Source organism: Pseudomonas zeae, from assembly GCF_014268485.2.
Classification (GTDB): domain Bacteria; phylum Pseudomonadota; class Gammaproteobacteria; order Pseudomonadales; family Pseudomonadaceae; genus Aquipseudomonas; species Aquipseudomonas neuropathica.
On the sequence record NZ_CP077090.1, the window covers coordinates 5,200,067 to 5,257,737 of the forward strand.

Here is a 57,671-nt window from a genome sequence, read left to right on the forward strand (position 1 = left end):
CAGGCCGAGAAGTCACAAAGCGCGCCGAGAGTAGCAGCTTTGCCAAGGGTCGACTAGAGCCAAAAGCGGCCCCTACAGTCATTATCATGACTCAAGACTACCTAGCAGTCATTTTAGAGCAAAAATCCTAGAACACCTTTGAAGCCCCGGTTTTCGGGGACTTAAAGCAAAAGATCGCAGCCTTCGGCAGGCTCCTACAGGAAATGCATTCCAAGGTAGGAGCTGCCGAAGGCTGCGATCTTTGTGTTTTTGACTTTTACGCGATATCGCGCAACTCACGCCGCAGAATTTTCCCGACAGGCGTCATCGGCAATGACTCACGCAACACAATGTGTTTCGGCACTTTGTACGCGGTGAAATTCTCTTTGCAGTAGGCCTTGAGCTCTTCGAGGCTGACCCCGGTTTCCCGCGCCACCACAAACAGCTTCACCGCCTCGCCCGAACGCTCGTCCGGTACGCCGATCACCGCGCAGTTGGCCACTTTCGGATGGGCCATGACCACATCTTCGATTTCATTCGGATAAACGTTGAAACCGGAGACGATGATCATGTCCTTCTTGCGATCGACGATGCGCACGAAACCGTCCGGATCGATCACCGCGATGTCACCGGACTTGAACCAGCCCTCGGCATCCAGCACTTCGGCAGTGGCCTCAGGCTTGTGCCAATAACCTTTCATGATCTGCGGGCCCTTGATGCACAACTCGCCGCGCTCGCCCATCGGCTGTTCGACACCGTCATCGTTGATGACTTTGAGCAACGTGCCCGGCACCGGCAAGCCGACCGTGCCCAGCCGCGACTGGTCGCCGTACGGGTTGGTGCAGGCCACTGGTGAGGTTTCGGTCAGGCCGTAACCCTCGGTGATGCGGCAACCGGTCATCTGTTCCCAACGCTCGGCGGTGGCTTTGACCAGCGCGGTGCCGCCGGAGTTGGTGAGCTTCAGGCTGGAGAAATCGAGGGTATTGAAATCCGGGTGATCCATCAGCGCCACGAACAAGGTGTTCAGGCCCAACAGCGCGGAGAAGCGCCAGTTCTTCAGCTCCTTGATGAAGCCGGCAATATCGCGCGGGTTGCTGATCAGCACGTTGTGGTTGCCGGAAACCATCATGCACATGCAGTTCGCGGTGAAGGCATAGATGTGATACAGCGGCAGCGGCGCGATCATCACTTCCTGGCCTTCGCGCAGCAGCGGCTGGCCGTCCGGGCCGAGTTGCGCGAGACAGGCGCGCACTTGCTGCATGTTCGCCACCAGATTGCCATGGGTGAGCATCGCACCTTTCGCCAGCCCGGTGGTGCCACCGGTGTATTGCAGCACGGCGATGTCGTCGAGGCTGACCTTCAGCGGCTTGATCCCCAGGCCGCGCCCCATGCGCAGTGCGCTCTTGAAGGAGATCGCCTGCGGCAACGAATACGCCGGGACCATTTTCTTCACTTTGCTGACCACGGTGTTGACCAGCCAGCCCTTGGCGGTGGGCATCAGGTCGCCCATCTTCGCTTCGATCAGGTACTGAATGTCGGTATCGGCCAGCACTTCCTGGACCTTCTGGCCGAACATGTTCAGGTACACCAGCGCCCGCGCGCCGGAATCCTTGAACTGGTGGCGCATCTCCCGTGCGGTATACAGCGGATTGGTGTTGACCACGATCAGCCCGGCACGCAGTGCACCGAACACGGCAATCGGGTAATGCAGGATGTTGGGCATCTGCACGGCGATGCGATCCCCCGGAGCCAGATCGGTATGCGCCTGCAGGTAACCGGCGAAGGCGGCGCTCTGCCGCTCAAGTTCAGCGTAAGTCAGGGTGATCCCCATATTGCTGAACGCCGGGCGATCAGCGAACTTCTTGCAGGAACGCTCGAACACCTCGATCACCGACTTGAACTCGCCCATGTCGATGTCCAGCGGTACGCCGGCCGGGCGTTTGTCGTTCCAGAAATCAGGTTGCATTGTTCTTGTCCTCTTTACCTGAGCCGATCCGGGCCGCTTTCTGTCATTTCTGAAAAAGCGGAGCTTCACGGACACTAGCAGTTATGGCCATTGAGGCAAATATGGCCAAAGCCGTCATTGATCGTGTGAATCTTCCTGCCGTGGCGTGAGCTGATCAGACGCGCTATACAATGATCCGACTCTGAGCAAAGGAATCGCCATGATCCACGACACCCTATGGCTGGACGCGAGTGACCGCAGCCGCCTGTTCGTCAATCAATGGCTGCCGGCGGCGCCGTTGAAAGCGGTAATCCTGCTGGCCCATGGCATGGCCGAACACAGCGGCCGCTACGCGCGACTGGCCGACACGTTTTGCGACAAAGGATATGGCGTGTACGCGCCGGATTTGCGCGGACATGGCAAAACCGCCAATCACGGTACCCTCGGCCACTTCGCCGATAACGACGGCTGGTGCAAAGTGCTCGGCGATCTGGCCAGCCTCAATCAGCACATCGGCCAGCAGCACCCCGGCGTGCCGATCATCCTGCTGGGACACAGCATGGGCAGCTATATCGCCCAAGGTTATTTGCTGCATCACAGCGCCAGCCTGCATGGAGCGATTCTCAGTGGTTCCAACTTTCAGCCCGTTGCGCTGTACCGCGCTGCGCGGCAGATCGCTCGCCTGGAAAAACTGCGTCAGGGTGGCAAGGGTCGCAGCGCGTTGATCGAGTGGCTGTCGTTCGGCTCGTTCAATAACAAGTTCAAACCGGCGCGCACACCGTTCGACTGGCTGAGCCGCGACCCGGCCGAGGTCGACCTGTACGCCAACGACCCACTGTGTGGCTTTCGCTGCACCAATCAACTGTGGATAGACCTGCTCGGCGGCTTGCAGCAGATCAGCAAAGCGTCCAATCTCGCCCAGATCGACCCGGGCCTGCCGCTGCTGGTAATCGGCGGCGAATGTGATCCGGTGAGTGAAGGCAAGCGTCTGACAGATCTGGCCAATGCCTTGCGCACGGCCGGCAGCCAGCACCTGCAACTGAAGATCTACCCGCAGGCACGGCACGAATTGTTCAACGAAACCAACCGCGACGAAGTGATCGCTGATGTGCTGGCCTGGATCGATCAGGCCTTGAGCCATCCGCGCCCTCATCGCAGCGAATAATTTTTTGTGGATTCACTGAATCCGTCACAGGAATCGAGACCGATGACCCAGGTTACCAACATCCCTTACGAAGCCCTCGAAGTCGGCCAGACCGCCAGCTACAGCAAGACCGTCGAAGAGCGCGACATCCAGCTGTTCGCCGCGATGTCGGGCGACCACAACCCGGTGCACCTGGACGCCGAGTTTGCCGCCGCGAGCATGTTCAAGGAGCGTATCGCCCACGGTATGTTCAGCGGTGCGCTGATCAGTGCCGCCGTTGCCTGCGAGCTGCCTGGGCCGGGCACTATTTATATCGGTCAGCAGATGAGCTTTCAGAAGCCGGTGAAGATCGGTGACACGCTGACCGTGCGCCTGGAAATTCTCGAGAAGCTGCCGAAGTTTCGCGTGCGCATTGCCACTCGTGTGTTCAACCAGCGTGATGAGCTGGTGGTGGATGGCGAGGCTGAGATTCTGGCGCCGCGCAAGCAGCAGACCGTAACACTGCCAACACTGCCGGCGATCAGCATTGGCTGATTGATTGGTGGGGTGTCAGTGAGAGCTTCCCCCCTCACCCCAGCCCTCTCCCCCAAGGGGGCGAGGGGAAAGGGAGCCGATCTCCGTGGTTTTCAGATCTTGAGTTCGACTGGATATTTCAGGTCGGCGTACCTCGAAAGAACACCACGATCAGTGATCTGGTCAAACGATACTGGACACGGTTATAGGGTTTAGGTCATTTCTCATGCTGCCAAGGCTTCCATTGCTACCGGAGTCCGATATCCGTTGTGACTGTGCAGCCTGATCCGATTGTAATAATGGGTCAGGTAGCGCAACACATCGGTACTGGCCTCATCTTCGTTTCGGTAGCCAGCCTTGGGTATCCATTCAGATTTCAAACTGCCAAAGAAACGCTCCATCGGGGCGTTATCCCAGCAGTTTCCTCGTCGACTCATGCTTTGTTTTATCCGCATCTCCGACAGCGTTTCACGGAACATTTTGCTGCTGTAATGGCAACCCTGATCCGAATGGAACATTAGGTTTTCAGGGCGTCCTCGCGACTCGAAAGCCATCTTTAACGCTCGACAGGTCAGAGCTGAATCCGGACTTCTGGACATCGCCCAGCCGACGATGCGGCGGGCATGCAGATCAAGTACAGCAGCCAGATAAACCCAGTAAGTACCGGCCCAAATGTAAGTCACGTCGCCACACCACACTCGATTGGGGGCCTCGACATTGAATTTACGCTCCAAATGATTTGGGGCGTATTGCGCCTCCGCACCGCTGGGTTTGTACCGATGCCTGCGCCGTTGCTGGCTCTTCAAACCGAGCTCGCGCATCAGGCTACGAGCCATGTAACGACCTACCGACTCTTTTTCGTTACACAGCGCTTTTGACAGGCTGCGCGCGCCCATTGAGCCGCGACTTTGCTCATGTAATTCGGCAGCCTTGATCTTTAGGCGATCGCGTCCGACATGCACTTTCGCCCGCTGTTTCAGACGCTCGTAATAACTGCTGCGGTTGATACCAAACACGCCACACAACTCGGATCTTGGATATTGCTCGCTTAACTCCTCGACCAGCCTTACCGATCGAGGGAATCCGACATCAAGAGAGCTGTAGCCTTTTTTAAAATTTCCTTCTCGCGCTCAATCCGTCGAATTGTTGCTTCCAGTTCCTGGATGCGTTGTTGGTCAACGGTCATGGCCTTGGACTTCTCAGGCGTCTTGCCGCTGCGCTCCGCACGCAGTTGCTCAACCCAGCGGCGCAGAGCTGTAGGGCCCACGCCCATTGCTTCGCAGGCTTCACTCACCGAATAGTCTTTATCCAAAACCAGGCAAGCCGCATCCCGTTTGAAATCTGTCGAAAAATATCTTCTGGTCAAATCACACCTCTTCGTTGGGCGTAGATTAACGCCCTTTAGGGGTGTCCAGAATCATTAAGCCAGATCACAGTCCCCTCTCCCTCCGGGAGAGGGCTAGGGTGAGGGGCTTCTGCTTTTTCCAGACACAAAAAACGCCAGACTAGCTGGCGTTTTTTTTACAACCGGGAAACGCTTACGAACGAGCGCGAGCCTGGTTACGCAGGGCTTTCACCTGGTCGTGGTTGCGTTGTACGCCGTGGTATTGGCGTTCAACCAGATCACGAATACCCACCAGATTATGCTTGCTGATTTTCTCGAGGGCTTCTTTGTAAGCCTTCAGCGCATGGTCTTCACCGCGCTCTGCTTCGTTCAGTACAGCCTCTTCGTCTTTGCCGGTGAACATGGCTTTGACGTCGACCCAGCGACGGTGCAGGTCACCGCTGACGCTGGTGGAAGTTTCCGGATCGCCGCCCAGCTTGCGAACTTCGGCTTGCAGTTCTGCTGCAGCGGTGGCGCAATCAGCGGAGCGAGTTACAAACAGGGTTTTCAGTTCTGGGTGCTTGATGTCTTCAGCGCAAGTCTTGAACCCTTCCTGACCGTCCTTGCTGGTTTCAATCAGGTCATTGAGTACAGAGATGGCTTCTTTATTCATGTCGGTCATTTTTCAATTCCTTGCGATTGGTTGAAGATGCAAGGGATATTGCAGTGTGCATGCCAGCTTTTTTATTTTTAAAAAATACTTATAAATCAGCAAATTAAAGATAAGTGAACTATCTGTATCACGGTTATTTGCATGATCTGTCATTTGGCCTGCATGCAGAATGCCTGTATTTTCCAAGCTGATTTGAAGCCAGACGATCTCACTGATGAATCCCGAAAAACTCGAACTGCTGATCACCCGCGAAATGCCCTTCGGTAAATACAAAGGCCGGATCATTGCCGACCTGCCGGGGCCATACCTGAACTGGTTTGCCCGCGAAGGTTTCCCGCACGGCGAACTCGGTGGCCTGCTCGCGCTGATGCAGGAGATCGACCATAACGGCCTCTCGGACCTGCTCGAACCGCTGCGCGCCAAACACGGCAAACCTGCCCCGCGCCACTGAAGCGCCCTCCTCTCTAGAGTCAGCCGACCATGCCCGATAACACCCGCCGCGCCCGTGACGAAGCCTTTTGGCGAACGTTCGCCGATCGCTACGACGTTCAACCCGGTCCCGTGAACCTGGAAAACGGTTATTTCGGGCGCATGTCGCGCACGGTGATCGAGGAATACCAGCGCAACATCGAGCTGATCAACACCAGCAACTCGGTGTACGTGCGCCAGCGTTTCGAGCAGCACGACAACCTCGATATTCGCGCGCAACTGGCCGAGTTGATTGGCGTGCGCGCGCAGAGTGTGGCGTTCACCCGCAATGCCACCGAAGGTCTGCAGTCGCTGATTCGCAACTACAACCGCTTGCAACCGGGCGATCAGGTGCTGATCAGCGATCTGGAATACGACACGGTCAAAGGCGCCATGCGCTGGCTCGCCAGGCAGCGCGGCGCCGAGGTGATCGAGATTGCTCACGCGCACCCGGCGAGCTACGACAGCCTGGTGGAGACTTACCGCGAAGCCTTCGTCGGTCATCCGCAAATCAAGCTGATGGCCCTGACTCACGTCACTCACCGCACCGGTCTGGTCATGCCAGTGCAAGCCATCGCCGCGCTGGCCAAAGAGCATGGCGTCGATGTCATCCTCGACGGCGCCCATGCACTCGGTCAGATCGAGTTCGATCTTGATGCCCTCGGCATCGCTTTCGCCGGATACAACCTGCACAAATGGATCGGCGCACCGCTCACCCTCGGCTTCCTCTATATCGCGCCACACCGCCTGGCCGACATTGATCCGGACATGGGTGAAATGCATTACCCGGGCAATGACATCCGTGCGCGCACTTCGTACAGCACGCCCAACATTCCGGCGCTGATGACTTTGCCGCTGGTGTTCGAAGAGCACCGTTCCCTCGGCGGCGCTCCGGCCAAAGGTGCTCGCCTCAATTATCTGCGCAACCTCTGGGTCAGCGCGGTGCGGCACTTGCCGGGCATCGAAGTGATGACGCCAGACGACCCTCGGCTGTACTGCGGCATCACATCCATGCGCTTCACTCGGCACGACGATCAACAGGCGATGGCCGAGCGTCTGCTCAACGACTACAACCTGTTCACCGTGGTGCGCCATGGCGCAGCCAGCGGGCCGAGCATCCGCATTACACCGGGGCTGACCACCACCGCTGCCGACATGCAGTTACTGGTGCGGGCGCTGAACGAGCTGCGTTAAAACACCGTGATCAGGTATTTGTCGTAGCCCGCTACGCCGATCTGCGATGACAGTGCAAAGGTGTCGACGCCGATCGTCAGGTTGCCGAAGTAGCCGTCCTCCGGGCCATCGTCTGTGATCGGCCGCAACGCCAGCCGAACGGCATCGTTATCAGTGGCTGTGCAATTGCAGGCACAGGGCAGATGCAGGCGCCCCGCCCAGGCCTCTTGGTACAGCTGCGGCTGTTGATCGTCATTGGCGATGGCGACGCTCAGAGCGATGCATGAAAAGGCAGTTTGCCGATCCGGGTAAAGGCTGGTGAAACGAACGATGCCTTTACTGTCGGTCGACTGACTGCCGCACAGTGTGTCGGTGCCAATGTGCTGCTCGATGCGGACCACGGCGCCACTGACCGGCTCGCCGGTCATGGCATCGACCAGGGCCAGCCGCAATAGAAGAGGCAAGCCTTCGATGCCCGCGCTGATGTTGCGCACCTTGCCCTGGCTGTTGTGCCAATCGAAACTGCCAACCACGGGCAACTGCCGCGGGTGCAGAGCGTTGACTGATAAAGCTAAAGATTGATGGTCGTCCATGAGGCGTTCTCTCTTCCGTAAGATGAACGCAGATTAGCGCCACGCAAACGCGGCTGTGCGGTAACTATGTATCGCGTGATGTCCTGACACTTTCTTCAAGGCAAAAAAAAACGGTGCACCGACCAAGCGCACCGTAAAGCCGTAGAACACACAACGAAGTGTCTGGTAACAATCAGTCCAGCAGCGCCAGTGCCTCAGCGGTGCATTCCTGAATACGGGCCCAGTCGCCGTTCTTGATCCACTCCGGATCAAGCATCCAGCTACCGCCCACGCACATGACGTTTTTCAGCGCCATGTAGCTCTTGATGTTGGCCGGGCCGACGCCGCCAGTCGGGCAGAATTTCACTTCGCCGAACGGACCGCCGAGGGCTTTGATTGCCGCCACGCCACCGCTGACTTCAGCCGGGAACAGCTTGAAGCGGCGATAACCCAGACCGTAGCCTTCCATGATGCCCGAGGCGTTGCTGATGCCCGGCAACAGCGGAATCGGGCTGTCGACACTGGCTTCGAGCAGGTCACGGGTGATGCCTGGGGTGACGATGAACTGCGAGCCAGCGGCTTCGGCAGCCGCGAGCATGTTGCGATCGAGCACGGTGCCGGCACCGGTCATCAATTCCGGACGCTGGTCGCGCAGGATCTGGATGGCCTTGAGGCCAAACTGCGAACGCAGGGTCACTTCCAGCGCGGTGAGGCCACCGGCAGCCAGAGCGTCAGCCAGTGGCAGCACGTCCTGTTCGCGAGCGATGGTGATCACCGGCAGGATCCGCGCCTTGGCGCAGAGGCTATCGATCAGGGCAACTTTGTCCGCCATGGAAACGGTCGGGGATGGGGTTGTCATAGCGGCTGTTCCTTGGCTCATGGGCACCAGTAAATCTCTAACGTAGGTTGCAGAAACGCGCGCACCGGCATGGCGGCGACGTCGGATGCCAGTGCGGCATTCAGGGTGGTCAGTTTCGACTGACCGGAAATCGACAGAATCTTGTGTTTGGCCGAGGCCAGCAGCGCACGGCTCATGGTCAGGCGTTGACGCGGCACGCTTGGCGCCAGCATCGGCCAGCAACGGCGCGTGCCATCAGCCTGCAGCGCTTCGGCGAGGTTCGGGCTATCGGGGAACAGCGACGCCGTGTGGCCGTCATCACCCATGCCCAGCACCAGCACGTCAATCGGCGGCAATTCGGCAAGCAAGCGATCAGCCTGTTCAGCAGCCTGCTCGACGTTGGCCGCCGCGCTATACAGGCTGAGGAACTGCGCCTTGGCTGCCGGGCCTTTGAGCAGGTATTGCTTGAGCAAACCGGCATTACTGTCGGCATGTTCAACCGGTACCCAGCGCTCGTCAGCGAGGGTCACGACGACCTTCGACCAGTCCAGTTCCTGCTTGGCCAGGTGCTGGAAAAACGCCACCGGGCTACGACCGCCGGACACCACCAGCACCGCGTTGCCGCGTGCAGCAATGGCCTCGCTCAATTGCTTGGCCACGTTCAGCGCCAGACCTTCGGCCAACAACACCGGGCTTTTGAATTCGTGGGCATTCACGCCCGCAGGCAGTTGCACATCAGATATCGCCATACCACGACCTCCCGTCCCGCGTGATCAATGCAATGGAGCTCATCGGCCCCCACGACCCGGCCGCATACGGCTTGGGCGCGTCACCGGATTTTTTCCACCCGGCAATCAGCTGGTCACACCACTTCCACGCGGCTTCGATTTCATCTTTACGGACAAACAGGTTCTGATTGCCGTTCATCACTTCCAGCAACAACCGCTCGTAGGCATCGGGAATCCGCGCGCTACGCCAGGTGTCGGAGAAATTCAGTTGCAGCGGGCCGCTGCGCAGTTGCATGCCTTTGTCCAGGCCCTGCTCTTTGGTCATCACGCGCAAGGAAATGCCTTCGTCCGGTTGCAGGCGAATGATCAGTTTGTTGCTGATCTGCAGGCGCTGCTCAGGGGCGAAGATGTAGTGCGACGGTTCCTTGAAGTGGATGACGATCTGCGACAGTTTTTGCGGCATGCGTTTGCCGGTGCGCAGGTAGAACGGCACGCCGGCCCAGCGCCAGTTACGGATATCGGCACGCAAAGCGACGAAAGTTTCGGTGTCGCTCTGGGTATTGGAATTCGGCTCTTCGAGGTAACCCGGTACGGATTTGCCTTCGCTGTGGCCGGCAATGTACTGGCCACGCACGACCTGCGTGGTCAGGCCTTCCGGACTGATCGGCGCGAGCGCCTTGAGCACTTTTACCTTTTCGTCGCGGATGCTGTCGGCGGACAGGTCGGCCGGCGGGTCCATGGCAATCAGGCAGAGCAACTGCAACAGGTGATTCTGGATCATGTCGCGCAGTTGGCCGGCCTTGTCGAAGTAGCCCCAGCGGCCTTCGATGCCAACCTTCTCGGCCACGGTGATTTCCACGTGGGAGATGTAATTCTGGTTCCACTGGGTTTCGAACAGGCTGTTGGCGAAACGCAGGGCGATCAGGTTCTGAACGGTTTCTTTGCCCAGGTAGTGGTCGATGCGGTAGGTACGGTTCTCCGGGAAGAACTGCGCCACGGCGTCGTTAACCTTGCGCGAGGATTCGAGGTCGGAGCCGATCGGCTTTTCCAGTACCACGCGGGTATTTTCTGCCAGACCGACTTTCGCCAGGTTTTCGCAGATCGCGCCGTACACCGCCGCAGGGGTGGCGAAGTAGGCAATCATGCGTTGCGTGCTGCCAGCCAGTTCGGCCAGCGCCACGTAGTCTTCGGATTGGAGGAAGTCGACGTGCAGGTAGGTCAGGCGTGCGAGAAAACGCTCAGCGACGGCCTCGTCCAGCTCTTTGCCTACATAGCGGCGCAGCTCGGCGGCGATGAACGCCATGTGCTGTTGCTCGGAACCTTCTTCACGGGCCAACGCGATGATGCGCGTGTCCTCGTGCAACAGATCGGCGCCATCGAGGTGATAAAGGGCAGGAAACAGCTTGCGCAGGGCTAGATCGCCAAGCGCGCCGAACAAGGCAAAGGTGCACGGTTCAACCGTAATCGAAGGCATGATGTTTGTTCTTTTATCAAGTTAAGCTACAAATACCTTTTTTCAAGGCATCACTCAAGGGAAAATGTAGTAATAACCACAACATTTTCGCAAAATACAGATTCCGAGTGGTGGTCGCTCGGACGCATCAGTAGGATAGGCCACCGTTACGGGCCATATCAAAGGCCCAATTTGCACAGCCCGGCGCACCTTTGCGCAGGTGAATTAGGAATTCCATATGGACCGCGTGCGAAATTTACTGGAACAGATCCAGAGTCGCCTTGAAGACCTGAACAAGGCCGAACGCAAAGTCGCCGAGGTGATCCTGCTCAACCCGCAGCAGGCCACCCGCTTCAGCATCGCCGCCCTCGCCCAGGCAGCCTCGGTGAGCGAACCGACGGTCAACCGTTTCTGCCGTTCGTTCGGTGTCAGCGGCTATCCCGAACTCAAACTGCAACTGGCACAGAGTCTGGCCAGTGGCGCCGCGTATGTCAGCCGCGCGGTCGAGGCCGACGACAATCCCGAGGCCTACACGCAAAAGATTTTCGGCAGTGCCATTGCCTCGCTGGACAGTGCTTGTCAGGCGCTGGACCCGAACCTGATCAGCCGCGCCGTCGACCTGTTGATTCAGGCGCGGCAGATCCACTTCTTCGGCCTCGGCGCTTCGGCACCGGTGGCACTGGATGCGCAGCACAAGTTCTTCCGCTTCAACCTGGCGGTGACCGCGCATGCCGATGTGTTGATGCAGCGGATGATTGCCTCGGTGGCGCACACCGGTGAGTTGTTCGTGATAATTTCCTACACCGGGCGCACCCGTGAGCTGGTCGAGGTGGCGCGCATTGCTCGCGAGAACGGCGCTTCGGTGTTGGGTTTGACGGCGGAGAATTCGCCGTTGGCCAAGGCGAGTACCTTGAGCCTGAATATTCCGCTGCCGGAAGACACCGACATTTATATGCCGATGACGTCGCGGATCATTCAGTTGACGGTGCTGGATGTGTTGGCGACCGGGATGACGTTGCGTCGTGGCGTGGATTTCCAGCCGCATCTGCGCAAGATCAAAGAGAGCTTGAATGCGAGCCGGTATCCGGTTGGGGATGAATTCAACTAAAGATCAAAAGCACCCTCACCCCAGCCCTCTCCCGGAGGGAGAGGGGGCCGACCGACGTGTCTTCCGTCATGCATCGACCTGAGAGACCGAGTCGATTATGGATTCACAGCCGATCTTTCATTTCGGTGAAACTCTAATATCCCGCAATCAGTCCCCTCTCCCTCTGGGAGAGGGCTAGGGTGAGGGTAGCGGTGTGCTTGACTCACTCAAGCCGCCGCCCACGCCTGCAAACTCAAATGCGCCTTTTCCCCCGGCGCCAGATGCAGGCTGTCCGTTCCGCCCGCCGCCGCTTCCACACAGACAAACTCCGAAATCTCATCCCACGTCACGCCCAACAACGGCCGTGCCCCGGGATGCCACACAACCGTGTCGGCACTGTCACCGGTATCAATGCACAACTCGCGCTGCCAGGCGTGATCTTTCAGCTGCAATTCGCCGTCATGCTGGAACACTCGCTGACAGCCACCATCAACGCGCAATTCACCTTCCTGCTGACAAACCTGGCGATTCAACTGGTCATAACCCTGCGCACCTTCGAGCCCAGACAGCGCTATCTCACCGACATCGCCAATACGCCAGTAAGCATGCAAAGCCTGGCTCAACTGGCACGGCATGTCGTCCTGATGCTCGGTGCTCAGACGCAGTTCCATGCGTTCGCCCAGATGCGCATGCAGGTCAACCTGCCAGTCGCACAGCTGCAATTGCCAGTGCAGGCGCACGCCGTCTTCGGCGCTGCTGCTGTCGAGCAACTTCCAGTCGAGCAACCGTGCCCAACCATGGGACGGCCAGGCGTTTTCGCTCGGATGACGGCCATACCACGGCCAGCACACCGGCACGCCACCGCGAATGGCACCCACGTGCGGCCACTTCGCCGCGCACCACAACCACGGCTTTTGCCCACGCGGCTGAAAGTGCAGCAACTGCGCGCCCTGACGACTGAACACCGCCTGACACAGCGGATGATCGATCACCAACACGTCGCGCATCTGATAGCGCTCCCAGGCGAACACCGGTTGTTCACGCAGGGATTTGAAGAAGCGTTGTAGCGGATGCTCATGCATTTGCCACGATCCTGAACTCGTCTTTCACAGGGGTGCGCCGCCCCCCAAAAAAAAGCGGACAGCCTTGGCTGTCCGCAAATATGCGCACATAGAGAGGAGCTTATCGCAGACGCGTTAGAACGTAGACTGAATTTTCAGGCCAGCGACCAAAGCGTTGTCCACTTCATCCACACCACCCGGGTGAGTGATGTACTGCAGGTTAGGACGTACGGTCAGCCAGTTGGTGACGTGGAAGCCGTAGTTGATCTCGTAGTTGTATTCGGTTTCACGAATCGGCGAGAACACCGGGTTGTCGTAATCCGACACACCGTTGGAAGCGTTCAGCAGCTCAGCGTTTTTCTTCACGTCGTCGTTGACGTGGATACGCGCCGCACCGATACCGACGTCATCCTTCGGACGCGCGTCGAACGGGCCTTTGTAGACAAACATCACCGACTGATAGTTGTCGATGAAGTTGGTGTCTTTGTCGTGGAACGTAGCGTTGGCCGCGATGTTCAGACCGCGAGAAGCATCACCGTTGTGGCTGGTGAGTTGCTGTTGCGCGACGAACCAGTAGCCGTGTTTGCTGCTGTGAGTTTTGTAGGCATCGCGAGTGGTTGCCGCGTCGAAACCGTTGACGTCTTCACGGACGTCGCTGGCATCAGCGGTGCTCTTGTAGTAACCAACGCGGTATTCGCCCGGCAGGCTGTTGACCTTCGGCGACCAGACCAACTCGACCGGCAACACAGTACCGGCGGTGCCGCTGCCACTGAGCTTGAAGCCGTTGCCGTGTTCCAGCTGCGACGGGTTCTGGTTGTACGCACCGATCTGCGCGTAGAGCTCGTCGTTGATGTTGTACTTCACACGAATCGCGGCCTGGCTGACGGGCCAGTTGTACCAGATGTTGGTCGCCCAGTTACCCACTTGCGAACCGCAGAACGCGAGGTTCTGGAAGTCGCACGGGAAGGTGTTGAAGTCTTCGCCTTCACCGAAGTAACCGGCCTTGACGTCGAGTTTGTTGTCGAAGAACTGGTGCTGAATCCACAACTGGGTCAGACGCACCATGTGGCCACGGCCGTAAACTTCTTGCGACGAACTCAAGGTGCCGGCACGCGGATCGCCAACGCGGTCGTTGGAGATGTTGTAACCGTTACGGTTGGTCAGCTGGATCTTCGCCTGAGTGTTATCCCAGCCCCACAGCTTTTGCAGATCGAGTGCCACGCCCAGACCGAACTGGTCAGCGTAACGCGCAGTCTTGTCGTCGTTGTAGCCACCGTGCAGGTTGCCACCGACTTCCCCAACGTAGTCAGCCTTGATGTCGATACCCTGCTCGATCAGCTTGGTACGCTCGCCACCCCAGTCGCCGGTCATCCATTTCGAATCGGAACTGAAGGCATCCGCCGCCATGGCGTTACCGGCCAGCACCAAGGCCGCCGCAGCCGACACTTGGCAGATCAACCGGGCATTGACGTGTTTCTTTTTCATCCCTACATCCTCGTCTTTATTGTTATTAACTGTTTTTATCTAACGCGGTTTACATAAAGTGCGATGCTCGACAGGCCGGACACCGCGTGCTCCTTGTAGGAGTGAGCCTGCTCGCGATAGCGGTTTTACATTCAACATCTCTGTCGACTGATACACCGTCATCGCGAGCAGGCTCACTCCTACACTGTTCCTCAGCGCCCCTTGAACTGGGCGACGTTCGCAGACCGCGCATCGGTCTGTGGTTGACCGGCAGTGCCGAGGCGCTCACCGGTGTTGGCATCAAACAACAGCACTTTCGATGGATCGAATTGCAGTGTCAGGTTCTCGCCCACCTGCGGCGCCACATCCGGCGCCAGACGGCAGCAGACTTTGGTTTCATTCAGATTGACGAACACCAGGGTGTCCGGACCGGTCGGCTCGGTCACCTGTACTTCGGCGCGAATGCTCGGCAAGCCATTGCCCTCGCCGTTCGCCAAAACGATCTGTTCAGGACGCAGACCGAGGATCACTTCGCGATCTTCGAGCCCGGCGTCCTGCATGCTCATCGGCAGCTCGCAACGCGCCTGGCCGCTGTCGAGCAGCGCCAGCAGACGACCGTCCTTGCGCTGCAGGCGCAGCGGGATGAAGTTCATCGGCGGCGAACCGATGAAACTCGCGACGAACAGGTTGGCCGGATCGTTGTAGATCTCTTTTGGCGTGCCGAACTGCTGAATGATGCCGTCCTTCATCACCGCCACCTTGTCGCCCAAGGTCATTGCTTCGATCTGGTCGTGGGTCACGTAGACCGTGGTGGTTTTCAGGCGCTGGTGCATCAGTTTCATTTCGGTGCGCATCTCGACGCGCAGCTTGGCGTCGAGGTTGGACAGCGGTTCGTCGAACAGGTAGATCTTCGGCCGACGCGCCAAGGCACGGCCCATCGCTACACGCTGTTGCTGACCACCGGAGAGTTGACCCGGCTTACGGTTCAGCAGGTGTTCGATCTGCAACAGCTTGGCGACGCGCGCGACTTCTTCGTCGATCGCCGACTGCGGCATCTTGCGGATCTTCAGACCGAATTCGATGTTCTCGCGCACGCTCATGGTCGGGTACAGCGCGTAGGACTGGAACACCATGGCGATGTCGCGATCCTTCGGGCTCATGCCGCTGACGTCCTGATCGCCGATCATGATCGCGCCGCCGGTGATGGTTTCCAGACCGGCGATGCAGTTCATCAGGGTCGACTTGCCGCAGCCCGACGGGCCGACGAGGATCAGGAATTCACCGTCCTTGATCGACAGTTCGATGTTCTTCAGGGTGTCCGGCAGGCCGGCACCGTAGGTCTTGTTGACGTTGCGAAGTTCGAGCGTTGCCATGATTACCCCTTGACTGCGCCGGCTGTCAGCCCGCGCACGAAATACTTGCCTGCGACCACATAGACCAGCAGGGTCGGCAGGCCGGCGATCATCGCCGCTGCCATATCAACGTTGTATTCCTTGGCGCCGGTGCTGGTGTTGACCAGGTTGTTCAGCGCCACCGTGATCGGTTGCGAATCACCGCTGGAGAACACCACACCGAACAGGAAGTCGTTCCAGATCTGGGTGAACTGCCAGATCAGGCAGACCATGATGATCGGCGTCGACATCGGCAGAATGATGCGGCGGAAAATCGTGAAGAAACCTGCGCCGTCGAGGCGTGCGGCTTTCACCAGCGCATCCGGAATGCTCACGTAATAGTTACGGAAGAACAGCGTGGTGAACGCCAGACCGTAAACCACGTGGATAAACACCAGACCGGTGGTGGTGCTCGCCAGCCCCATCTTGCCGAGGGTGAACGAAGCCGGCAGCAGCACGGTCTGGAACGGCAGGAAGCAGCCGAACAACAGCAGACCGAAGAACAACTGCGAACCACGGAAGCGCCAGAACGACAGTACATAACCGTTCAATGCACCGATGGCGGTGGAGATGATTACGGCCGGAACGGTGATCTTGATCGAATTCCAGAAGTAACCGTCAACCGTGGCCCAGGCCTTGACCCAGCCAATGCCGCTGACCACGGTCGGCCAGCTCAGCAGGTTGCCGGTGCTGATGTCTTCCGGGGTCTTGAAGCTGGTCAGCAACATGACCACCAGCGGCACCAGATAAAGCAGTACGGCGAGGATCAGCACCGCGTAGATCGCGATGCGACTCAGGCTGATAGCAGGTTTGGCAGCGAGACTAGTCATTGCGCTTGGTCCTCAGCTCGGAATACAGGTAAGGCACGATGATCGCGAGGATCGCGCCGAGCATCAGAATCGCACTGGCCGAGCCCATGCCCATCTGGCCGCGACTGAAGGTGAAGGAATACATGAACATCGCCGGCAGGTCGGAGGAATAACCCGGGCCACCAGCGGTCATCGCCGCGACCAGGTCGAAGCTCTTGATCGCGATGTGCGCCAGAATCATCACTGCACTGAAGAACACCGGACGCAGGCTTGGCAGCACCACTTTCCAGTAGATCGTCGGCATGCTCGCGCCATCGATCTGTGCAGCGCGGATGATCGATTGATCGACGCCACGCAGGCCGGCGAGGAACATCGCCATGATGAAGCCCGAGGCTTGCCAGACAGCGGCGATCACCAGGCAGTAAACCACGCGATCCGGGTCGATCAGCCAATCGAGACGGAAGCCTTCCCAGCCCCAGTCACGCAACAATTTGTCCAGGCCCATGCCCGGGTTGAGCAGCCATTTCCAGGCGGTACCGGTAACGATCATCGAGAGCGCCATCGGGTACAGGTAAATGGTGCGGATAAAGCCTTCGCGACGGATGCGCTGGTCGAGGAACACCGCCAGCAACACGCCAATCACCAAGGTAATACCGATGAACATGCCGCCGAACACTGCGAGGTTCTTGCTCGCGACCCACCAGCGATCGTTGTCGAACAACCGCGCGTATTGCGCCAGACCGGCCCATTTGTAGTTGGGCAGGAACGTCGAGGTGGTGAACGACAGCACGAACGTCCACAGGATGTAGCCATAGAAGCCCACCAGCACGATGAACATGCTCGGCGCCAGCACCAGTTTTGGCAGCCAGCGTTGCAATGCATCGAACGGCGAGGCCTTGCTGAACACAGCAACAGAACTCATGGGGAAATCCAGTACAGGGAATAAAAACTACAGTGAGATCCCTTGTGGGAGCGAGCCTGCTCGCGAAAACGGTGTGTCAGTCGACGGATGGAGCAACTGACACGACGCCTTCGCGAGCAGGCTCGCTCCCACAGGAGAAGCCTGCGCTACCGACGCTTATTTGGACGACTTGATCGCTGCGCCCAGTTTCTTGGCGGTGTCGGCCGGATCGGCTTTCGGGTCGTTGATGTAGTTGGTCACGACATCAAAGAACGCGCCTTGCACCGCCAGCGTGGTCGCCATGTTGTGCGCCATGCTTGGCTGCAGGCCGCCAGACTTGGCGTCCGCCAGGAAGTCTTTGGCAGCAGTCTGTGCGCAGGAGTCGAAACCGAGCTTGTCCATGTTGTTCAACATGTCGTTGCGCACCGGGATCGAGCCTTTGTTGATGCTGAAGACTTTCTGGAAGTTTTCACCCAGCACGACTTTGGCGATGTCCTGCTGACCGGCCGCAGTACCTGCGTCCTTCTGCTTGAACACGGCCAGCGAGTCGATGTTGTAGGTGAACGCCTTGTCGGTGCCCGGGAAGGCTACGCACTCGTAATCCTTGCCGGCGACTTTCTTGGCAGCGGTCCATTCGGACTTGGCCCAGTCACCCATGATCTGCATGCCGGCCTTGCCGTTGATGACCTTGGCCGCTTCCAGGTTCCAGTCCTGACCCTTGCCATCGGCGTCCATGTAGGTCGCGACTTTCTTCAGCTCGGTCAGCGCCTTGACCATTTCCGGGCCGGTCAGCGCGGCATTGTCCAGGTCAACCAGGGCTTTCTTGTAACCATCGACACCCATGACCGAGAGCACCACGGCTTCGAACACGGTGCTGTCCTGCCAAGGCTGACCGCCGTGAGCCAGCGGGATGAAGCCCGCAGCCTTCAGCTTGTCGCCAGCGGCATAGAATTCTTCGAGGGTGGTCGGGTTCTTGGTGATCCCGGCTTTCTTGAACACTTCCGGGTTGATCCACAGCCAGTTCACACGGTGAATGTTCACCGGCACGGCCACGTAATCACCGTCGTACTTCACGGTATCGGAGACTTTCTTGTCGAGCAGGCTGTCCCACTTTTCCGACTTGGCGACGTCTTTCAACACGTCAGTGTCGAGCAGACCGGTCGACGCCCATTCCTGGATGTCCGGTCCTTTGATCTGAGCGACGCCAGGCGGGTTGCCGGCGACTGCGCGGCTTTTCAGCACGGTCATGGCCGTTGCACCGCCACCACCGGCGACAGCGCCGTCTTTCCAGGTGAAACCGTCTTTTTCGACTTGGGCCTTGAGCACATCAACGGCAGCTTTTTCGCCACCGGACGTCCACCAATGCACGACTTCGACCGAACCTTTGGATTCGGCAGCAGAAACACTGAGAGGCAGAATTGCGAGCGGGAACAGGGAGGCGACAGAAATGACAGTAGCGAGGCGAGAAATCGCATTCATCTGAGATGTACCTTTCTTGTTGTTATGCATGCAAGTCTGGTGCTTGCGCTGCACAGGAGTTTAAACAGGACGTTTCCCTTCGCAGGTAACGAAGGGACGCGCGAATGTCACTACATGGTTACATGATTGGTCACATGACAACGCTCTGGGACAACTGCGCCAGAGCCGTTGCCATACTCGGTGACAAGGGTAGACGAGGGATCAGCACGGCTTGCCAAGCGTGATACAGATCGGGTTTGCCCGGCCAGATATCGGCACTTGGCAGGTTTTGCGGGTTGAGTTCGTGATGCCAGCTACCGTTGCAACGGTCGATGAAATTCACTTCGCAGAATTCCCAGAACAGCCGGTACCAGGTTTCGTATTGCGCATCACCCGTGCGTTTGAGCAAAGCACTGGCAGCGGCACTGGCCTCGGCGTGCGTCCAATGCAGGCGATGGCGAACGACGGCTTTGTTGTCCCAGTCGAGGGTGTAGACGATGCCCGGCAGACCATCGACATCCCAACCGTTGCGGCAATTGTTCTCGAACAGTTTTTGCGCATCGGTGGCGAGCCAACCGGGCGTGAGCATGCCGGCTTGCACCCGCGCCGCTTCGAGGTGCAGCAGCAGCCGCGCCCATTCGAAACCGTGGCCCGGCGTGGTGCCGTAAGGGCGGAAGCCGTCGGCGGGATTGTCGTGGTTGTATTCGCGTAGTGGCTGCCAGTCGCGGTCGAAGTGCTCGATGACCATGTAACCGTTGGCGGCGGCGTGCCCGTGAATAACGCGTTCGACGATGCGTTGCGCGCGAATCAACCAGCGCGGATCTTCAGTGACATCGGCCAGCGCGAGGAACGCTTCGGTCGCGTGCATGTTGCTGTTGGCACCGCGATAGGCTTCTTCTTCGCTCCAGTCGCGATTGAAGAATTCGCGCATAGCGCCCTCTTCTTCGCTCCAGAAATACGTGTCGATGATGTCGACGGCGTCATCCAGCAACGCCTGGGCGCCAGGACGTTGTGCGACCACCGCAGAGCTGGCGGCGAGTGCGACAAAGGCATGCAGGTAGGCGTTCTTGCCGGTGTTGTCATCGCGGTGTTCGGCGACCGCAAACCAGCCACCGTGCAGGGCGTCACGCAACGGCCCGCGCAGGGCGGCGATGCCGTGATCGACCAGCTCGGCGAAACCCGGCAGGCCCTGAATGTGAGCCATGGCGAAGCTGTGGGTCATGCGCGCGGTGTTCATCGTTTCGGCTTGTGCGTTCGCTGGCAGACGGCCGCGTTCGTCGAGGTTGCCGAAGCCTTCAGGCAGTTTCGATGCCTTGGCGAAATCCAGCAGGCGCAGGCCTTCGGCGGCGAGCCATTGCTGGTGGGCAGGGGCGTTCAGCCAACTGCTGAAGCCGGGTTGGAAGAGATCCATGGGTGGCCTTTTTTGTTGTTATGACTGCGGGGGAGTCTAAACAACGGGCTGGGGAGGTCTTGTAACGAAGGGGGCGGGCTTTGTCACCGGTCCGTGACAAAGAGCAGCCCTCACCCCAGCCCTCTCCCAGAGGTAGAGGGAGCCGACCGAGGTGTAATAAGCTTTCCGCCGACCTGAAATACCGAGTCGATTATGGATTCGGCGTTGTACAGTCAGGTCGGCGTATCTCTTCAGCATCCCCCGATCAGTTCCCTCTCCCTCTGGGCGGTCCGACGTTTCGGGAGGGCTAGGGTGAGGGAAAGCTTTTGACTCAATCCGCCGAACGCGGCAGCTGCAAGGTCACCCGCAACCCACCCTCACGCAGATTCTGCAGCGTCACTTCCCCACCATGGCTGTGGGCAATATTGCGCGCGATGCCCAACCCCAAGCCATAACCCTGTTGCTGCCCCGCCAAACGGAAGTGCGGTTCGAACACTTGCTCCAGCCGCTGCTCTGGAACACCCGGCCCTTCATCGTCGACATGCAGAACAAACGCGCGCTCATCGTCGTCGATGTGCAAATGCGCGTTTTGCCCGTACTTCAACGCATTGTCGATCAGGTTACCGATGCAGCGCTTCAACGCCAGCGGCTTGCCCGGATAAGCCGCCAGCGCCTTGCCCTGCTGCGTCACGCGGCCATTGCCATTCGGCGCCAGATACGGCTCCACCAGACAGTCGAGCACATGGTTCAAGTCCACCGATTCGATGTTCTCGTGGATGTCGGTGTCCTTCACGCATTGCAGCGCGCCTTTGACCAGCAGTTCCAACTCATCCAGATCACGGCCGAACTTGGCCTGCAGCTGTTCGTCTTCAAGCAATTCGACGCGCAAGCGCAAACGGGTGATTGGTGTGCGCAGGTCATGGGAGATCGCGCTGAACAACTGACTGCGCTCGGTGAGGTAGCGGCTGATGCGCTCGCGCATGGTGTTGAACGCACGCCCCACTTCGACCACTTCACTGCCGCCGCCCTCGGCCACTGGCTCGACGTCGGCACCCAGCGACAAATCCCGCGCCGCCCGCGCCAGACGCTTGAGCGGCCGGCTCTGCCAATGCACCAGCAGGCCGATAAACAGCAACAGGAATCCACTGGTGAGGACGATGAACCACACCTGTTGCGAGGGCAGGCCTTGCTCTTCAAGACTGGTGTACGGCTCCGGCAACAGCGAGGCGATGTACAGCCATTCGCCCGGGGCCATTTGAATCTGCGTGACCAGCACGGGTGGATTCACCGGTTCCAGGGTCAGCGCGTAATGCGCCCAGGAACGTGGCAATTCATCCAGCTTCAGCCCGGCGTTGAAGATGCGCAGGTCTTCGGGACTGACAAAGGTCACCGAAATATCGGTGTCATGGCCCAACGTCTGCCGCAGCACCTCGTCGACGGCTTTCATCACCGCCGCTTTGCGCGGCGTCACCGGTAGCACATCCATGCCCAGTGGCTTGTCGTTGAGCGTCACCACGAATCGCGTGCCGCCCATGCTGCGCAATTGATCGAGCACCAACGGCCGATAAGCCACCGGCAACGAGCGGAAGTAACTGACGCTGGCGGTCATCGAATGGGCGAGGCTGCGGGCGCTGGTGACCAGGCCTTCGAGTTGCGTAGCGCGCAGTTGCGAGACCCAGATCACGCTCGACAATGTTTGCGCGAACAGCACCGCGAGCAACGTCAGCAGCAACATCCGCCCGAGCAGCGAACGCGGCATCGGCACTTTGGCGGCGAATTTGCGCAGCGACTCAGTGGCCATTGCCGGCAACCACGTTGGCTGCCAGTTGGTAGCCGCTGCCGCGCACCGTGCGAATCAGTCGTGGCGGTTTCTCGGTGTCGCGCAGACGCTGGCGCAAACGGCTGACGGCCATGTCGACGATGCGATCGAGCGGCATCAGGTCGCGGCCACGGGTGGCGTTGCCGATGGTGTCGCGGTCGAGGATTTCCTGCGGGTGATCAAGGAACAGCTTCAGCAGGGCGAAGTCGGCACCGGAGAGAATTACTTCTTCGCCATCGGTGTGAAACAGGCGATGGCTGACCATGTCCAGGCGCCATTCATCAAAGGCCAGCACGTCGCTGCCACTGCGCTCCTGTCCAAATTGCGCACGCCGCAGCAACGCCTTGATGCGCGCTTGCAGTTCGCGGGGGCTGAAGGGTTTGCCGAGGTAGTCGTCGGCGCCGAGTTCCAGACCGATCACGCGGTCGGCTTCGTCGGAACTGGCGGTGAGCATGATGATCGGCACCTGCGCCTGACGCGGATGCTGACGCACCCAACGGCACAGGCTGAAGCCATCTTCGTCGGGCAGCATGACATCGAGGATCACCAGATCGCTCGGCGCCTCGTTGAGGGCCTGGCGGAAACTGGCACCGTCGGCGGTGGCCCGTACCTGAAACCCGGCGCGGGTCAGGTAGGTTTCCAGCAACTCGCGTATTTCCTGGTCGTCATCGACCAACAATATCGACTTGTTGACTGAGCTCACTTCGAAGGCATCCTTGTTGTTGGAATTGGGGCGGATTATGCCTTAAGCACTGATTTTACAAACACCACAAAACAACTGTAGGAGTGAGCCTGCTCGCGATAACGGTTTGTCAGTCAACGAATGTGTTGAATCCAAGACAGCTATCGCGAGCAGGCTCACTCCTACAGTTTGATTGCATTTCAGGTTGGGATTGATTGGTCCAGGGCCACGCCAGCACCGACAAGGCCGGAATACGGCGCTGTCACCAGCCACACCGGAATGCCTTTGAAGTAATCGCTCATGCAGCCTTTGTCAGCAAAGCTGCGCGCAAAACCGCTTTCGAGGAAGAAATCGGCAAACCGGGGAATCACCCCGCCGACGATATACACCCCGCCACGTGCGCCCGTGGTCAGCACGTTGTTGCCGGCCACACGGCCGAGCCAGCAGCAGAACTGCTCCAGCACTTCCAGGGCAATCGGATCACCCGCAAGACCGGCCGCCGTGATCGCTTCCGGGGTATCAAGCGTTGGCTCGTGCCCATCCACCGCACAGATCGCCCGGTAAACCCGTGGCAAACCGCCGCCGCTCAACGCAGTTTCCGCGCTGACATGGCCGATTTCGTTGTGGATGTGCTGCCACAGCTGGGTTTCACGCGGACTGCTCAACGGCAGATCAACATGCCCGCCCTCACCCGGCAACGCCGCGAAACGGCCCTCGCCAAGATCGAGCAAGGTGCCGACGCCAAGGCCAGTGCCCGGGCCGATCACCACCGCCGGGCGCAACGGCTCCGGCGTGCCCTCGCAGACCACGCGGAATTCGCCGGGCTGCAAACGGGTCATGCCCAGCGCCATCGCCGAGAAGTCGTTGACCAGCAACAACTGCTCGACCTGCAAGGTTTTGCAGAACGCTGTGCGACTCAAGCGCCAGTGATTGTTGGTGAATTTGAATTCATCACCACTGACCGGACCTGCCACGGACAAGCACACCGAACCGATCGAACCAGGCGCCAGACCGAGCCCGCTCAGATAGAGGCTGATCGCCTCTTCCGGGCTGGCATGGTCGGCCGTGGCCAGCACCTGAACCGATTCCAGTTGCTGGTTTTTCCACAACGCAAACCGCGCGTTGGTGCCTCCGATATCACCGACCAAAGCCAGTTTCAATTAAGCGTCTCCAGGGCAGAAGTGAAGGCGCTGGCGCCCTGCTCCGCCGAGCTGAAGGCCATGCGCATGAAGCCAAACAGTTCGCGCCCGCTGCCGATGTTGTTGCCCAACAGGCCTTTGGCGGGTTCGCGCGCTGCAAATTCGGCGGCGTCGACCTTCAGTTCCAAGGTGCCTTTGACGCCATCGACGCGGATGATATCGCCCTCTTGCACGCGCGCCAAAGCGCCACCGACATAAGCTTCCGGGCTGACGTGAATCGCTGCGGGGATTTTCCCCGAGGCACCGGACATCCGCCCGTCGGTCACCAGCGCGACTTTGAAGCCGCGATCCTGCAGCACGCCGAGGAACGGCGTCATCTTGTGCAGTTCCGGCATGCCATTGGAACGCGGGCCCTGGAAGCGCATCACGGCGACAAAATCCTTCTCCAGCAAACCGGCCTTGAATGCATCGGCCAAGTCCTGCTGATCCTGGAACACCATGGCTGGCGCTTCGACGATCTGGTTTTCCAACGCGACCGCAGAAACCTTCATCACACCGCGACCGAGATTGCCCTCCATTACGCGCAGACCACCCTCCGCCGAGAACGCACGCGCCACTGGACGCAGAATGTTTTCGTCGAGGCTGTCCGTCGGGCCTTCGCGCCATACCAACTGGCCGTTATCGAGGAACGGCTCTTTGGTGTACTGGCTCAAGCCGTGGCCGAGTACGGTGTTGACGTCTTCGTGCAGCAGGCCGGCACCGAGCAGTTCGCGAATCAGGAACGACATGCCGCCCGCGGCCTGGAAGTGGTTGATGTCGGCTTTGCCGTTCGGGTAAACGTGGCTCAGGGTCGGCACGACTTCGGAGAGGTCGGCCATGTCCTGCCAGGTCAGTTGAATGCCCGCCGCCATGGCGATGGCCGGCATGTGCAGGGTGTGGTTGGTCGAGCCGCCGGTGGCGTGCAGCGCAACAATCGAGTTGACCAGCGACTTCTCGTCGACGATTTCACCGATCGGCATGAAGTTGCCATTTTGTTTGGTCAGACGCGTCACTTGGTGCGCGGCTTCACGGGTCAGCGCATCACGCAGCGGCGTGTTCGGGTTGACGAAAGAGGCGCCCGGCAAGTGCAGGCCCATGACTTCCATCAGCAACTGGTTGGTGTTGGCGGTGCCGTAGAAGGTGCAGGTACCCGGGCTGTGGTAGGACTTCATCTCCGATTCCAGCAGCTCTTCGCGGGTGGCTTTGCCTTCGGCGTACTTCTGACGGACGTCGGCTTTTTCCTTGTTGGAAATCCCCGAGACCATCGGCCCACCCGGGACGAAAATCGTCGGCAGGTGACCGAAACGCAGCGACCCCATCATCAGGCCCGGCACGATCTTGTCGCAGATGCCGAGCATCAGTGCGCCGTCGAACATGTTGTGCGACAGCGCCACGGCGGTCGACATGGCGATCACTTCGCGACTCGGCAGGCTCAGTTCCATGCCCGGCTCGCCTTGGGTCACACCGTCGCACATCGCCGGCGTACCGCCAGCGAACTGGCCGACCGAGCCGATTTCGCGCAGGGCATTCTTGATTTGTTCCGGGAACACTTCGTACGGCTGGTGCGCCGAGAGCATGTCGTTATACGAAGAAACAATGGCGATGTTCGCCGAGTTCATCATCCGCAGGCTGTGCTTGTCTTCGCTGCCGCAACCGGCCACGCCGTGGGCGAAGTTGGCGCATTGCAGCTTGCCGCGCATCGGCCCGTCGGTGGCGGCGCCGCGAATCAGTGCAAGGTAAGCCTGACGCGTGGCGCGGCTGCGGGCGATAAGCCGTTCGGTGACCTCAAGGACGCGGGGATGCATGTGTAGAACTCCAGGCTAACGGATGTGGCGACCTGATTGTCTATGCTGATCAAACGCCGTTGTTGTTGGAATGACAGACGGCTTTTTTGACCATTCGGACCAGTTGATTCAGGTCACTCGTTGTAGATAAAACAAAATATTGCCACTAAAAAGGCTTGTTTTCTATTTTTATGCGAATAATCTTGTAATTCCAACAACAAAACGACGGCGGCGCTGTTCCATGACTCTTCGAATCGCAATCAATGGTTTTGGCCGCATCGGCCGTAATGTCCTGCGCGCACTGTATACCCAAGGCTATCGACAGGATCTGCAGATCGTCGCCATCAATGATCTGGGCGACAGCTCGATCAATGCTCATCTGCTCAAATACGACACCGTTCACGGCACGTTCGACGCTCAGGTCGAGCATGACAACGAAAGTCTGACCGTCAACGGCGACCGCATTGCGGTCAGCGCGATTCGCAACCCGGCCGAATTGCCATGGGCGGCGGAAAAGATTGATGTGGTGTTCGAATGCACCGGTCTCTTTACCGATCGCGCCAAAGCGGCCGCGCATATTACTGCCGGCGCGCGCAAAGTGATCATCTCGGCGCCGGCCAAAGGTGCCGACGCCACGGTTGTATATGGTGTGAACCACGACATTCTGCGCCAGTCGCACCAGATCATCTCCAACGCTTCGTGCACCACCAACTGCCTGGCGCCAGTGGCGCAAGTGCTGCACCGCGAGCTGGGGATCGAAAGCGGTCTGATGACCACCATTCACGCCTACACCAACGATCAGAACCTCACTGACGTCTATCACACCGACCCGTACCGCGCGCGCTCGGCCACGCAGAACATGATCCCGAGCAAGACCGGCGCTGCTGAAGCAGTGGGCCTGGTGCTGCCGGAACTGGCGGGCAAATTGACCGGCATGGCCGTGCGGGTGCCGGTGATCAATGTGTCGCTGGTGGACCTGACCGTGCAGCTGAAAAAAGAAGCCAGCGCCGAGGAAGTCAACGCGCTGATGAAAGCGGCCAGTCAACACTCGAAGATTCTCGGCTTCAACACCCTGCCGCTGGTGTCCAGTGACTTTAACCACAACCCGTTGTCGTCGATCTTCGACGCCAACCACACCAAAGCCAGCGGCAAACTGCTGAAAGTGCTGGCCTGGTATGACAATGAGTGGGGCTTCTCCAACCGCATGCTGGATAACTGCCTGGCGCTGTGTAACGCGGAGTAAATCCCGTATCCCTTGTAGGAGTGAGCCTGCTCGCGATTGCTATCTGTCAGTCACAGATGTTGTAGCTGATCTACCGCTATCGCGAGCAGGCTCACTCCTACAGGGTTTTGTGCTGTATTTAAAATCAGGGCTTGACCATTCGACTAGATGATAAGCATTATCATTCGCTTGAAATCGATCAGGTCCTCCCGTGAGTCAATCGCGCTTCAACCACGTCTTCCTCACCCAGCGCACTTCACTGCTGCGAACGCTGGAACGGATGGTCAACAATCACAGCACCGCTGAAGACCTGTTGCAGGAGACCTACCTGCGCGTGACGCGGGCGTTGAGCGAGCGGGCCATTGATCACCTCGAACCTTTTGTCTTCCAGACCGCACGCAATCTGGCGCTGGATCACTTGCGTGCGCGCAAGATCCATTCGCGAACCATGGTCGATGATGTGCCGCAGGATGTCGTGCACAGCGTCGCCGCCCCTGCCAGCAGCGCCGAAGACGCCGCCCACGCCGAACAGATGCTGGAGCGCCTGAACGTGAGCCTCAGTCAACTCAGCCCCCGCCAGCAGCAGATTTTCATCCTCAGCCGTTTGCACGGAAACAGTTATCAGGAAATCGCCGATGAGCTGAATGTTTCCCTCAGCACCGTGCAGAAAGAACTGAAGCTGATCATGAGCATTTGCATCGGCGTCGCCGAACGTTTGAATGGCGACTGAGGTCGTAGGCCTTTTCTGTAAGTGCCAGGATCGACTGCACGGATCATCGGGCTTTGTTACCCTTGCCCGACTTTTACGCTTCACTTAAAAAAACAGCCGTGCGCAGACACTGCCGAGGAAACACCGTGACGGACACCCACCGCTCGCCTTCGCCGGATTCGGAGCAGGACGCTGCCAACGCAATGGACCAGGCACTGGACTGGCTCATCGTGCTCGGCAGCCCGGACGAGGAGCAGACCCGGCAGTTTCATGCCTGGCTGGCGGCCGATCCGTTGAATGCCGAAGCGTTCGCCAAGGCTCAAGCGATCTGGGATGGCCCGCAAGTCGCACAGTGCGCGCAAAGCCTGGCGGCCAAACCTGCGAAGGTCACTTTTCTCAAGCGTCTGCGTCCGCACTGGAAACCACTGGCCACTGCCGCCGTGCTGATCCTCGGTTTGTTCAGTTTCAGCAATTTGCCGATGCGCCTTCAGGCCGATCACCTCACGGTGGTTGGCGAGCGCCAGCGTCTGCAACTGGAGGACGGCTCGAAAGTCCTGCTCAATACCAATTCGGCATTCTCCAGCACCATCAACGATCAAAAACGTGTGGCGCGGCTGTACCAGGGCGAAGCGTTTTTCGAGATTGCCAGTGGCCGCAGCCAACCCTTGGAAATCGACGCCGGTCCGGTTCGCGCCAGCGTGCGCGATACCGCATTTGCCGTGCGTTATCTCGATGGCGTGGCGCAGGTTAACGTGCAGCGCGGCGATGTCGATCTGCAGGCAACGCATAACGACGCTCGCGTACGTCTTAAGGCGGGTGAGAGTATTCGTATCGGCCCCAACGGTTTCGACCGCCCGGCCAAACTCGACGCCAACACCGATCTGGCGTGGGTGCAGGGCCGCTTGGTGTTCGAGAACTGCCCGTTGAATCAGGTGCTGGCCGAATTGCGCCGCTACTATCCGGGCTGGATCATCAACACCAACGAGCAGTTGGCCGACGTCGCCGTAACCGGCAATTACCGACTCGACCAGCCGCTTGATGTAGTTCGATCCCTCGCTCACATCACCTCGGCGCAACTGAAAGAATTCCCCGCCTTGGTCATCCTGAACTAAATGAGAATTATTTTTACTCGATAGCCAACGTCAGTACGTCTCGTTATAGCCAATGCAATTGATTCGCAACACGCGAAGCCAATCAGCCCCTATAAAGATTCGTGCGACACGGAGCGCTATCGATGTCCTCACGCCTTACCCGCCAGACCTCCTCCCCTTCCCGCGTGCTGTCGCTGCTGACCGCTGCCATCCTGATGGCCGGTTCTGCACCGCTGATGGCGGCTACCGAGCAACCGACGCGCAACATGGGCGATTACTCGTTCGCCATCGGCCAGCAGCCGCTGGTGTCGGCGCTCAATGCCTTCACCGCCGTGACCGGTTGGCAGGTTGGCTTGCCGGCAGAATTGGGTCAGGGCGTGTCGTCACCGGGCGTGCGTGGCTCGCTGCCACCGGAAAAAGCCCTCGAGCGTCTGTTGGTGGGGACCAACCTGAGCTTCCGCAAAATCAGCAACAACAATGTCGTGCTGGAAAAGCGCAACGCCAGCGGCACGCTCAATCTGGATCAGGTGACCATCAGCGCCACCCGTCAGGAGCAGTCGGTCAACAGCGTGCCGGCCACTGTCACCGTGCAGACCCGTCAGGATCTGGACCGCAACAACGTCAACACCATCAAGGATCTGGTCCGCTACGAACCGGGTGTTTCCGTCGGCGGCGCCGGCACCCGCGGCGGCATCAGCGGCTATAACATTCGCGGCATCGACGGCGACCGCATCCTGACTCAGGTGGATGGCGTCGAAGTCCCGGATGGTTTTTTCAACGGTCCGTACGCCAAGACCCAGCGCAATTACGTTGGCCCGGAAATCGTCAAACGCGTGGAAATTCTCCGTGGCCCGGCCTCGGTGCTGTACGGCAGCAACGCCATCGGCGGCGCCGTCAGCTACTACACCCTTGATGCCGACGACATCATCAAGCCGGGCAAAGACGTCGGTGCGCGCCTGAAAAGCGGTTACAGCTCCGCCGATGACAGCTGGCTGAAGTCCGCCACCGTCGCCGGCCGTGCCGACCAGTTCGACGGCTTGCTGCACTACAGCCAGCGCGACGGTCACGAGACCGATTCCTACGGCAGCAACAACGGCACCGGTCTGGAACGCACCGCCGCCAACCCGGAAGACGTCAACGCCTACAACGTGCTGGCCAAGATCGGCTGGAACTACAACGACGATTCGCGTCTGGGCCTGACCTACGAAAAGTACAAGGATGATCGCGACACCGATCAGAAGAGTGCTTACGGCGGGCCGTACTTCAACGGCGCCCCGACCATCCCCGACAGCGTGCTGCCCGGCGGCATGTACCAGTGGCGCACCGGCAACGACACCATCACCCGTGAGCGTTTCGGCATCGAGCACTCGTTCGCCCTCGACAGCCTGCTGGTCGACAACGTGAAGTGGAGCCTCAACCACCAGATCGCCAAGACCGACCAGAGCACCACCGAGTTCTACTACCCGATCACCCGCAAGGTGCTGCGTACTCGCGACACCATTTACGAAGAGAAACAATGGGTCTTCGATGCCCAACTGGACAAGGCGTTCGCCATCGGCGACACCGATCACGTGCTGACTTACGGCACCACCATCAAACAGCAGAAAGTCACCGGCTCGCGCAGCGGCGACGGCACTTGCCTGGCCGTCGGTCGCGGCTGCACCGCGATCGGCGCAACCAGTACCGCTGACGTGTTGGCAAAGGCCACCGACTTCCCGGACCCGACCATCAACACCTACAGCGTGTTCGCTCAGGATCAGATCAGCTGGAACAACTGGACCTTCCTGCCGGGCCTGCGCTACGACTACACGCAGCTCAAGCCGCACATCACCCAGGAGTTCCTTAACACCGTGGCAGCGGATGGCCAAGGCACAGTCAGCGACGAGAACAAAACCTGGCACAAAGTCTCGCCGAAATTCGGCCTGACCTACGCCCTGTCCGAAAACTACACCTGGTACGGTCAGTACGCTGAAGGCTTCCGCACCCCGACCGCGAAAGCCCTGTACGGCCGCTTCGAAAACACTACCACCGGCTACAGCGTGGCGCCGAACCCAGACCTCGAACCGGAAAAAAGCAAAAGCTACGAAACCGGCCTGCGCGGCAACTTCGAACACGGCTCGTTCGACGTGGCGGTGTTCTATAACAAGTACCGCGACTTCATCAACGAAGACGCCGTGACCCCGGGCCGCAACGAGCTGACCTTCCAGTCGGCCAACATCAAACACGCCACCATCAAAGGTGCGGAAGTCAAAGGTCGTCTGAATCTGGATGCGTTCGGCGCACCGCAAGGCCTGTATACCCAAGGCTCGATTGCCTACGCCTACGGTCGCAACAACGACAACGGCGAGCCGATCAACAGCGTCAACCCGCTGACCGGCGTGTTCGGTCTGGGTTACGACCAGGACAACTACGGCGGCCTGCTGAGCTGGACCGTGGTGAAGAAAAAGGATCGCGTCGACGACAGCAACTTCAAGTCGCCGGATGGCGTCAGCAGCCAGTTCAAAACCCCGGGCTTCGGCATTCTTGATCTGGCCGGTTATTACAAAATCACCGACGACGTCACTGTCAGCGGCGGCATCTACAACCTGACCGACAAGAAATACTGGCTGTGGGATGACGTGCGCGGTTACGACAGCGTCGGCGAAGCGTCGGTAACGCAACCGGCCAACCTTGATCGACTGACCCAACCGGGCCGCAACTTCGCGATCAATCTGATCTGGGACATCTGATCCGGCGAACCTCACGGCGCGTGTTCAGGCACCACGCCGTGAGGTTTTTTTACGCTTGCACGTCGCCTTGTTCGTCTCGTTATCAAGCGCCTCTTTTATCAAGGACATGTCATGACCACTTCGGAAAAAGCCCTGCGTTCGCAACGCTTGAACCAGATCACCCACGAGCCGCACAGCAAGCTCGACGCCCTGGTCAAAGCCCACGCGCCGTTCGAGACCCGCGCCAACTTCGCCCGTTTCGTCGTCGCGCAGTACCTGTTCCAGTCAGAGCTGGTCGACCTCTACAACGACGCCGAACTGACCGCCATCGTCCCGGATCTGCCGGCCCGTTGCCGTGCCGAAGCGGCCAAGGCTGACCTCGCCGATCTTGACACCGAAATGCCGGCACCCGTAGCTGGCGCGGTGAAAAATCCGAGCAAGGCTCGCGCCCTGGGCTGGCTCTTTGTCTCCGAAGGCTCGAAGCTCGGCGCTGCATTCCTGATCAAACGCGCAGTAGCGCTGGAGCTGAGCGAAACCTTTGGCGCCCGTCACCTCGGCGAGCCTGAAGGTGGCCGTGCGGAAGGCTGGAAGAGCTTCGTGCGCACCCTCGACTCGCTGCAGTTCACTGCCGAAGAAGAAGCCGAAGTCGAACAAGGCGCGATCGACGCGTTCAACCGCTTCACCGTGCTGCTGGAACAGGCTTACGCCACAGAGGCCGAACCGGCCTGAAGCAACACACATCCCTTGTGGGAGCGAGCCTGCTCGCGAAGGCGGCAGCACATTCAACATCAATGTGACTGATCCACCGCTTTCGCGAGCAGGCTCGCTCCCACATGGGAACTGCAACAACCTGTAAGATCTCCGTTCCGCTTCAGAAGCCACCGCGTAGCCCATGCCGCAACCCGCCTCCTCGAAACTCGCCCGCGTGCTGTTCGGCCTCTTGGCCTACGTCAGCCTCGGCATCGGCCTGATCGCCATCGTCGTGCCGGGCCTGCCGACCACCGAGTTCATCCTTCTCGCCGCCTGGGCCGCAACCCGCAGCTCGCCGCGCCTGAGTGCCTGGCTGGAAAACCACCGGCTGTTCGGGCCGATCCTGAGCAACTGGCGCAACGGCAAGATCATCGCGCGCAAGGCCAAAGTCAGCGCGACAGTGAGCATGTTGCTCTGCGCGACTTTGATGCTGGTGATGCTCGATCACGGCTGGCCAATCTATCTGGCGATTGCCGGGATGAGCCTGGGCAATCTGTGGATCTGGTCGCGCCCGGAATCCATCCGGGTCTGCACTGACCCGTCTTCACACTGAAACATCCCTGTAATTATTCGCTTTTTCAGCACTTTCTCCTGCGCAAACGTTTAGCGCTGACCGTCCGTCGGCACGCGACTCATGCCCTCTGCTCACGCGCCGATGAGCATTGAATGGCGCTGAATGGATTTGGCGAACCGGGTAGCTCCTGCCCGAATGCCACCCGTTTATTCATTCGCGAGATCGCCCCATGTTCGACTCTCTGTCCATTCGCCTGAAAATCGTCCTGCTCTCCGGCCTGTGCCTGCTCGGTGTGGTCGCGCTGATCGTCGGCATGAACATTTACCAGACCAATCAGAACGACGAACTGGTCAGCAACTCCAGTAACCAGTTGCTCACCGCCAGTGTGCAGAATCTGTTGCAAGCCAAAGCCGCCGAACAAGCGGTGCGGGTGCAGAAAACCTTCGGCGAAAGCCTGACGGTGATCACTGCCGTAGCGGATCAGATCAAGGACATGCGTGTCATGGCCGCCAAGCGTTCGCTGGACGCCGGCGCCTTGCGTGAAGAGTTGAACCTGAGCCTGAAAACCGCTTTTGAGCGCAACGACAAAGTGCTCGGCATCTGGCTCGCCTTTGAACCCAACGGCCTCGACGGCAAGGACAGCGAGTTCGTCAACGACGCCGCCCGCCAATCCAACGAAGCCGGGCGCTTCGCCACCTACTGGAGCCGCGCCGCCGGCGCCTCGCTGAACACCATCATGGTCGAAGAAGACCTGACCAAAACCACCCTCAGCGTCAGCGGCACGCCCTATAACAGCTGGTACACCTGCCCTCGCGACAACAAACGCACCTGCCTGCTCGACCCGTATGCCGACACTGTCGGTGGCAAGGAAATGCTCATGACGACCATTTCTGTGCCGTTGATCATCGACGGCAAAGCCATCGGCGTGGTCGGTGTCGACATCGCCCTCGATGCCCTGCAAGCGGCAGCCGTGGATTCCCAGCGCAGCCTGTTCAACAACGCCGGGCACATGCTGATCGTCTCCGGCAGCGGCGTGCTCGCTGCCGACAGTTCCGACGCCACCAAGGTCGGTAAAAAAATCAGTGACACCCTCGGTGCCGATGGCAAGGACGTGCTGCAATTGCTGACTTCGGGTACACCGAAGATTCTCGAACAGGGCGATCTGATTCGTGCGGTGTACCCGGTCGACCCGATTGGCAATTCGCGCGCCTGGGGCGTGGTGATCGACTTGCCGAAACAAGTACTGCTGGCTGACTCGGTCAAGCTGCAAGCGGTACTCGATGATGCGCAGGAAACCGGTGTGATCACCGCGCTGCTGGTCGCCGTGGTTGCCGGTCTGGTCGGCCTGTTACTGATCTGGCTGACCGCGTCCGGCGTCACCCGACCGATCAACAGCGTCGCCGAAATGCTGAAGAACATCGCCAGCGGCGAAGGCGATCTGACTCAGCGGCTGAACTACAGCAAAAAAGATGAACTGGGCGAACTGGTTAACTGGTTCAACCGCTTCCTCGACAAGCTGCAACCGACCATCGCACAGATCAAACAGAGCATCACCGAAGCACGCGGCACCGCCGACCAGTCTTCGGAGATCGCCCGCCAGACCAGCGAAGGCATGCAGGTGCAGTTCCGCGAGATCGATCAGGTCGCCACCGCCTCCAACGAAATGAGCGCCACTGCCCACGATGTCGCCAACAGCGCATCGAACGCCGCTAACGCCGCGAAAGGTGCCGATCAGTCGGCGAAGGACGGCATGTCGATCATCGAGCGCAGCACCCGCGACATCAATCAACTGGCCGACGAGGTCAGCAAAGCCGTGACCGAAGTTGAAGCGCTGGCAGTCAACAGCGAGCAGATCGGCTCGGTGCTGGAAGTGATCCGCAGCATCGCCGAACAGACCAACCTGCTCGCCCTCAACGCAGCGATCGAAGCGGCCCGTGCCGGTGAGAGTGGCCGGGGCTTTGCCGTGGTTGCCGACGAGGTGCGCAACCTGGCCAAACGTACGCAGGATTCGGTGGAAGAAATTCGCATCGTGATCGAGCGCATTCAGACCGGAACGCGTGGCGTGGTCGCGACCATGCATTCGAGCCAGACCCAGGCGCACAACAACGCCGGGCAGATTCGTCAGGCGGTCGATGCACTGGGCAAGATCAGCGACGCGGTGACGGTGATCAGTGACATGAACCTACAGATTGCCAGTGCGGCCGAGCAGCAAAGTGCGGTGGCCGAAGAGGTCAATCGCAATGTCTCGGCGATTCGCACCGTTACCGAGACGCTGACCGGACAAGCCACTGAGTCGGCGGCGATCAGCAGCCAGCTCAATGCCCTGGCCAGTCAGCAGATGAAGTTGATGGATCAGTTCCGCGTCTAAGCCACACCGCATTTCCCTTGTAGGAGTGAGCCTGCTCGCGATAGCGGTGGATCAGTGGAGCATGTGTCGACTGACCCACCGCGATCGCGAGCAGACTCACTCCTACAGGAGCTTTCATCTAATTCAATAATGTTTTGCACTATCATCGCCCTCTCGCTTCGGAGGCCTTCGATGACTGATTTACTCACGTCCATTCAAGCCGCACTCGGCTTGCCACACACGCCGATTCCGTTCACCGACCGAGGCGCCCTGCCCTCGGCATTCGCCGTCACTGAGCTTGCCTGCGCCAGCATCGCCACGGCCGGTCAGGCTGTCAGCGAATTGCTCCGGCAGCAGACCGGTCAGCGACCTGCCGTTGAAGTCGATCGTCGATTGGCCTCGTTCTGGTTCGCCACATCAATCCGTCCCATCGGCTGGCAAGTCCCGCCACTGTGGGATCCCGTCGCTGGCGACTATCAGACCCGCGACGGCTGGATCCGTCTGCACACCAATGCCCCGCATCACCGCGCCGCCGCTGAACGCGTGCTTGGTGCCTGCGCCGACCGTGGAGCGATGGCTGCCAAAGTCGCGCAATGGGCGAGTACGGATCTGGAGCAAGCGGTCGTCGAGGCCAAGGGCTGCGCGGCCGAGATGCGCAGTTGGACGCAGTGGCAAAAGCATCCGCAGGGATTGGCGGTGAATGCCGAGCCGCTGGTGCATTTCCTGGATTCGTCGGATGAGAACAACCCAGCGTGGCAAGGCTCGGTGGCGCAACCGTTGGCCGGGATCAAGGTGCTGGATCTGACACGCGTGCTCGCCGGCCCCACCGCCAGCCGTTTTCTCGCCGGCCTTGGCGCCGATGTATTGCGCATCGACTCACCGACCTGGAACGAGCCCGGTGTCGTCCCGGAAATGACCCTCGGCAAACGCTGCGCGCGACTGGATCTGCATGACACGGCGGATCGTGCGGTGTTCGAAAGTCTGCTGAAGGACGCCGATATTCTGCTGCACGGTTACCGCGCCGACGCACTGGAAAATCTCGGCTTCGGCGTTGAGCGCCGTCGCCAGCTCGCGCCGGGCCTGATCGACGCCGGCCTCAACGCCTACGGCTGGAGCGGCCCGTGGCAGAACCGTCGAGGTTTCGACAGTCTGGTGCAGATGAGCAGCGGCATTGCCGAGGCTGGGCAGCGCTGGAAGCAAGCTGACAAACCGACGCCGTTGCCGGTGCAGGCGCTGGATCATGCGACCGGGTATTTGATGGCGGCGAGTGCGCTCAGATTGCTGACTGAGCGGTTGGCGAATGGCCGAGCGGGCTCAGCGCGATTGTCGCTGGCGCGTACGGCAAAGTTGTTGCTCGAGCATGGGCCGGGGACAACGCAAGCGTTGCGCGTCGAGGATGAACAGGATCAGAGCTTGTCGTTGGAGCAGACCCCGTGGGGCCCGGCACATCGATTGCAGGTACCGGTGAAGATCAGCGGCACGCCGATTCAGTGGGCGTTGCCAGCTACAGAATTGGGTTCCCATCGACCACAGTGGAATTAAAAGCCCCTCACCCTAACCCTCTCCCAGAGGGAGAGGGGACCGATCGGGGAATATTGAAGAGATTCACCGACTTGAACGATTGATTCGGAATCCATAATCGACTCGGTCTTTCAGGTCGATGTAAAGCGAAAGACACCTCGGTCGGCCCCCTCTCCCTCGGGGAGAGGGCTGGGGTGAGGGCTGCAATTTCAGGCCGAGCGATAATGTATCAATCTGCCCGGCTCAAAGATGTCCACAAAAGCTGTGCCGCATACCCTCGATAAGGCCGCCAGGCCTCGGCCCGCAAAGACAACTCCCGCGCCGTCGGCCGCACGCCCTCCAACACTTCCAATGCCCGCAGCAACCCGACATCGCCATGGGGAAACCCATCCATATCCCGCAACTGCCGCAACGCAATGTACTGCGCCGTCCACTCGCCAATCCCGTGCAACGCCAACAACCGCGCCACGCCGCCTTCGCGATTTGGCTCAAATAACCAAGGATCATCCAGCAACGCCTGCGCCACACCCGACAGCGTCCGCCCGCGACTTTTCGGCATGCCCAGCGTTGCCAGATCTGCCGCCGCCAACACGCTCGCCTCGGGAAACACGTGAGTCAGCCCCGGCACGCCCGAATCCAGCGGCGCGCCATATTGCGCCACCAGTTTCCCCGCCAGGCGAATCGCCGCAACCACGGTAATCTGCTGCCCGAGCACCGCGCGAAAGGCCAGTTCCAAGCCATCCCACGCCCCGGGAATCCGCAACCCCGGGCACGCGGCGATCAACCGCGCCAGCAACGGATCATGGGCCAGATGCCCTTGCATCAGCGCCAGATCCGCATCCAGATCAAACATCCGCCGCACCCTGATAGCGATCTCGGGCACCGCTGCCGGGTCAGGAAAATCCAGCTCGACCGCCAGCGCATCCGCCGTCCCAAGCCAGACCGAAACCGTGCCGTGAACCCCGTTCAAGCCAATGCTGCGTGAATACACACCATCGGCCACGGTCTCCATCCCGACCACCGCCCGTGCCGCGAGAAACCCCAACATCGCCTCCCAGTCATACGGCGGTGCATACGCAAGCGACAACCTCACAACGACAACACACCGCTGTACAACCCATACGCCGCCAGCCCCGCGCCGATGATCACGCAGGTGAAAATGCCTTTCTCGACATGAGTGAACAACGGCTCGCCCGCCTCACGCTTGGCCTTGGCAAACAAAATCACCCCTGGCGCATACAACAGCGCCGACAGCAGTAAATACTTCACCCCACCGGCATACAACAACCACACCGCGTAACCGAGGGCAATGCCACCGATCAGCAGATCCTTGGTGCGCTCGGCCGAGGCATGTTCGTAAGTTTCGCCGCGCCCGCTGAGCAGAACCGCGTACGCCGCCGACCACAAGTACGGCACCAGAATCATCGACGACGCCAGATAAATCAGACTGGTGTAAGTGCCCGCCGAAAACAGCGTGATCAACAGGAAGATCTGGATCATCACATTGGTCAGCCACAACGCATTGACCGGGACGTGATTCTTGTTTTCCTTTTTCAGGAACGCCGGCATGGTCTTGTCCTTCGCCGTGGCGAAGAGAATCTCCGCACACAGCAGCGCCCACGACAACAACGCACCGAGCAGGGAAATCGCCAGACCAATGCTGATCAGCAACGCACCCCACGGCCCGACGATGTGCTCGAGCACCGCCGCCAGCGACGGGTTCTGCAGATTGGCCAGTTCCGGCTGGCTCATGATCCCCAGCGACAGCACGTTGACCAGCACCAACAGCGCCAGCACACCGATAAAACCGATCACCGTGGCGCGGCCGACGTCGCTGCGTTTCTCCGCCCGCGCCGAGTACACACTGGCACCTTCGATACCGATGAACACAAACACGGTGACCAGCATCATATTGCGCACCTGATCCATTACCCCTCCGAAATTCGGGTTGCTGGTGCCCCAGATGTCGCGGGTAAAAATGTCAGCCTTGAACGCCACCGCCGCGATAACGATGAACATGATTAGCGGTACGACTTTGGCCACCGTGGTCAGTTGATTGATCAGCGCCGCCTCCTTGATCCCGCGCATCACCAGAAAATGCACGGCCCACAGCAACACCGAGGCACAGCCGATGGCGATTGGCGTGTTGCCCTGACCGAACACCGGAAAGAAGTAACCGAGGGTGCTGAACAGCAGAACGAAATAACCGACGTTGCCCAGCCACGCACTGATCCAGTAACCCCAGGCTGACGAGAAACCCATGTAGTCGCCAAACCCGGCCTTGGCGTAGGCGTAGACACCGGAATCCAGCTCGGGTTTGCGATTGGCCAGGGTCTGAAAGACGAACGCCAGGGTCAACATGCCGATGGCCGTGATCCCCCAACCGATCAGAATCGCCCCGGCATCGGCGCGTGCCGCCATGTTCTGCGGCAGCGAGAAAATCCCCCCGCCAATCATCGAACCCACCACCAGGGCGATCAACGCGCCTAATCGCAGCTTTTGCGTCGGTTGCGACATTTCAGTTTCCCTTTGAATGTGTGGTGAGAATTTGGTTTTAAAGACGATTAACTAAACGGATAAAGGTAGATGACGTTTATCAAGTAACGCCAATTAACGCCCATTTATATATAGCCGATGACGCTAACGCCCTAGCACGCTAAGTCGGTTTTGTGCGCTGATCCCGATAATTCAATTCTGTACTGAAAACAGAGACAGAAAATTTGCCAAAAGCTGAAAAAGAACTAGCGTGATAATTCGAAAGTAATAATAGCCATTACCAAAGATGTAGCCACAACGCCTCTAGGACGGGCCTTGCGGGCAGGAGCTTTATGCCTTCAGCCGAAGCCTAAGTCATTCATTAACAATGGAATGTGACCATGCACTGATCTACGTCAGCTGTTTGAACAGACAACAGAACTACGCTGTGATCTCTTCTCTCCTGCAATGGAGTCATGCAAATGTCTGAAGCTCCCGGAAAACTACGACTAGGTGCACTGGTTGCATTGGTAGTCGGTTCAATGATCGGTGGCGGGATATTCTCCTTGCCTCAAAACATGGCCGCCAGCGCCGACGTCGGTGCGGTACTTATCGGTTGGGCCATCACCGCTGTCGGCATGCTCACCCTCGCTTTTGTCTTTCAAACCCTCGCCAATCGCAAACCTGACCTGGACGGTGGTGTCTACGCCTACGCCAAGGCCGGATTTGGCGATTACATGGGTTTCTCGTCCGCTTGGGGTTACTGGATCAGCGCCTGGCTGGGTAACGTCGGTTACTTCGTTCTGCTGTTCAGCACTCTCGGCTATTTCTTTCCGGTTTTCGGTGAGGGCAACACCGTTGCTGCGGTGATTGGCGCCTCGGTGCTGCTGTGGGCCGTGCACTTTCTAGTGCTGCGCGGGATCAAGGAAGCGGCGTTCATCAACCTGGTGACCACGGTCGCCAAGGTCGTACCGCTGCTGCTGTTCGTGTTGATCGCGGTGTTCGCCTTCAAACTGGACATCTTCACCGCCGACATCTGGGGCATCAAAAATCCGGATCTGGGCAGTGTGATGAACCAGGTGCGCAACATGATGCTGGTCACCGTGTGGGTGTTCATCGGTATCGAGGGCGCGAGCATCTTCTCGGCCCGCGCGGAAAAACGCTCGGACGTCGGTAAGGCCACCGTGATCGGCTTCATTACCGTGCTGCTGTTTCTGGTGCTGGTGAACGTGCTGTCGCTGGGCATCATGACCCAACCGGAACTGGCGAAACTGCAGAACCCGTCGATGGCCGCCGTGCTTGAGCATGTGGTCGGTCACTGGGGCGCGGTGCTGATCAGCGTCGGTCTGATCATCTCGTTGCTGGGGGCACTGTTGTCGTGGGTGCTGCTGTGTGCGGAGATCATGTTCGCCGCTGCCAAAGACCACACCATGCCGGAATTCCTGCGCAAGGAAAACGCCAACCACGTACCGGTCAACGCCCTGTGGCTGACCAACGCGATGGTGCAGATTTTCCTGATCATCACGCTGTTCTCGGCCAGTACTTACCTGTCGCTGATCTACCTCGCCACTTCGATGATTCTGGTGCCGTACCTGTGGTCGGCGGCCTATGCCCTGCTGCTGGCGGTGCGCGGCGAAAGCTACGAAGGCTTCGCGGCCGAGCGGCGCAAGGATCTGATTATCGGCGGCATCGCGCTGATCTATGCGGTGTGGCTGCTGTATGCCGGCGGGGTCAAGTATCTGCTGCTCTCGGCCCTGCTCTACGCACCTGGCGCGATCCTGTTCGCCAAAGCCAAGCTGGAACTCAAACAACCGGTTTTCACTAACGTCGAGAAGCTGATTTTCGCCGCAGTGGTCGTGGGTGCCCTGGTGGCTGCCTACGGTCTCTACGACGGCTTCCTGACTCTGTAACCCCTGATTATTTTGTTATCTGGAGGATCTGAAATGACCACGGAAAAAGTTAAGTACGGCGTCCATTCCGAAGCCGGCAAACTGCGCAAAGTCATGGTGTGCTCCCCAGGTCTGGCCCATCAGCGGCTGACCCCGAACAACTGCGATGAGCTGCTGTTCGACGACGTGCTCTGGGTGGCCCAGGCCAAGCGCGACCACTTCGACTTCGTCACCAAGATGCGCGAGCGCGGCATCGACGTGCTGGAAATGCACAACCTGCTGACCGACATCGTCGCCATCCCGGAGGCGCTGGACTGGATTCTCGAGCGAAAGGTCACCGCCGATTCGGTGGGCCTGGGCCTGATCAACGAAGTCAAATCCTGGCTGAAAAGCCTGGAACCTCGGCACATCGCCGAATTCCTCATCGGTGGCGTGTCGGCCGATGATCTGCCGGACAGCTTCGGCGGCAAGATCATCGAAATGTACCGCGACTTCCTCGGCCATTCGAGCTTCATTCTGCCGCCGCTGCCGAACACCCAGTTCACCCGCGACACCACTTGCTGGATCTACGGCGGCGTGACACTGAACCCGATGTACTGGCCAGCGCGCCGTCAGGAAACCCTGCTGACCACCGCCATCTACAAATTCCACCCGCAGTTCACCAATGCCGATTTCGAGATCTGGTACGGCGACCCGGACAAGGATCACGGCAGTTCGACCCTTGAAGGCGGCGACGTGATGCCGATCGGTAACGGCGTGGTGTTGATCGGTATGGGCGAGCGCTCATCCCGCCAGGCCATCGGCCAACTGGCGCTGAACCTGTTCAAGAACAAAGCCGTGGAAAAAGTCATCGTCGCCGGCCTGCCGAAGTCCCGCGCGGCGATGCACCTGGACACCGTGTTCAGCTTCTGCGACCGCGACCTGGTGACAATTTTCCCGGAAGTGGTGAACCAGATCGTAGCCTTCACCCTGCGCCCTGACGAAAGCAAACAGGGCGGCATCGACATCCGCCGCGAAGAAGGCACCTTCCTCGACACCGTGGCCAAAGCCCTCAACCTGCCGAAGCTGCGCGTGGTGGAAACCGGCGGCAACAGCTTCGCCGCCGAACGCGAGCAATGGGACGACGGCAACAACGTGGTGGCCGTGGAACCGGGCGTGGTCATCGGCTACGACCGCAACACCTACACCAACACCCTGCTGCGCAAGGCCGGCGTGGAAGTCATCACCATCAGCGCCGGTGAACTGGGCCGAGGCCGTGGCGGCGGCCACTGCATGACCTGCCCGATCATCCGCGACCCGATCGATTACTAAACGACCATCTCCCCGGCCGCACACACCCCGTAGCGGCCGGGCCGATTACCGAATCCAAGGAGAATCATCATGGCGTTCAACATCCACAACCGTAACCTGCTCAGCCTCGAACACCACACCCCACGTGAGCTGCGTTACCTGCTCGACCTGTCCCGCGATCTGAAACGCGCGAAGTACACCGGCACCGAGCAACAACACCTGAAGGGCAACAACATCGCCCTGATCTTCGAAAAAACCTCGACCCGCACCCGTTGCGCGTTCGAAGTGGCGGCCTATGACCAAGGCGCCAACGTCACCTACATCGACCCGAACTCTTCGCAGATCGGCCACAAGGAAAGCATGAAAGACACCGCCCGCGTGCTCGGGCGCATGTACGACGCCATCGAGTACCGTGGCTTCAAACAGGAAATCGTCGAAGAGCTGGCCAAGTTCGCCGGTGTGCCGGTGTTCAACGGTCTGACCGACGAATATCACCCGACGCAAATGATCGCCGACGTGCTGACCATGCGTGAACACGCCGACAAGCCGATCCACGAAATCAGCTACGCCTACCTCGGCGATGCGCGCAACAACATGGGCAACTCACTGCTGCTGGTCGGCGCCAAGCTCGGCATGGACGTGCGCATCTGTGCACCGAAAGCGCTGTGGCCATTGGATGATCTGGTCGAGCGTTGCCACAAATATGCCGAAGAAAGTGGCGCACGTATCACCCTGACTGAAGACCCGAAAGCGGCGGTCAAAGGCGTTGACTTCATTCACACCGACGTTTGGGTATCGATGGGTGAGCCGGTGGAAGCCTGGGCCGAGCGTATCCAGCAACTGCTGCCGTATCAGGTCAACGCCGAACTGATGAAAGCCAGCGGCAACCCGCGCACCAAGTTCATGCACTGCCTGCCGGCGTTCCACAACAGTGATACCAAGGTCGGCAAACAGATTGCCGAACAGTATCCGCACCTGAAAAACGGCATCGAAGTGACCGACGACGTGTTCGAGTCGCCAGCCTGCATCGCCTTCGAGCAAGCGGAAAACCGCATGCACACGATCAAGGCGATTCTGGTCTCGACCCTGGCTGATCTGTAACTGAAATAGCGCCCACTGAAGGAACCGGTACCAAAGGTGGGAGCTAGCCTGCTCGCGAAAGCGGTAGGTCATTCAACAGAGATGTCGACTGATCTGACGCCTTCGCGAGCAGGCTCGCTCCCACAGGGGATCCCGGTTCCGGCAGGAAGATCGAGTTGTTTGCCTCTTCTCTGATTAAAAGGACATGCACCATGCGTATCGTCGTAGCGCTGGGCGGTAACGCCCTGCTCCGCCGTGGTGAACCGATGACCGCTGACAATCAGCGCGCCAACATCCGCATCGCCACCGAGCAAATCGCCAAGATCCATCCCGGCAACCAACTGGTCATCGCCCACGGTAATGGCCCGCAAGTCGGCCTGCTGTCGCTGCAAGCGGCGGCCTACACCTCCGTCACCCCTTACCCGCTGGACGTGCTCGGTGCCGAAACCGAAGGCATGATCGGCTACATCATCGAACAGGAACTGGGCAACCTCCTCGACTTCGAAGTGCCGTTCGCCACCTTGTTGACTCAGGTGGAAGTCGACGCCAAGGATCCGGCCTTCCAGAACCCGACCAAACCGATCGGCCCGGTCTACGACAAGGCCGAAGCGGAAAAACTCGCCGCCGAAAAAGGCTGGGCGATTGCCCCGGACGGCGACAAGTTCCGCCGCGTGGTCGCCAGCCCACGGCCAAAACGCATCTTCGAAATCCGCCCGATCAAGTGGCTGCTGGACAAGGGCAGCATCGTCATCTGCGCCGGTGGCGGCGGGATTCCGACCATGTACGACGAGAACCGTAACCTCAAGGGCATCGAGGCGGTGATCGACAAGGACCTGTGCTCGTCGCTGCTCGCCGAGCAACTGGAAGCCGACTTGCTGGTAATCGCCACGGACGTCAACGCGGCGTTCATCGATTACGGCAAACCGACGCAAAAAGCCATCGCCGAAGCGCATCCGGATGAGCTGGAGCGCCTCGGTTTCGCCGCCGGGTCGATGGGGCCGAAGGTGCAGGCAGCCTGCGAATTTGCGCGCCATACTGGCAAGGTTGCGGTGATCGGTTCGCTGGCGGACATCGAAGCGATTGTCCAAGGCACTGCCGGTACTCGAGTGACCACGGCGAAGCCCGGCATCACTTACCGATAATTAGAAACTCCGGGGGCAGACCGAGGGTCTGCCCTTCTCCCATGCCTTGAAAGGAGAAAACCATGGCCCAATTCGAACCCGGTCGCCTGCACATCGAGCGGCATGCGTTGACGCCGGATGACGTCAGTTACAACGTGCACCTCGACTATGAAGTGTTCACCGATCCGCAGAAAGGCAAAGGGATTCAGTTCACTCTGCATGGCAGCATGCAGGGCAAGGACATGAAGGAAGCGTTTTTCCTGCCCAAGGAAGAGGCTTACAACTTCGCCCGTGATGTGACCCGGATCGCCGAGAAGTACGGGATTCCCAAGGCTCACAGCCAGATCGGTTCGGTGCACAAGCATTACGATCTGATGTTTGAAGACATTCGGCAGAAGTTGAATATGCAATCCGGGGATCCGGTCAATCTTGAGCATTTCGAGTAACCCGCAAAAGCCCCTCACCCTAGCCCTCTCCCCGAGGGAGAGGGGACTGATTGGGGGATGCTCTAGAGTTACACCGACCTGAACTCGCTTTACCGAATCCATAATCGACTGGTTCTTTCAGGTCGATGTCAAACCTCAGACACCTCGGTCGGCTCCCTCTCCCTCCGGGAGAGGGCTGGGGTGAGGGTGCTTTTGCTTTCACCTCTCTCCAAGCCCAAGGCATACTTGCCACCCTCCGCTCTGCAGATCACTGAACCGCCCCATGCGTATCCACGTCAGCTTCATCGACCGCGTCGGCATCACCCAGGAAGTCCTGGCTATCCTCGGTGGGCGCAACCTCAATCTGGATGCGGTGGAAATGATTCCGCCGAACGTCTATATCGACGCGCCGACCCTGAGCCCGCAAGTGCTCGAAGAGCTGAAAGATGCGTTGTTTCGCGTGCTCGGCGTGGAAGCGGTGACCGTGGTCGACATCCTCCCCGGCCAGCGTCGACACCTGCAACTCGATGCCCTGCTCGCGGCGATGACCGATCCCGTTTTGGCGCTCGACAGTGCCGGCAAGGTGCTGCTGGCCAACCCGGCGTTGATCGCGTTGTACGGCCGCGAACCGGCGGGTGAAAGCGTCTCTGAACTGTTCAACGATCCCGGCCTGCTCGACACCTTGCTCGAACACGGCTTCCGTTTGCCACTGCGCGAAATCACCGTCAACGGCCAGACCTTGCTGCTCGACGCCACGCCGATCACTGACGCCGGCGCTCTGCTGACCTTGTATCAACCGAACCGCATCGGCGAACAACTCTCGGCGCTGCACCACGACCACGCCGAGGGTTTCGATGCATTGCTCGGAGAATCCCCGGCGATTCGTACGCTCAAGGCCCGCGCGCAAAGAGTCGCCGCTCTTGATGCACCGCTGTTGATTCAAGGCGAAACCGGCACCGGCAAAGAACTGGTCGCCCGCGCATGCCACGCCATCAGCGCGCGACACAGCGCACCGTTTCTGGCCCTCAACTGCGCAGCCCTACCGGAGAACCTCGCCGAAAGCGAACTGTTCGGCTACGCCCCCGGCGCCTTTACCGGCGCGGCGCGTGGCGGCAAACCGGGGCTGATGGAACTGGCCAACCAGGGCACGGTGTTTCTCGATGAGATCGGCGAGATGTCGCCGTACTTGCAGGCCAAGCTGCTGCGTTTCTTGAACGACGGCAGCTTCCGCCGCGTGGGCGGTGATCGCGAAGTGAAGGTCAACGTGCGCATCCTCAGCGCGACCCACCGCGATCTGGAAAAAATGGTCAGCGAAGGCTTGTTCCGCGAAGACCTGTTCTATCGTCTCAACGTGCTCAACGTTGAAGTGCCGCCGCTGCGCGAACGCGGGCAGGACATCCTGCTGCTGGCGCGGTATTTCATGCAGCAAGCCTGCGCGCAGATCCAGCGCCCGGTGTGCCGCCTCGCTCCGGGGACCTACCCGGCGCTGCTCGGCAATCGCTGGCCGGGCAATGTGCGGCAATTGCAGAACGTGATCTTCCGTGCGGCGGCGATTTGCGAGAGTAGCCTGGTGGATATTGGCGATCTCGATATTGCTGGCACCTCGGTGGCGCGTCAGGCTGACAGCGATGTCGACAGCCTCGAACAAGCGGTCGAAGCTTTTGAGCGATCGCTGCTGGAAAAACTCTACGTCAGCTACCCCTCGACCCGCCAACTGGCCAGCCGCCTGCAAACTTCGCACACAGCCATTGCCCATCGCCTGCGCAAATACGGCATTCCCAACAAACCCTGAAAAACCACAAATTCCCTGTAGGAGTGAGCCTGCTCGCGATAGCGGTTTGACATTCAACATTTGCGACGTCTGACAGACCGCTATCGCGAGCAGGCTCACTCCTACATTTATTTGTGGCGCATTCGAAATCCGTTCAAAAACGACCTCCAGCTGTACTGAAAGCGCTACAGCGGAACGATATCGCTACACCCTCCTCCGATCACCGCTGTGCAAGGCTTTGATCCCGTTCAGCTTTTATCCTCGCTCCATGCTGTAGCGATTTCGCTACAGGCATCTCTGAACCTTCGACCTCTCCAATATCTAATTCATTGATTTATAACGATAAATCAACATTGGCCACATTCTTGCTAATCAACCCTTCATAAATAAGGGCCTTCGCGCCCGACTATTCCACCGCGTCCACCAGACGAGTCTGGCCCCCTGAGGAGTTTCCATGAGCGAGTTGCGTTTTACTGAAGATCACGAATGGCTGCGCACCGAAGCTGACGGCAGCGTTACTGTCGGCATCACCGCTTTCGCGCAGAACGCCCTGGGCGACGTGGTGTTCGTGCAACTGCCTGAGCTGCAGGCTTACGAAAAAGGCGCTGAAGCCGCCACCGTGGAATCGGTGAAAGCCGCCAGCGGCGTGTACATGCCCCTCGACGGCGACGTACTGGAAGTCAACCCGGCGCTGGAAGACGCCCCGGAACTGGTCAACGAAGATCCGCTGGGCGAAGGCTGGTTCTTCCGCTTCCAGCCTGCCGACGCATCGGCCGTGGCCAAATTGCTCGATCAGGACGCGTACGACCGTCTGATCAAAGCCCAAGCCGAAGCCTGAGGAACACCGACATGACTCAAGTAAACCTTGGCACCGCCAACGAATTCATCGCCCGTCACATCGGCCCGCGCGCCGGTGACGAGCAAACCATGCTCAACAGCCTCGGCTTCGACTCGCTTGAAGCCCTGAGCGCCAGCGTCATTCCGGAAAGCATCAAGGGCACCAGCGTGCTCGGCATGGACGACGGCCTCAGCGAAGCCGATGCCCTGGCGATGATCAAATCGATCGCCGGCAAGAATCAGTTGTTCAAGACCTACATCGGCCAGGGCTACTACAACTGCCACACGCCGTCGCCGATCCTGCGCAACCTCCTGGAAAACCCGGCCTGGTACACCGCGTACACGCCGTACCAGCCAGAAATTTCCCAAGGTCGTCTCGAAGCGCTGCTGAACTTCCAGACGATGATCAGCGACCTCACCGGTCTGCCGATTGCCAACGCCTCGCTGCTCGACGAAGCCACCGCCGCTGCCGAAGCCATGACCTTCTGCAAACGCCTGAGCAAGAACAAGGGCAGCCACCAGTTCTTCGCCTCGATCCACAGCCACCCGCAAACCCTTGACGTGCTGCGCACTCGTGCCGAGCCGCTGGGCATCGAAGTGGTTGTTGGCGATGAGCGTGAACTGACTGACGTGACGCCGTTCTTCGGCGCGCTGCTGCAATACCCGGCCAGCAACGGTGATGTGTTCGACTATCGCGAACTGACCGAACGCTTCCACGCCGCCAACGCCTTGGTCGCAGTCGCCGCTGACCTGCTGGCCCTGACCTTGCTGACCGCCCCGGGCGAGTTCGGCGCGGACGTCGCCATCGGTTCCGCGCAACGCTTCGGCGTGCCGCTGGGCTTTGGTGGCCCGCACGCCGCTTACTTCTCCACCAAAGATGCGTTCAAGCGCGACATGCCGGGCCGTCTGGTCGGTGTCTCGGTTGACCGTTTCGGCAAGCCGGCGCTGCGCCTGGCGATGCAGACCCGCGAGCAACACATCCGCCGCGAGAAGGCCACGTCGAACATCTGCACCGCACAAGTGCTGCTGGCCAACATCGCCAGCATGTACGCCGTCTACCACGGCCCGAAAGGCCTGGCGCAGATCGCCAATCGCGTGCATCACCTGACCGCGATTCTGGCCAAAGGCCTGACCGCGCTGGGCGCTAACGTCGAACAAGCCAGTTTCTTCGACACCCTGACCGTCGCCACCGGCGCAAACACCGCCGCGCTGCACGACAAGGCCCACGCTCAGCAGATCAACCTGCGCGTGATCGACGCTCAGCGTCTTGGCCTGTCGGTCGACGAAACCACCACCCAAGCTGACATCGAAACCCTGTGGGGCCTGTTCGCCGACGGCAAGACTCTGCCGGATTTCGCTGCTCTCGCCGTCTCGGTGCAGAGCACCATCCCAGCATCGCTGGTACGTCAGTCGCCGATCCTCAGCCACCCGGTGTTCAACCGTTATCACTCGGAAACCGAGCTGATGCGCTACCTGCGCAAACTGGCGGACAAGGATCTGGCCCTGGATCGCACCATGATCCCGCTGGGTTCGTGCACCATGAAACTCAACGCTGCCAGCGAAATGATCCCGGTGACCTGGGCTGAGTTCGGCGCGCTGCACCCGTTCGCTCCAGCCGCGCAAAGCGCCGGTTACCAGCAACTGACCTTTGAGCTGGAAGCGATGCTCTGTGCCGCGACCGGTTACGACGCGATCTCGCTGCAACCAAACGCCGGTTCGCAAGGTGAATACGCTGGCCTGCTGGCGATTCGTGCATATCACCAGAGCCGTGGCGATGAGCGCCGCGACATCTGCCTGATTCCGTCGTCCGCCCACGGCACCAACCCGGCCACCGCCAACATGGCTGGCATGCGCGTCGTCGTGACTGCCTGCGATGCCCGTGGCAACGTCGACATCGAAGACCTCCGCGCCAAAGCCATTGAACACCGCGACCACCTTGCCGCGCTGATGATCACTTACCCGTCGACCCACGGCGTGTTCGAAGAAGGCATCCGCGAAATCTGCGGGATCATTCATGACAACGGCGGCCAGGTGTACATCGACGGCGCCAACATGAACGCGATGGTTGGCCTCTGTGCACCGGGCAAGTTCGGCGGCGACGTCTCGCACCTGAACCTGCACAAAACCTTCTGCATTCCGCACGGCGGTGGCGGCCCGGGCGTTGGCCCGATTGGCGTGAAATCGCACCTGACCCCGTTCCTGCCGGGCCACGGCCAGATGGAACGCAAGGAAGGCGCGGTCTGTGCAGCACCGTTCGGCAGCGCAAGTATTCTGCCGATCACCTGGATGTACATTCGCATGATGGGCGGCGCAGGCCTGAAACGCGCTTCGCAGTTGGCGATCCTCAATGCCAACTACATTTCCCGTCGCCTCGAAGAGCACTACCCAGTGCTGTACACCGGCAGCAACGGTCTGGTGGCGCACGAATGCATTCTGGATCTGCGTCCATTGAAAGACAGCAGCGGCATCAGCGTCGATGACGTCGCCAAACGCCTGATCGACTTCGGCTTCCACGCACCGACCATGTCGTTCCCGGTCGCGGGCACGCTGATGATTGAGCCGACCGAAAGCGAATCCAAGGAAGAACTGGATCGCTTCTGCGACGCCATGATCCGCATCCGCGAAGAAATCCGTGCGGTGGAAAACGGCACGCTGGACAAGGACGACAACCCGCTGAAAAACGCTCCGCACACAGCGGCAGAGCTGGTTGGCGAGTGGACTCACCCGTACAGCCGCGAGCAAGCCGTGTACCCGGTCGCGTCGCTGATCGAAGGCAAATACTGGCCACCGGTCGGTCGTGTCGACAACGTTTTCGGCGATCGCAACCTGGTCTGCGCCTGCCCGTCGATCGAAAGCTACGCTTAAAAGAATAAGGGGCGGGTTTGCCTGCCCCAATTTCAGCATCACCACAGATCCCCCTGTGGGAGCGAGCCTGCTCGCGAAAGCGTAGTGTCAGTTAATGAAAGGTTGTCTGACCCAGCGCTTTCGCGAGCAGGCTCGCTCCCACAAGGGATCTGCTACCGATTTCGGACTTTCGCCAATTCCTATAACAAGAAACCGGAGAACCCCTCATGTCGTTAAGCGTGTTCGACCTGTTCAAGATTGGCATCGGCCCCTCCAGTTCCCACACCGTCGGCCCGATGCGCGCAGCCGCGCGTTTCGTCGAAGGTTTGCGCCGTGAAAACCTGCTGACCACCACCGCCAGCGTTCGCGTTGAGCTGTACGGTTCCCTCGGCGCCACCGGTAAAGGTCACGGCAGTGACAAAGCCGTGCTGCTCGGCCTCGAAGGCGAACACCCGGACACCGTTGATACCGAAACCGTCGCCGCGCGCCTGCAAGAAATTCGCGGCAACGGACGACTGAACCTGCTCGGCGAACACAGCATTGCGTTCAACGAGAAAGAACACTTGGCGATGATCCGCAAGCCGTTGGCCTATCACCCCAACGGCATGATTTTCCGCGCCTTCGATGCGGCGGGGATTCAGATCCGCAGCCGCGAGTACTACTCGGTTGGCGGTGGTTTCGTGGTCGACGAGGACGCGGCCGGTGCCGACCGCATCGTCGAAGACGCCACGCCGCTGACCTTCCCGTTCAAAAGCGCCAAGGACCTGCTCGGTCATTGCGCCACCTATGGTCTGTCGATCAGCCAGGTGATGCTGACCAACGAAAGTGCCTGGCGCCCGGAGGCGGAAACCCGCGCCGGCCTGTTGAAAATCTGGCAGGTGATGCAGGACTGCGTCGCTGCGGGCTGCCGTAACGAAGGTATTTTGCCCGGCGGCTTGAAGGTCAAACGCCGTGCGGCAGCGTTGCATCGGCAACTGTGCAAGAACCCCGAATCGGCGTTGCGCGATCCGTTGTCGGTGCTCGACTGGGTCAACCTCTACGCCTTGGCGGTCAACGAAGAAAACGCCAACGGTGGCCGCGTAGTCACCGCCCCCACCAACGGCGCGGCGGGGATCATTCCGGCGGTGCTGCATTACTACATGCGTTTTATCCCCGGCGCGAATGACGACGGCGTCGTACGGTTTCTGCTGACCGCTGCGGCCATTGGCATTCTCTACAAGGAAAACGCCTCGATCTCCGGCGCTGAAGTCGGCTGCCAAGGTGAAGTCGGCGTGGCCTGTTCGATGGCGGCCGGTGCGTTGTGCGAAGTGCTCGGCGGCAGCGTTCAGCAGGTCGAGAACGCTGCGGAAATCGGCATGGAACACAACCTCGGCCTGACCTGCGACCCGATTGGCGGGTTGGTGCAAGTGCCGTGCATCGAGCGCAATGCCATGGGTTCGGTGAAAGCCATCAACGCAGTGCGCATGGCCATGCGGGGCGACGGCCAGCATTTCGTCTCCCTCGACAAAGTCATCCGCACCATGCGCCAGACCGGTGCCGACATGAAAAGCAAATACAAAGAGACCGCCCGCGGCGGTCTGGCGGTCAACATTATCGAATGCTGACATGAAACCAGCCAAACGAAATTGACCACCTCTCCCCCAGGGAGAGAAACGTAATTAGCCCCCTCTCCCTCTGGGAGAGAAACGTACCTAACTCCCTCTCCCTCTGGGAGAGGGCTGGGGTGAGGGGCTTTTGATCTTGATCTTGATCTTAATCTAGGCCCATACCCCCAAACTCTAATTTTCAAGGAGCCACGCATGTCCACCGAACAACTGTCGAAAACCCCGCTGCACGCTCTGCACATCGAACTCGGCGCTCGCATGGTGCCGTTCGCCGGCTACGACATGCCGGTGCAATACCCACTCGGTGTGATGAAAGAACACCAGCACAGCCGTGAGCAGGCCGGACTGTTCGATGTCTCGCACATGGGCCAGATCCGCCTGACTGGTGCCAACGCCGCCAAAGCCCTGGAAAGCCTGGTGCCGGTAGACATCATCGACCTGCCGGTGGGCATGCAGCGTTACGCGATGTTCACCAACGACAACGGCGGCATTCTCGACGACCTGATGGTGGCCAACCTCGGTAATGACGAATTGTTCCTGGTGGTCAACGCCGCGTGCAAGGATCAGGACCTGGCCCACCTGCAAAAACACATCGGCGATCAGTGCACCATTACGGCGCTGTTCGAAGAGCGCGCTCTGCTGGCATTGCAAGGTCCGGCGGCGGTCACCGTGCTGGCGCGGCTGGCACCATCCGTTGAAAAAATGACTTTTATGCAGTTCGCCCGTGTCAATCTGCTCGGCGTCGACTGCTTTGTCAGCCGTTCGGGTTACACCGGTGAAGACGGTTTCGAAATCTCCGTACCAGCTGCAGATGCGGAAAAACTTGCCCGCGCCCTGCTCGCCGAACCGGAAGTCCAGGCCATTGGCCTCGGCGCTCGCGACTCGCTGCGTCTGGAAGCCGGTCTGTGCCTCTACGGCCACGACATGAACACCGAGACCACACCGATCGAAGCCAGCCTGTTATGGGCGATCTCCAAGACACGTCGCGCTGATGGCGCGCGGGCCGGCGGTTTCCCGGGCGCGGAGAATGTTTTCGCCCAGCAACAGAATGGCGTGGCGCGCAAACGCGTCGGCTTGCTGCCGCAGGAGCGCACACCCGTGCGTGAAGGCGCAGAAATCGTCAACGAAGCCGGCAAAATTATCGGCAGCGTGTGCAGCGGTGGTTTCGGTCCGACCTTGGGCGGGCCGTTGGCGATGGGTTACCTCGACAGCGCATATGTCACCCTCGACACACCGGTTTGGGCCATTGTTCGTGGGAAAAAGGTGCAAATGCTTGTAAGCAAAATGCCATTTGTTCCACAACGCTACTATCGCGGTTGATTGACTGTTTCTATAAGTAACGCGATTGCGTTATGCGTGCACTAATGTGTAACGCAATCGCCACAAAAAAGTGCATTTTCTATCAACTGATTCGAATATGAACTTTGCTTATAACGATCGAAAACAATTGAACAGGCTAATCGTCCAAGACCGCACTAGCTAGAGGATTAACTTGCTAAAGCTCAGTAAAACCGGGGGCTTCGCAGGGCTTGTTTTTTCTCCCGTAGTTGGCGTAGAGTTTCTCCACTGTGTTTGCATGGGTCAGCTTGGAATCGTGACCTGGGCAGTAGCCTACAAGTTAGCTACATCCCGTTCGACGTCTTCTTACTCTCCTGCAACCAGCCCCAGTACTCTTTCATGAGAAAGAGGCTGTCATTAATTTTTGCGTCAAAGGAAATAAGAAATGTCCACACGTCAGAGCGGTACCGTCAAGTGGTTTAACGACGAGAAAGGTTTTGGTTTTATCACTCCAGAAAGCGGTCCGGATCTGTTCGTGCATTTCCGCGCCATTCAGGGCAACGGTTTCAAGAGCCTGAAAGAAGGCCAGAAAGTGACCTTCGTTGCTGTGCAGGGCCAGAAAGGCATGCAGGCTGACGAAGTACAAGCAGAAGCCTGATTTTCTGTTACGAAAAAGCCCCTGATGTTGATATCAGGGGCTTTTTTGTGCGCGCGAATCCGTAAAATGGCGCTTCATTTTGCGTCCAGAGGCTGCCATGTCGAAAAACCTGCTCACCCCACAGGGCGATTTTCCCGCCGTTGGTCTAGGCCGGCGTCTGGCGGCGATGTTCTATGACTTTCTGCTATGCACCGCCCTGCTGATCGTCACGGGTGGCATCTACAAGATGATTCAGGCAACGATCATTGGTGAAGAGCGCCTGCGAGTGATGACCGATGCCGGCAAGCTCGACGGTGATCCGCTCTACTCCACCTTACTGCTGTTGGTGCTGTTTGGGTTCTTCGCCAAGTTCTGGACCCATGGCGGTCAGACGCTGGGCATGCAGGTGTGGGGCATTCGCGTGCAGAACGCCAATGGCACGGCGATCAGCCTGTGGCAGGCGTTGTTGCGGTTTATGGTGTCGATTGCGTCGTGGCTATGCGTGGGGCTGGGATTCTTCTGGTCGCTGTACGACAAGCAGAAGCGCACGTGGCATGACATCTATTCCGATACCCGCGTGGTGCGGATCCCGAAAAAGACCAAATAACTTCCAGACGCCAAAAACCACTGTAGGAGTGAGCCTGCTCGCGATAGTGGTATGTCAGTCAACATTTTCGTTGCTTGACACACCGCTATCGCGAGCAGGCTCACTCCTACAGGTTTATTCGTTGCCTGAAAGATCTCAGGCGTTACCGGCCAGCTTCATCCGCGCCGCCTGAGTGAAATCGAGCATGCGCTTCAAAGGCCGGATCGCCTGCGGAATCAACGCCGGATCAACAAAGATCTCGTTGGTCCCTTCCTTCAAGCTCTTGAGCGTGCGCTCAAGGGTGTTCATGGCCATCCACGGGCAATGTGCGCAACTGCGGCACGCCGCGCCGTTACCAGCGGTTGGCGCCTCGATGAAGACCTTGTCCGGGCACAACTGCTGCATCTTGTAGAAGATGCCACGGTCGGTCGCAACGATCAGGGTCTTGTTCGGCAGCGATTGCGCAGCAGCGATCAACTGGCTGGTGGAACCCACCGCGTCCGCCAGTTCGATCACCGACGTTGGCGACTCCGGGTGCACCAGAATCGCGGCGTCCGGGTACAGCGCCTTCATGTCTTCAAGCTGCTTGGACTTGAACTCTTCGTGAACGATGCAGGCACCGTCCCACAGCAGCATGTCGGCGCCGGTCTTGCGCTGAATGTAGGTGCCGAGGTGTTTGTCCGGCCCCCAGATGATGGTCTCGCCGTTGTCCATCAGGCTTTCGACGATCTCCAGCGCGCAACTCGAAGTCACCACCCAATCAGCCCGAGCCTTAACGGCTGCGGAGGTGTTGGCATAGACCACCACCGTGCGCTCCGGGTGCTGATCGCAGAACGCCGAGAACTCGTCGACCGGGCAACCCAGGTCCAGCGAGCACGTCGCTTCCAGGGTCGGCATCAGCACGCGCTTTTCCGGGTTGAGAATCTTCGCGGTCTCGCCCATGAACTTCACGCCGGCGACCACCACGGTTTTGGCCGGGTGAGCATTGCCGAAGCGGGCCATTTCCAGGGAATCGGAGACGCAACCGCCGGTTTCTTCGGCCAAGGCCTGAATTACCGGATCGCAATAAAAGTGGGCCACCAGCACCGCGTCCTGAGCCTTGAGCTCGGCGGCAATGGCGGAACGGTAATAAGCCTCTTCCTCAGCGGTCAGCGGTTTGGGCTGTTTGGCATCGAGGTGGGCTTGAACCAGAAGGCGTTCGGAAATCTGCGTCATGTTCGCAAGACCTGCAGGCGCGTTCGCGCGAAAGTCGAGTATACACCCGGCTCCGGACCGCTTGAGGGTACCGCCGGGAGAGTGAGTATTATCAGGCACGGACAGCATTGAAGCTGCGCAAGGCTACAGAATATCCCGTTGATACAAAAGATGATTCTGACCTGCGTCAGCGCTGCGGGCGGTGAAATAACGCGGAGCGAAATTACAGGCAAAAAAAAACCCGGAAATCCTCACTTTCGTGGGCCTTCCGGATTTTCTAAACCGCCAAATATGGTGGGTCGTGTGGGATTCGAACCTACGACCAATTGGTTAAAAGCCAACTGCTCTACCAACTGAGCTAACGACCCGCTGTGTGGTGGCGCGTATAATACTGATTTTTAAGGACTATTCAACACCTTTTTGAAAATAATCAAAAATAAGCTGTTGGATCGTCCACACCAGCGGCCGCAAAGCCTTCTGCGCGCAGGCGGCAGCTGTCGCATTTACCGCACGCGCGGCCGTCATCGTCGGCCTGATAGCAGGAAACGGTGAGGCGATAATCAACGCCGAGCTTCACGCCCGCCTGAACGATTTGCGCCTTGCTCAGGTTCTGCAGTGGCGCCTGAATGCGGAAGCCATTGCCTTCAACGCCGGCCTTGGTCGCCAGATTGGCCATGCGCTCGAACGACTCGATGAACTCCGGACGGCAATCCGGGTAACCGGAATAGTCCACGGCGTTGACACCAATAAATATGTCACGCGCACCCAGCACTTCTGCCCAGCCCAACGCCAGCGAAAGGAACACCGTGTTACGCGCCGGCACGTAAGTCACCGGAATGCCTTCGCCCAGCTCCTCCGGAATATCGATGCTGCTGTCGGTCAGTGCCGAGCCGCCCATACCATTCAGGTTGAGGCCGATTACTTTGTGCTCAACCACACCCAAGTCGCGGGCGACGCGGGCAGCGGCGTGCAATTCAGCGTGCGAGCGCTGACCGTAATCGAAACTCATGGTGTAGCAGCTGTAGCCTTCGGCGCGAGCCATGGCCACGACGGTGGCCGAATCGAGGCCGCCGGACAGCAGAATGACCGCACGTTTTTCGGTGGTGTTCAGTTGTTCGGTCATCTCAGCGCCCCGGTTCGTCATTCCATAGATATTTATGCAACTGCAATTGCAACCGCACCGGCAGGTTGTCAGCCACCACCCAGTCCGCCAGATCCCGAGCATTGAGGTCATGGTGACTTGGGGAGAACAGCACTTCACCGGCACGCCGTTCAAGACCGTACTGGATCAGCTTGGACACGGCCCAGTCATAGTCTTCCCGCGAGCAGATGACAAACTTCACCTGATCGTTGGGGCTCAGCAGTTCGATATTCTCGTAACGGTTGCGATGGGCTTCTTTCGAGTCCGGCGTTTTCAGATCGACAACCCGACTGACGCGCGGATCGACGGCCGAAATGTCGAGTGCGCCACTGGTTTCCAGCGAAACCTCGTAACCGGCGTCACACAACTGCTTGAGCAAAGGAATGGCGTTCGGCTGCGCCAGCGGCTCACCGCCGGTGACACAGACGTAGCGCGGACGAAATCCGGCCACTTGCTCGAGGATGTCGTCGAGGGTGCGGATGGTGCCGCCACTGAACGCATAGGCGCTGTCGCAGTATTGGCAACGCAAAGGACAACCGGTCAGGCGCACAAAAACCGTGGGCAGCCCGGCAGTCCGCGTTTCCCCCTGCAACGAGTAGAAAACTTCGGTGATTCTCAATGTGTCTTGCATAGTCGCCACGGGCGTAACAGCTAAACAGGCTGTCCGCCTCCGTCAGGCACTTCAGGCAATCCCGCCAACGCGTAGACCGCAAGAAGCGTGTTTCAGAAAAAGGGCGTGAATTCTAACGAAAAAACCCGCGACAAGCGCGGGTTTCTTCTAAACGGGTAACACGACCTTACAT

The 57,671-nt window shown here is 59.4% G+C and carries 49 protein-coding genes, 1 tRNA gene and 1 pseudogene (1 of these 51 cut by a window edge); 26 read left to right on the forward strand and 25 right to left on the reverse strand.

The window, feature by feature from the left end; translation table 11 throughout:
- Window positions 1–256 precede the first annotated feature (256 nt).
- Window positions 257–1,945: a long-chain-fatty-acid--CoA ligase FadD2 gene (fadD2, locus tag HU754_RS22985; protein ID WP_186625330.1), complete on the reverse strand. Its 1,689-nt coding sequence runs from the start codon at window positions 1,943–1,945 to the stop codon at window positions 257–259.
- A 199-nt stretch (window positions 1,946–2,144) separates the two neighbouring features.
- Here fadD2 and HU754_RS22990 point away from each other — a divergent pair, with 199 nt between their 5' ends.
- Both HU754_RS22990 and HU754_RS22995 read left to right on the forward strand, forming a co-directional pair.
- Entirely contained in the window at window positions 2,145–3,089 is a 945-nt protein-coding gene (locus HU754_RS22990; RefSeq protein ID WP_093430458.1) for an alpha/beta hydrolase, read from the forward strand.
- A 42-nt stretch (window positions 3,090–3,131) separates the two neighbouring features.
- Window positions 3,132–3,602: a MaoC family dehydratase gene (locus HU754_RS22995; protein ID WP_003227420.1), complete on the forward strand. Its 471-nt coding sequence runs from the start codon at window positions 3,132–3,134 to the stop codon at window positions 3,600–3,602.
- A gap of 203 nt (window positions 3,603–3,805) precedes the next feature.
- Here HU754_RS22995 and HU754_RS23000 read toward each other — a convergent pair.
- Together HU754_RS23000 and HU754_RS23005 are read right to left on the reverse strand one after the other, a co-directional pair.
- Window positions 3,806–4,947 (reverse strand): IS3 family transposase gene (locus HU754_RS23000; RefSeq protein ID WP_225919934.1). Its coding sequence is split into 2 segments (ribosomal slippage): window positions 3,806–4,686 and window positions 4,686–4,947, totalling 1,143 coding nucleotides; the frame shifts between segments, so codons are not numbered across the junction.
- 172 nt (window positions 4,948–5,119) lie between these two features.
- Entirely contained in the window at window positions 5,120–5,587 is a 468-nt protein-coding gene (locus tag HU754_RS23005) for a ferritin-like domain-containing protein (protein WP_016983691.1), read from the reverse strand.
- A 205-nt stretch (window positions 5,588–5,792) separates the two neighbouring features.
- Between HU754_RS23005 and HU754_RS23010 the strand changes: the two genes are divergently transcribed.
- A complete protein-coding gene (locus HU754_RS23010) occupies window positions 5,793–6,029 on the forward strand; it encodes a DUF3820 family protein (RefSeq protein ID WP_003227425.1) in 237 nt (78 codons plus the stop codon).
- A gap of 29 nt (window positions 6,030–6,058) precedes the next feature.
- Window positions 6,059–7,240, forward strand: coding sequence for an aminotransferase class V-fold PLP-dependent enzyme (locus HU754_RS23015; protein WP_099756991.1), 1,182 nt, complete (start codon window positions 6,059–6,061; stop codon window positions 7,238–7,240).
- On the opposite strand, the gene HU754_RS23020 is transcribed toward HU754_RS23015, so the two are convergent.
- From HU754_RS23020 to zwf, 4 genes are all read right to left on the reverse strand, one after another.
- Window positions 7,237–7,812, reverse strand: coding sequence for a peptidase associated/transthyretin-like domain-containing protein (locus HU754_RS23020; protein ID WP_099756992.1), 576 nt, complete (start codon window positions 7,810–7,812; stop codon window positions 7,237–7,239). The genes HU754_RS23015 and HU754_RS23020 overlap by 4 nt on opposite strands.
- Before the next feature lie 172 nt (window positions 7,813–7,984).
- Window positions 7,985–8,650: a bifunctional 4-hydroxy-2-oxoglutarate aldolase/2-dehydro-3-deoxy-phosphogluconate aldolase gene (locus HU754_RS23025; protein WP_008082815.1), complete on the reverse strand. Its 666-nt coding sequence runs from the start codon at window positions 8,648–8,650 to the stop codon at window positions 7,985–7,987.
- A gap of 17 nt (window positions 8,651–8,667) precedes the next feature.
- Window positions 8,668–9,378, reverse strand: a complete 711-nt coding sequence (gene pgl, locus HU754_RS23030; protein ID WP_034153386.1) for a 6-phosphogluconolactonase — start codon at window positions 9,376–9,378, stop codon at window positions 8,668–8,670.
- Window positions 9,365–10,831, reverse strand: a complete 1,467-nt coding sequence (gene zwf / locus HU754_RS23035) for a glucose-6-phosphate dehydrogenase (RefSeq protein ID WP_186623929.1) — start codon at window positions 10,829–10,831, stop codon at window positions 9,365–9,367. The genes pgl and zwf overlap by 14 nt, the downstream gene beginning before the upstream one ends.
- Before the next feature lie 226 nt (window positions 10,832–11,057).
- Between zwf and HU754_RS23040 the strand changes: the two genes are divergently transcribed.
- Window positions 11,058–11,918, forward strand: coding sequence for a MurR/RpiR family transcriptional regulator (locus HU754_RS23040; RefSeq protein ID WP_171057240.1), 861 nt, complete (start codon window positions 11,058–11,060; stop codon window positions 11,916–11,918).
- 206 nt (window positions 11,919–12,124) lie between these two features.
- Here HU754_RS23040 and HU754_RS23045 read toward each other — a convergent pair whose 3' ends face one another.
- The 11 genes from HU754_RS23045 to edd form a co-directional block, all read right to left on the reverse strand.
- Window positions 12,125–12,979, reverse strand: a complete 855-nt coding sequence (locus tag HU754_RS23045; RefSeq protein ID WP_007917868.1) for a D-hexose-6-phosphate mutarotase — start codon at window positions 12,977–12,979, stop codon at window positions 12,125–12,127.
- 114 nt (window positions 12,980–13,093) lie between these two features.
- Window positions 13,094–14,443, reverse strand: a complete 1,350-nt coding sequence (locus HU754_RS23050) for a carbohydrate porin (protein ID WP_186623928.1) — start codon at window positions 14,441–14,443, stop codon at window positions 13,094–13,096.
- 191 nt (window positions 14,444–14,634) lie between these two features.
- The gene (locus tag HU754_RS23055) at window positions 14,635–15,795 is read right to left on the reverse strand and encodes an ABC transporter ATP-binding protein (RefSeq protein ID WP_095048187.1); all 1,161 of its coding nucleotides are present in this window, start codon (window positions 15,793–15,795) and stop codon (window positions 14,635–14,637) included.
- Between the two features lie 2 nt (window positions 15,796–15,797).
- Window positions 15,798–16,643 carry a carbohydrate ABC transporter permease gene (locus tag HU754_RS23060; RefSeq protein ID WP_007917872.1) on the reverse strand — a complete coding sequence of 282 codons (846 nt, stop codon included), beginning with the start codon at window positions 16,641–16,643 and terminating at the stop codon, window positions 15,798–15,800.
- Complete coding sequence (locus HU754_RS23065; RefSeq protein ID WP_007917874.1) at window positions 16,636–17,544, reverse strand: carbohydrate ABC transporter permease; 909 nt, start codon at window positions 17,542–17,544, stop codon at window positions 16,636–16,638. The genes HU754_RS23060 and HU754_RS23065 overlap by 8 nt, the downstream gene beginning before the upstream one ends.
- A gap of 156 nt (window positions 17,545–17,700) precedes the next feature.
- Window positions 17,701–19,002, reverse strand: a complete 1,302-nt coding sequence (locus tag HU754_RS23070) for an ABC transporter substrate-binding protein (protein ID WP_016983700.1) — start codon at window positions 19,000–19,002, stop codon at window positions 17,701–17,703.
- Window positions 19,003–19,132: 130 nt separating this feature from the next.
- On the reverse strand, window positions 19,133–20,392 hold the full coding sequence (locus HU754_RS23075) for a D-mannose isomerase (RefSeq protein WP_093430463.1): 1,260 nt from the start codon (window positions 20,390–20,392) through the stop codon (window positions 19,133–19,135).
- 310 nt (window positions 20,393–20,702) lie between these two features.
- Complete coding sequence (locus HU754_RS23080; RefSeq protein ID WP_186623927.1) at window positions 20,703–22,172, reverse strand: ATP-binding protein; 1,470 nt, start codon at window positions 22,170–22,172, stop codon at window positions 20,703–20,705.
- Window positions 22,162–22,893 (reverse strand): response regulator, encoded by a 732-nt coding sequence (locus HU754_RS23085; RefSeq protein WP_003227460.1) that lies wholly within the window; start codon window positions 22,891–22,893, stop codon window positions 22,162–22,164. Before HU754_RS23085 ends, HU754_RS23080 begins: the two co-directional genes overlap by 11 nt.
- 179 nt (window positions 22,894–23,072) lie before the next feature.
- Entirely contained in the window at window positions 23,073–24,032 is a 960-nt protein-coding gene (locus HU754_RS23090) for a glucokinase (protein WP_093430465.1), read from the reverse strand.
- On the reverse strand, window positions 24,029–25,855 hold the full coding sequence (gene edd, locus HU754_RS23095; RefSeq protein ID WP_093430466.1) for a phosphogluconate dehydratase: 1,827 nt from the start codon (window positions 25,853–25,855) through the stop codon (window positions 24,029–24,031). The genes HU754_RS23090 and edd overlap by 4 nt, the downstream gene beginning before the upstream one ends.
- Before the next feature lie 220 nt (window positions 25,856–26,075).
- Here edd and gap point away from each other — a divergent pair, with 220 nt between their 5' ends.
- The 9 genes and pseudogenes from gap to HU754_RS23135 all read left to right on the forward strand — a co-directional run bounded on the left by gap (window position 26,076) and on the right by HU754_RS23135 (window position 36,717).
- A complete protein-coding gene (gap, locus tag HU754_RS23100) occupies window positions 26,076–27,077 on the forward strand; it encodes a type I glyceraldehyde-3-phosphate dehydrogenase (RefSeq protein ID WP_099756996.1) in 1,002 nt (333 codons plus the stop codon).
- 190 nt (window positions 27,078–27,267) lie between these two features.
- Window positions 27,268–27,786: an RNA polymerase sigma factor gene (locus HU754_RS23105; protein ID WP_093430467.1), complete on the forward strand. Its 519-nt coding sequence runs from the start codon at window positions 27,268–27,270 to the stop codon at window positions 27,784–27,786.
- Between the two features lie 125 nt (window positions 27,787–27,911).
- Window positions 27,912–28,877 (forward strand): FecR family protein, encoded by a 966-nt coding sequence (locus HU754_RS23110; RefSeq protein ID WP_186623926.1) that lies wholly within the window; start codon window positions 27,912–27,914, stop codon window positions 28,875–28,877.
- Window positions 28,878–28,999: 122 nt separating this feature from the next.
- Complete coding sequence (locus HU754_RS23115) at window positions 29,000–31,585, forward strand: TonB-dependent receptor (protein WP_186623924.1); 2,586 nt, start codon at window positions 29,000–29,002, stop codon at window positions 31,583–31,585.
- Between the two features lie 111 nt (window positions 31,586–31,696).
- The gene (locus HU754_RS23120) at window positions 31,697–32,293 is read left to right on the forward strand and encodes a biliverdin-producing heme oxygenase (protein WP_186623922.1); all 597 of its coding nucleotides are present in this window, start codon (window positions 31,697–31,699) and stop codon (window positions 32,291–32,293) included.
- A gap of 163 nt (window positions 32,294–32,456) precedes the next feature.
- Complete coding sequence (locus HU754_RS23125; RefSeq protein ID WP_186623920.1) at window positions 32,457–32,867, forward strand: YbaN family protein; 411 nt, start codon at window positions 32,457–32,459, stop codon at window positions 32,865–32,867.
- 463 nt (window positions 32,868–33,330) lie between these two features.
- Window positions 33,331–34,338 (forward strand): annotated as a pseudogene (locus HU754_RS29865) (methyl-accepting chemotaxis protein); the annotation flags it as partial.
- Window positions 34,339–34,440: 102 nt separating this feature from the next.
- Window positions 34,441–35,196 carry a methyl-accepting chemotaxis protein gene (locus tag HU754_RS29870; RefSeq protein ID WP_407692549.1) on the forward strand — a complete coding sequence of 252 codons (756 nt, stop codon included), beginning with the start codon at window positions 34,441–34,443 and terminating at the stop codon, window positions 35,194–35,196.
- Between the two features lie 171 nt (window positions 35,197–35,367).
- Window positions 35,368–36,717: a CoA transferase gene (locus tag HU754_RS23135; protein WP_186623916.1), complete on the forward strand. Its 1,350-nt coding sequence runs from the start codon at window positions 35,368–35,370 to the stop codon at window positions 36,715–36,717.
- A gap of 208 nt (window positions 36,718–36,925) precedes the next feature.
- Here HU754_RS23135 and HU754_RS23140 read toward each other — a convergent pair whose 3' ends face one another.
- Together HU754_RS23140 and arcD (HU754_RS23145) are read right to left on the reverse strand one after the other, a co-directional pair.
- On the reverse strand, window positions 36,926–37,789 hold the full coding sequence (locus tag HU754_RS23140; protein ID WP_186623909.1) for a DNA-3-methyladenine glycosylase family protein: 864 nt from the start codon (window positions 37,787–37,789) through the stop codon (window positions 36,926–36,928).
- On the reverse strand, window positions 37,786–39,213 hold the full coding sequence (gene arcD, locus HU754_RS23145; RefSeq protein ID WP_093430474.1) for an arginine-ornithine antiporter: 1,428 nt from the start codon (window positions 39,211–39,213) through the stop codon (window positions 37,786–37,788). The genes HU754_RS23140 and arcD (HU754_RS23145) overlap by 4 nt, the downstream gene beginning before the upstream one ends.
- A gap of 440 nt (window positions 39,214–39,653) precedes the next feature.
- Between arcD (HU754_RS23145) and arcD (HU754_RS23150) the strand changes: the two genes are divergently transcribed.
- From arcD (HU754_RS23150) to HU754_RS23205, 12 genes are all read left to right on the forward strand, one after another.
- Window positions 39,654–41,081, forward strand: a complete 1,428-nt coding sequence (gene arcD, locus HU754_RS23150; protein WP_186623908.1) for an arginine-ornithine antiporter — start codon at window positions 39,654–39,656, stop codon at window positions 41,079–41,081.
- Between the two features lie 33 nt (window positions 41,082–41,114).
- A complete protein-coding gene (arcA, locus tag HU754_RS23155; RefSeq protein ID WP_116255073.1) occupies window positions 41,115–42,371 on the forward strand; it encodes an arginine deiminase in 1,257 nt (418 codons plus the stop codon).
- A 69-nt stretch (window positions 42,372–42,440) separates the two neighbouring features.
- Window positions 42,441–43,451 (forward strand): ornithine carbamoyltransferase, encoded by a 1,011-nt coding sequence (locus HU754_RS23160; protein WP_008086805.1) that lies wholly within the window; start codon window positions 42,441–42,443, stop codon window positions 43,449–43,451.
- A gap of 191 nt (window positions 43,452–43,642) precedes the next feature.
- On the forward strand, window positions 43,643–44,572 hold the full coding sequence (gene arcC / locus HU754_RS23165; protein ID WP_034153407.1) for a carbamate kinase: 930 nt from the start codon (window positions 43,643–43,645) through the stop codon (window positions 44,570–44,572).
- A gap of 62 nt (window positions 44,573–44,634) precedes the next feature.
- Window positions 44,635–44,997, forward strand: a complete 363-nt coding sequence (locus HU754_RS23170) for a DUF5064 family protein (RefSeq protein WP_175553386.1) — start codon at window positions 44,635–44,637, stop codon at window positions 44,995–44,997.
- Window positions 44,998–45,259: 262 nt separating this feature from the next.
- Window positions 45,260–46,768 (forward strand): transcriptional regulator GcsR, encoded by a 1,509-nt coding sequence (gene gcsR, locus HU754_RS23175; RefSeq protein ID WP_099757004.1) that lies wholly within the window; start codon window positions 45,260–45,262, stop codon window positions 46,766–46,768.
- A gap of 433 nt (window positions 46,769–47,201) precedes the next feature.
- Complete coding sequence (gcvH, locus tag HU754_RS23180; RefSeq protein ID WP_099757005.1) at window positions 47,202–47,585, forward strand: glycine cleavage system protein GcvH; 384 nt, start codon at window positions 47,202–47,204, stop codon at window positions 47,583–47,585.
- Between the two features lie 11 nt (window positions 47,586–47,596).
- Window positions 47,597–50,449 (forward strand): aminomethyl-transferring glycine dehydrogenase, encoded by a 2,853-nt coding sequence (gcvP, locus tag HU754_RS23185; RefSeq protein ID WP_186623907.1) that lies wholly within the window; start codon window positions 47,597–47,599, stop codon window positions 50,447–50,449.
- 206 nt (window positions 50,450–50,655) lie between these two features.
- Window positions 50,656–52,032, forward strand: a complete 1,377-nt coding sequence (locus HU754_RS23190) for an L-serine ammonia-lyase (RefSeq protein WP_093430482.1) — start codon at window positions 50,656–50,658, stop codon at window positions 52,030–52,032.
- A 195-nt stretch (window positions 52,033–52,227) separates the two neighbouring features.
- Window positions 52,228–53,352 carry a glycine cleavage system aminomethyltransferase GcvT gene (gcvT, locus tag HU754_RS23195; RefSeq protein ID WP_186623906.1) on the forward strand — a complete coding sequence of 375 codons (1,125 nt, stop codon included), beginning with the start codon at window positions 52,228–52,230 and terminating at the stop codon, window positions 53,350–53,352.
- Between the two features lie 403 nt (window positions 53,353–53,755).
- Window positions 53,756–53,968: a cold-shock protein gene (locus tag HU754_RS23200; protein WP_003227496.1), complete on the forward strand. Its 213-nt coding sequence runs from the start codon at window positions 53,756–53,758 to the stop codon at window positions 53,966–53,968.
- Between the two features lie 97 nt (window positions 53,969–54,065).
- Window positions 54,066–54,554 (forward strand): RDD family protein, encoded by a 489-nt coding sequence (locus HU754_RS23205; RefSeq protein WP_186623905.1) that lies wholly within the window; start codon window positions 54,066–54,068, stop codon window positions 54,552–54,554.
- A gap of 135 nt (window positions 54,555–54,689) precedes the next feature.
- Here the strand turns inward: HU754_RS23205 and nadA are convergent, their stop codons facing one another.
- The 5 genes from nadA to ybgF all read right to left on the reverse strand — a co-directional run.
- Window positions 54,690–55,748 carry a quinolinate synthase NadA gene (gene nadA / locus HU754_RS23210; RefSeq protein WP_016773509.1) on the reverse strand — a complete coding sequence of 353 codons (1,059 nt, stop codon included), beginning with the start codon at window positions 55,746–55,748 and terminating at the stop codon, window positions 54,690–54,692.
- A 271-nt stretch (window positions 55,749–56,019) separates the two neighbouring features.
- Window positions 56,020–56,095: transfer RNA gene (locus tag HU754_RS23215), tRNA-Lys, on the reverse strand.
- A gap of 62 nt (window positions 56,096–56,157) precedes the next feature.
- A complete protein-coding gene (queC, locus tag HU754_RS23220) occupies window positions 56,158–56,850 on the reverse strand; it encodes a 7-cyano-7-deazaguanine synthase QueC (RefSeq protein ID WP_186623900.1) in 693 nt (230 codons plus the stop codon).
- Between the two features lies 1 nt (window position 56,851).
- Window positions 56,852–57,499, reverse strand: coding sequence for a 7-carboxy-7-deazaguanine synthase QueE (gene queE / locus HU754_RS23225; protein ID WP_093430486.1), 648 nt, complete (start codon window positions 57,497–57,499; stop codon window positions 56,852–56,854).
- A 166-nt stretch (window positions 57,500–57,665) separates the two neighbouring features.
- Window positions 57,666–57,671, reverse strand: partial view of a tol-pal system protein YbgF gene (gene ybgF, locus HU754_RS23230; RefSeq protein ID WP_186623892.1) — the 3' portion only. Its footprint extends 825 nt past the window's final position; 6 of the gene's 831 nt are visible here — the last part of the coding sequence; its start codon lies beyond the right edge, outside the window; the stop codon is at window positions 57,666–57,668.

Excerpts from the sequence above, each read along its gene's own strand:
- fadD2 (WP_186625330.1), bottom strand. The coding sequence starts at position 1,945 with ATGCAACCTGATTTCTGGAACGACAAACGCCCGGCCGGCGTACCGCTG.
- HU754_RS23025 (WP_008082815.1), bottom strand. The coding sequence starts at position 8,650 with ATGACAACCCCATCCCCGACCGTTTCCATGGCGGACAAAGTTGCCCTG.
- nadA (WP_016773509.1), bottom strand. The coding sequence starts at position 55,748 with ATGACGCAGATTTCCGAACGCCTTCTGGTTCAAGCCCACCTCGATGCC.
- arcC (WP_034153407.1), top strand. The coding sequence starts at position 43,643 with ATGCGTATCGTCGTAGCGCTGGGCGGTAACGCCCTGCTCCGCCGTGGT.
- arcD (WP_093430474.1), bottom strand. The coding sequence starts at position 39,213 with ATGTCGCAACCGACGCAAAAGCTGCGATTAGGCGCGTTGATCGCCCTG.
- pgl (WP_034153386.1), bottom strand. The coding sequence starts at position 9,378 with ATGGCGATATCTGATGTGCAACTGCCTGCGGGCGTGAATGCCCACGAA.
- HU754_RS23055 (WP_095048187.1), bottom strand. The coding sequence starts at position 15,795 with ATGGCAACGCTCGAACTTCGCAACGTCAACAAGACCTACGGTGCCGGC.
- HU754_RS23120 (WP_186623922.1), top strand. The coding sequence starts at position 31,697 with ATGACCACTTCGGAAAAAGCCCTGCGTTCGCAACGCTTGAACCAGATC.
- HU754_RS23135 (WP_186623916.1), top strand. The coding sequence starts at position 35,368 with ATGACTGATTTACTCACGTCCATTCAAGCCGCACTCGGCTTGCCACAC.
- gcvP (WP_186623907.1), top strand. The coding sequence starts at position 47,597 with ATGACTCAAGTAAACCTTGGCACCGCCAACGAATTCATCGCCCGTCAC.
- HU754_RS23050 (WP_186623928.1), bottom strand. The coding sequence starts at position 14,443 with ATGAAAAAGAAACACGTCAATGCCCGGTTGATCTGCCAAGTGTCGGCT.
- HU754_RS23190 (WP_093430482.1), top strand. The coding sequence starts at position 50,656 with ATGTCGTTAAGCGTGTTCGACCTGTTCAAGATTGGCATCGGCCCCTCC.
- HU754_RS23125 (WP_186623920.1), top strand. The coding sequence starts at position 32,457 with ATGCCGCAACCCGCCTCCTCGAAACTCGCCCGCGTGCTGTTCGGCCTC.
- HU754_RS23065 (WP_007917874.1), bottom strand. The coding sequence starts at position 17,544 with ATGAGTTCTGTTGCTGTGTTCAGCAAGGCCTCGCCGTTCGATGCATTG.
- HU754_RS29870 (WP_407692549.1), top strand. The coding sequence starts at position 34,441 with ATGCAGGTGCAGTTCCGCGAGATCGATCAGGTCGCCACCGCCTCCAAC.
- HU754_RS23015 (WP_099756991.1), top strand. The coding sequence starts at position 6,059 with ATGCCCGATAACACCCGCCGCGCCCGTGACGAAGCCTTTTGGCGAACG.
- gcvT (WP_186623906.1), top strand. The coding sequence starts at position 52,228 with ATGTCCACCGAACAACTGTCGAAAACCCCGCTGCACGCTCTGCACATC.
- HU754_RS23005 (WP_016983691.1), bottom strand. The coding sequence starts at position 5,587 with ATGACCGACATGAATAAAGAAGCCATCTCTGTACTCAATGACCTGATT.
- HU754_RS23080 (WP_186623927.1), bottom strand. The coding sequence starts at position 22,172 with ATGGCCACTGAGTCGCTGCGCAAATTCGCCGCCAAAGTGCCGATGCCG.
- HU754_RS22995 (WP_003227420.1), top strand. The coding sequence starts at position 3,132 with ATGACCCAGGTTACCAACATCCCTTACGAAGCCCTCGAAGTCGGCCAG.
- gap (WP_099756996.1), top strand. The coding sequence starts at position 26,076 with ATGACTCTTCGAATCGCAATCAATGGTTTTGGCCGCATCGGCCGTAAT.
- queE (WP_093430486.1), bottom strand. The coding sequence starts at position 57,499 with ATGCAAGACACATTGAGAATCACCGAAGTTTTCTACTCGTTGCAGGGG.
- HU754_RS22990 (WP_093430458.1), top strand. The coding sequence starts at position 2,145 with ATGATCCACGACACCCTATGGCTGGACGCGAGTGACCGCAGCCGCCTG.
- HU754_RS23205 (WP_186623905.1), top strand. The coding sequence starts at position 54,066 with ATGTCGAAAAACCTGCTCACCCCACAGGGCGATTTTCCCGCCGTTGGT.
- HU754_RS23115 (WP_186623924.1), top strand. The coding sequence starts at position 29,000 with ATGTCCTCACGCCTTACCCGCCAGACCTCCTCCCCTTCCCGCGTGCTG.
- arcD (WP_186623908.1), top strand. The coding sequence starts at position 39,654 with ATGTCTGAAGCTCCCGGAAAACTACGACTAGGTGCACTGGTTGCATTG.
- HU754_RS23170 (WP_175553386.1), top strand. The coding sequence starts at position 44,635 with ATGGCCCAATTCGAACCCGGTCGCCTGCACATCGAGCGGCATGCGTTG.
- HU754_RS23160 (WP_008086805.1), top strand. The coding sequence starts at position 42,441 with ATGGCGTTCAACATCCACAACCGTAACCTGCTCAGCCTCGAACACCAC.
- gcvH (WP_099757005.1), top strand. The coding sequence starts at position 47,202 with ATGAGCGAGTTGCGTTTTACTGAAGATCACGAATGGCTGCGCACCGAA.
- gcsR (WP_099757004.1), top strand. The coding sequence starts at position 45,260 with ATGCGTATCCACGTCAGCTTCATCGACCGCGTCGGCATCACCCAGGAA.
- queC (WP_186623900.1), bottom strand. The coding sequence starts at position 56,850 with ATGACCGAACAACTGAACACCACCGAAAAACGTGCGGTCATTCTGCTG.
- arcA (WP_116255073.1), top strand. The coding sequence starts at position 41,115 with ATGACCACGGAAAAAGTTAAGTACGGCGTCCATTCCGAAGCCGGCAAA.
- HU754_RS23060 (WP_007917872.1), bottom strand. The coding sequence starts at position 16,643 with ATGACTAGTCTCGCTGCCAAACCTGCTATCAGCCTGAGTCGCATCGCG.
- HU754_RS23070 (WP_016983700.1), bottom strand. The coding sequence starts at position 19,002 with ATGAATGCGATTTCTCGCCTCGCTACTGTCATTTCTGTCGCCTCCCTG.
- HU754_RS23200 (WP_003227496.1), top strand. The coding sequence starts at position 53,756 with ATGTCCACACGTCAGAGCGGTACCGTCAAGTGGTTTAACGACGAGAAA.
- edd (WP_093430466.1), bottom strand. The coding sequence starts at position 25,855 with ATGCATCCCCGCGTCCTTGAGGTCACCGAACGGCTTATCGCCCGCAGC.
- HU754_RS23020 (WP_099756992.1), bottom strand. The coding sequence starts at position 7,812 with ATGGACGACCATCAATCTTTAGCTTTATCAGTCAACGCTCTGCACCCG.
- zwf (WP_186623929.1), bottom strand. The coding sequence starts at position 10,831 with ATGCCTTCGATTACGGTTGAACCGTGCACCTTTGCCTTGTTCGGCGCG.
- HU754_RS23045 (WP_007917868.1), bottom strand. The coding sequence starts at position 12,979 with ATGCATGAGCATCCGCTACAACGCTTCTTCAAATCCCTGCGTGAACAA.
- HU754_RS23010 (WP_003227425.1), top strand. The coding sequence starts at position 5,793 with ATGAATCCCGAAAAACTCGAACTGCTGATCACCCGCGAAATGCCCTTC.
- HU754_RS23075 (WP_093430463.1), bottom strand. The coding sequence starts at position 20,392 with ATGGATCTCTTCCAACCCGGCTTCAGCAGTTGGCTGAACGCCCCTGCC.